General features: G+C 68.4%; 50 protein-coding genes, 1 pseudogene and 1 riboswitch (2 of these 52 only partly in view). Of the genes and pseudogenes, 32 read left to right on the plus strand and 19 right to left on the minus strand.

Going from position 1 to position 56,458, the window contains the following annotated elements:
* Positions 1-1,700: the 3' portion of a S46 family peptidase gene (locus tag ABIE19_RS01275; RefSeq protein ID WP_354087299.1), read on the plus strand. 385 nt of this gene lie to the left of the window's left edge; only the last 1,700 of its 2,085 coding nucleotides appear in the window; its start codon lies beyond the left edge, outside the window; its stop codon occupies positions 1,698-1,700.
* Complete coding sequence (locus ABIE19_RS01280) at positions 1,697-2,227, plus strand: GNAT family N-acetyltransferase (RefSeq protein WP_354087300.1); 531 nt, start codon at positions 1,697-1,699, stop codon at positions 2,225-2,227. Before ABIE19_RS01275 ends, ABIE19_RS01280 begins: the two co-directional genes overlap by 4 nt.
* A 31-nt stretch (positions 2,228-2,258) precedes the next feature.
* Here the strand turns inward: ABIE19_RS01280 and uvrB are convergent, their stop codons facing one another.
* Positions 2,259-4,499: an excinuclease ABC subunit UvrB gene (gene uvrB / locus ABIE19_RS01285; RefSeq protein WP_354087301.1), complete on the minus strand. Its 2,241-nt coding sequence runs from the start codon at positions 4,497-4,499 to the stop codon at positions 2,259-2,261.
* Between the two features lie 370 nt (positions 4,500-4,869).
* Between uvrB and ABIE19_RS01290 the strand changes: the two genes are divergently transcribed.
* A complete protein-coding gene (locus ABIE19_RS01290) occupies positions 4,870-7,881 on the plus strand; it encodes a TonB-dependent receptor plug domain-containing protein (RefSeq protein ID WP_354087302.1) in 3,012 nt (1,003 codons plus the stop codon).
* 325 nt (positions 7,882-8,206) lie between these two features.
* Here the strand turns inward: ABIE19_RS01290 and ABIE19_RS01295 are convergent, their stop codons facing one another.
* From ABIE19_RS01295 to ABIE19_RS01330, 8 genes are all read right to left on the minus strand, one after another.
* The gene (locus tag ABIE19_RS01295; protein WP_354087303.1) at positions 8,207-11,335 is read right to left on the minus strand and encodes an efflux RND transporter permease subunit; all 3,129 of its coding nucleotides are present in this window, start codon (positions 11,333-11,335) and stop codon (positions 8,207-8,209) included.
* 9 nt (positions 11,336-11,344) lie between these two features.
* A complete protein-coding gene (locus ABIE19_RS01300) occupies positions 11,345-12,493 on the minus strand; it encodes an efflux RND transporter periplasmic adaptor subunit (protein WP_354087304.1) in 1,149 nt (382 codons plus the stop codon).
* 192 nt (positions 12,494-12,685) lie between these two features.
* Complete coding sequence (locus ABIE19_RS01305) at positions 12,686-13,105, minus strand: DUF6491 family protein (protein WP_354087305.1); 420 nt, start codon at positions 13,103-13,105, stop codon at positions 12,686-12,688.
* Positions 13,106-13,129: 24 nt separating this feature from the next.
* Positions 13,130-14,968 carry a tRNA (5-methylaminomethyl-2-thiouridine)(34)-methyltransferase MnmC2 gene (gene mnmC2, locus ABIE19_RS01310; RefSeq protein WP_354087306.1) on the minus strand — a complete coding sequence of 613 codons (1,839 nt, stop codon included), beginning with the start codon at positions 14,966-14,968 and terminating at the stop codon, positions 13,130-13,132.
* A gap of 116 nt (positions 14,969-15,084) precedes the next feature.
* On the minus strand, positions 15,085-15,366 hold the full coding sequence (locus tag ABIE19_RS01315) for a hypothetical protein (protein ID WP_354087307.1): 282 nt from the start codon (positions 15,364-15,366) through the stop codon (positions 15,085-15,087).
* A 188-nt stretch (positions 15,367-15,554) separates the two neighbouring features.
* Positions 15,555-15,851, minus strand: a complete 297-nt coding sequence (locus tag ABIE19_RS01320; RefSeq protein WP_354087308.1) for a hypothetical protein — start codon at positions 15,849-15,851, stop codon at positions 15,555-15,557.
* 197 nt (positions 15,852-16,048) lie between these two features.
* Positions 16,049-16,918, minus strand: a complete 870-nt coding sequence (motA, locus tag ABIE19_RS01325; protein ID WP_354087309.1) for a flagellar motor stator protein MotA — start codon at positions 16,916-16,918, stop codon at positions 16,049-16,051.
* A gap of 121 nt (positions 16,919-17,039) precedes the next feature.
* Positions 17,040-17,807, minus strand: a complete 768-nt coding sequence (locus ABIE19_RS01330) for a DUF2306 domain-containing protein (protein WP_354087310.1) — start codon at positions 17,805-17,807, stop codon at positions 17,040-17,042.
* Between the two features lie 179 nt (positions 17,808-17,986).
* Between ABIE19_RS01330 and ABIE19_RS01335 the strand changes: the two genes are divergently transcribed.
* Positions 17,987-18,994: a helix-turn-helix domain-containing protein gene (locus ABIE19_RS01335; RefSeq protein ID WP_354087311.1), complete on the plus strand. Its 1,008-nt coding sequence runs from the start codon at positions 17,987-17,989 to the stop codon at positions 18,992-18,994.
* A gap of 16 nt (positions 18,995-19,010) precedes the next feature.
* On the opposite strand, the pseudogene ABIE19_RS01340 reads toward ABIE19_RS01335, so the two are convergent.
* Positions 19,011-20,822, minus strand: a pseudogene (locus tag ABIE19_RS01340) (long-chain-acyl-CoA synthetase); the annotation flags it as partial.
* 243 nt (positions 20,823-21,065) lie between these two features.
* Positions 21,066-22,385, minus strand: coding sequence for a PQQ-dependent sugar dehydrogenase (locus ABIE19_RS01345; RefSeq protein ID WP_354087312.1), 1,320 nt, complete (start codon positions 22,383-22,385; stop codon positions 21,066-21,068).
* A gap of 372 nt (positions 22,386-22,757) precedes the next feature.
* Here ABIE19_RS01345 and ABIE19_RS01350 point away from each other — a divergent pair, with 372 nt between their 5' ends.
* The 3 genes from ABIE19_RS01350 to ABIE19_RS01360 all read left to right on the plus strand — a co-directional run bounded on the left by ABIE19_RS01350 (position 22,758) and on the right by ABIE19_RS01360 (position 25,653).
* The gene (locus ABIE19_RS01350) at positions 22,758-23,693 is read left to right on the plus strand and encodes an ABC transporter ATP-binding protein (RefSeq protein WP_354087313.1); all 936 of its coding nucleotides are present in this window, start codon (positions 22,758-22,760) and stop codon (positions 23,691-23,693) included.
* The gene (locus ABIE19_RS01355) at positions 23,693-24,460 is read left to right on the plus strand and encodes an ABC transporter permease (RefSeq protein ID WP_354087314.1); all 768 of its coding nucleotides are present in this window, start codon (positions 23,693-23,695) and stop codon (positions 24,458-24,460) included. The genes ABIE19_RS01350 and ABIE19_RS01355 overlap by 1 nt, the downstream gene beginning before the upstream one ends.
* A gap of 98 nt (positions 24,461-24,558) precedes the next feature.
* Positions 24,559-25,653, plus strand: a complete 1,095-nt coding sequence (locus ABIE19_RS01360) for a hypothetical protein (protein WP_354087315.1) — start codon at positions 24,559-24,561, stop codon at positions 25,651-25,653.
* A 29-nt stretch (positions 25,654-25,682) separates the two neighbouring features.
* Here ABIE19_RS01360 and ABIE19_RS01365 read toward each other — a convergent pair whose 3' ends face one another.
* Entirely contained in the window at positions 25,683-26,060 is a 378-nt protein-coding gene (locus ABIE19_RS01365; RefSeq protein WP_354087316.1) for a hypothetical protein, read from the minus strand.
* A gap of 47 nt (positions 26,061-26,107) precedes the next feature.
* Positions 26,108-26,854, minus strand: a complete 747-nt coding sequence (locus ABIE19_RS01370) for a ribonuclease T2 family protein (RefSeq protein WP_354087317.1) — start codon at positions 26,852-26,854, stop codon at positions 26,108-26,110.
* Between the two features lie 93 nt (positions 26,855-26,947).
* On the opposite strand from ABIE19_RS01370, the gene ABIE19_RS01375 reads away from it, so the two are divergent.
* The gene (locus tag ABIE19_RS01375) at positions 26,948-27,232 is read left to right on the plus strand and encodes a hypothetical protein (protein WP_354087318.1); all 285 of its coding nucleotides are present in this window, start codon (positions 26,948-26,950) and stop codon (positions 27,230-27,232) included.
* 3 nt (positions 27,233-27,235) lie between these two features.
* Here ABIE19_RS01375 and ABIE19_RS01380 read toward each other — a convergent pair whose 3' ends face one another.
* Positions 27,236-28,597: a Gfo/Idh/MocA family protein gene (locus ABIE19_RS01380; protein ID WP_354087319.1), complete on the minus strand. Its 1,362-nt coding sequence runs from the start codon at positions 28,595-28,597 to the stop codon at positions 27,236-27,238.
* Positions 28,598-28,727: 130 nt separating this feature from the next.
* Between ABIE19_RS01380 and ABIE19_RS01385 the strand changes: the two genes are divergently transcribed.
* From ABIE19_RS01385 to ABIE19_RS01395, 3 genes are read left to right on the plus strand one after another with little or no spacing between them, the layout of a single operon-like run.
* Complete coding sequence (locus tag ABIE19_RS01385; protein ID WP_354087320.1) at positions 28,728-29,414, plus strand: DsbA family oxidoreductase; 687 nt, start codon at positions 28,728-28,730, stop codon at positions 29,412-29,414.
* A gap of 60 nt (positions 29,415-29,474) precedes the next feature.
* Positions 29,475-30,410, plus strand: a complete 936-nt coding sequence (locus tag ABIE19_RS01390) for a nucleoside hydrolase (RefSeq protein WP_354087321.1) — start codon at positions 29,475-29,477, stop codon at positions 30,408-30,410.
* Positions 30,407-31,252, plus strand: a complete 846-nt coding sequence (locus ABIE19_RS01395) for a ribokinase (RefSeq protein WP_354087322.1) — start codon at positions 30,407-30,409, stop codon at positions 31,250-31,252. The genes ABIE19_RS01390 and ABIE19_RS01395 overlap by 4 nt, the downstream gene beginning before the upstream one ends.
* Positions 31,253-31,289: 37 nt before the next feature.
* On the opposite strand, the gene ABIE19_RS01400 is transcribed toward ABIE19_RS01395, so the two are convergent.
* On the minus strand, positions 31,290-31,499 hold the full coding sequence (locus tag ABIE19_RS01400) for a hypothetical protein (RefSeq protein ID WP_354087323.1): 210 nt from the start codon (positions 31,497-31,499) through the stop codon (positions 31,290-31,292).
* Positions 31,500-31,625: 126 nt separating this feature from the next.
* Here ABIE19_RS01400 and ABIE19_RS01405 point away from each other — a divergent pair, with 126 nt between their 5' ends.
* The 4 genes from ABIE19_RS01405 (at position 31,626) to ABIE19_RS01420 (ending at position 34,169) form a co-directional block, all read left to right on the plus strand.
* Complete coding sequence (locus ABIE19_RS01405) at positions 31,626-32,399, plus strand: YebC/PmpR family DNA-binding transcriptional regulator (RefSeq protein ID WP_354087324.1); 774 nt, start codon at positions 31,626-31,628, stop codon at positions 32,397-32,399.
* An 87-nt stretch (positions 32,400-32,486) separates the two neighbouring features.
* Positions 32,487-33,005 carry a hemerythrin domain-containing protein gene (locus tag ABIE19_RS01410; protein ID WP_354087325.1) on the plus strand — a complete coding sequence of 173 codons (519 nt, stop codon included), beginning with the start codon at positions 32,487-32,489 and terminating at the stop codon, positions 33,003-33,005.
* Entirely contained in the window at positions 32,986-33,384 is a 399-nt protein-coding gene (locus tag ABIE19_RS01415) for a hypothetical protein (protein ID WP_354087326.1), read from the plus strand. The genes ABIE19_RS01410 and ABIE19_RS01415 overlap by 20 nt, the downstream gene beginning before the upstream one ends.
* Positions 33,385-33,476: 92 nt before the next feature.
* Positions 33,477-34,169, plus strand: coding sequence for an MgtC/SapB family protein (locus tag ABIE19_RS01420; protein WP_354087327.1), 693 nt, complete (start codon positions 33,477-33,479; stop codon positions 34,167-34,169).
* Positions 34,170-34,305: 136 nt separating this feature from the next.
* Here the strand turns inward: ABIE19_RS01420 and ABIE19_RS01425 are convergent, their stop codons facing one another.
* Both ABIE19_RS01425 and ABIE19_RS01430 read right to left on the minus strand, forming a co-directional pair.
* On the minus strand, positions 34,306-35,538 hold the full coding sequence (locus ABIE19_RS01425; protein ID WP_354087328.1) for an MFS transporter: 1,233 nt from the start codon (positions 35,536-35,538) through the stop codon (positions 34,306-34,308).
* Positions 35,531-35,944 carry a MarR family winged helix-turn-helix transcriptional regulator gene (locus tag ABIE19_RS01430; RefSeq protein ID WP_354087329.1) on the minus strand — a complete coding sequence of 138 codons (414 nt, stop codon included), beginning with the start codon at positions 35,942-35,944 and terminating at the stop codon, positions 35,531-35,533. The genes ABIE19_RS01425 and ABIE19_RS01430 overlap by 8 nt, the downstream gene beginning before the upstream one ends.
* Before the next feature lie 94 nt (positions 35,945-36,038).
* Here ABIE19_RS01430 and ruvC point away from each other — a divergent pair, with 94 nt between their 5' ends.
* The 5 genes from ruvC to ybgC all read left to right on the plus strand — a co-directional run bounded on the left by ruvC (position 36,039) and on the right by ybgC (position 39,632).
* Positions 36,039-36,545 carry a crossover junction endodeoxyribonuclease RuvC gene (ruvC, locus tag ABIE19_RS01435; RefSeq protein ID WP_354087330.1) on the plus strand — a complete coding sequence of 169 codons (507 nt, stop codon included), beginning with the start codon at positions 36,039-36,041 and terminating at the stop codon, positions 36,543-36,545.
* Positions 36,546-36,777: 232 nt separating this feature from the next.
* The gene (gene ruvA / locus ABIE19_RS01440) at positions 36,778-37,401 is read left to right on the plus strand and encodes a Holliday junction branch migration protein RuvA (RefSeq protein WP_354087331.1); all 624 of its coding nucleotides are present in this window, start codon (positions 36,778-36,780) and stop codon (positions 37,399-37,401) included.
* A gap of 160 nt (positions 37,402-37,561) precedes the next feature.
* Entirely contained in the window at positions 37,562-38,593 is a 1,032-nt protein-coding gene (gene ruvB / locus ABIE19_RS01445) for a Holliday junction branch migration DNA helicase RuvB (RefSeq protein ID WP_354087332.1), read from the plus strand.
* A gap of 128 nt (positions 38,594-38,721) precedes the next feature.
* Entirely contained in the window at positions 38,722-39,117 is a 396-nt protein-coding gene (locus tag ABIE19_RS01450; protein ID WP_354087333.1) for a hypothetical protein, read from the plus strand.
* A 38-nt stretch (positions 39,118-39,155) separates the two neighbouring features.
* The gene (ybgC, locus tag ABIE19_RS01455; RefSeq protein WP_354087334.1) at positions 39,156-39,632 is read left to right on the plus strand and encodes a tol-pal system-associated acyl-CoA thioesterase; all 477 of its coding nucleotides are present in this window, start codon (positions 39,156-39,158) and stop codon (positions 39,630-39,632) included.
* Positions 39,633-40,326: 694 nt separating this feature from the next.
* Here ybgC and ABIE19_RS01460 read toward each other — a convergent pair.
* Positions 40,327-42,087, minus strand: a complete 1,761-nt coding sequence (locus ABIE19_RS01460; RefSeq protein ID WP_354087335.1) for a hypothetical protein — start codon at positions 42,085-42,087, stop codon at positions 40,327-40,329.
* 5 nt (positions 42,088-42,092) lie between these two features.
* A complete protein-coding gene (gene thiC, locus ABIE19_RS01465) occupies positions 42,093-44,039 on the minus strand; it encodes a phosphomethylpyrimidine synthase ThiC (RefSeq protein ID WP_354087336.1) in 1,947 nt (648 codons plus the stop codon).
* A gap of 69 nt (positions 44,040-44,108) precedes the next feature.
* Positions 44,109-44,218: riboswitch (TPP riboswitch) on the minus strand.
* Between the two features lie 56 nt (positions 44,219-44,274).
* Between thiC and ABIE19_RS01470 the strand changes: the two genes are divergently transcribed.
* From ABIE19_RS01470 to ftsH, 12 genes are all read left to right on the plus strand, one after another.
* Complete coding sequence (locus ABIE19_RS01470; RefSeq protein ID WP_354087337.1) at positions 44,275-44,730, plus strand: GNAT family N-acetyltransferase; 456 nt, start codon at positions 44,275-44,277, stop codon at positions 44,728-44,730.
* Between the two features lie 192 nt (positions 44,731-44,922).
* Complete coding sequence (gene cuyA / locus ABIE19_RS01475; RefSeq protein WP_354087338.1) at positions 44,923-45,921, plus strand: D-cysteate sulfo-lyase; 999 nt, start codon at positions 44,923-44,925, stop codon at positions 45,919-45,921.
* Positions 45,921-46,586, plus strand: a complete 666-nt coding sequence (gene cuyB, locus ABIE19_RS01480; RefSeq protein WP_354087339.1) for a cysteate racemase — start codon at positions 45,921-45,923, stop codon at positions 46,584-46,586. The genes cuyA and cuyB overlap by 1 nt, the downstream gene beginning before the upstream one ends.
* Positions 46,587-46,737: 151 nt before the next feature.
* Positions 46,738-47,490, plus strand: coding sequence for a protein TolQ (gene tolQ / locus ABIE19_RS01485; RefSeq protein ID WP_354087340.1), 753 nt, complete (start codon positions 46,738-46,740; stop codon positions 47,488-47,490).
* A gap of 3 nt (positions 47,491-47,493) precedes the next feature.
* Positions 47,494-47,955 (plus strand): protein TolR, encoded by a 462-nt coding sequence (gene tolR, locus ABIE19_RS01490; protein ID WP_376855212.1) that lies wholly within the window; start codon positions 47,494-47,496, stop codon positions 47,953-47,955.
* A gap of 4 nt (positions 47,956-47,959) precedes the next feature.
* Complete coding sequence (locus ABIE19_RS01495) at positions 47,960-48,868, plus strand: hypothetical protein (RefSeq protein ID WP_354087341.1); 909 nt, start codon at positions 47,960-47,962, stop codon at positions 48,866-48,868.
* Positions 48,869-49,070: 202 nt separating this feature from the next.
* Positions 49,071-50,459, plus strand: coding sequence for a Tol-Pal system beta propeller repeat protein TolB (gene tolB / locus ABIE19_RS01500; RefSeq protein WP_354087342.1), 1,389 nt, complete (start codon positions 49,071-49,073; stop codon positions 50,457-50,459).
* A 156-nt stretch (positions 50,460-50,615) separates the two neighbouring features.
* Positions 50,616-51,170, plus strand: a complete 555-nt coding sequence (pal, locus tag ABIE19_RS01505; protein ID WP_354087343.1) for a peptidoglycan-associated lipoprotein Pal — start codon at positions 50,616-50,618, stop codon at positions 51,168-51,170.
* 121 nt (positions 51,171-51,291) lie between these two features.
* Entirely contained in the window at positions 51,292-52,443 is a 1,152-nt protein-coding gene (locus tag ABIE19_RS01510; RefSeq protein ID WP_354087344.1) for a DUF3667 domain-containing protein, read from the plus strand.
* Positions 52,444-52,489: 46 nt separating this feature from the next.
* Positions 52,490-53,332 (plus strand): tetratricopeptide repeat protein, encoded by an 843-nt coding sequence (locus ABIE19_RS01515; RefSeq protein ID WP_354087345.1) that lies wholly within the window; start codon positions 52,490-52,492, stop codon positions 53,330-53,332.
* Between the two features lie 20 nt (positions 53,333-53,352).
* Positions 53,353-54,627, plus strand: a complete 1,275-nt coding sequence (gene tilS, locus ABIE19_RS01520) for a tRNA lysidine(34) synthetase TilS (protein WP_354087346.1) — start codon at positions 53,353-53,355, stop codon at positions 54,625-54,627.
* A 45-nt stretch (positions 54,628-54,672) separates the two neighbouring features.
* Positions 54,673-56,458 carry the 5' portion of an ATP-dependent zinc metalloprotease FtsH gene (ftsH, locus tag ABIE19_RS01525; protein ID WP_354087347.1) on the plus strand. The gene runs 179 nt beyond the window's last position, so 1,786 of the gene's 1,965 nt are visible here — the first part of the coding sequence; it begins with the start codon at positions 54,673-54,675; the stop codon falls past the right edge of the window.

The following is a 56,458-nucleotide window of genomic DNA, read 5'->3' on the forward strand; positions in this document are numbered from 1 at the left end:
TGCAGAAGGCGGGGCAGGGCCTGGACGGTCAGGCCTTCACCCAGGCGCGCGAGGCCGAGGCCGGCCGTATCGAGAGCGAGGTCTGCGGGAGCGATCCCAAGATCCGCTGCCAGGTGGTCAGCCTGTATCGCGGCGGTCAGTTCAAGCTCTACAAGTTCCGCAAATACTCCGACGTGCGCCTGGCCTGGGCGCCGGAGGACCGCGCCGCGACCTTCGGCGGCGACCTGGACAACTTCTCCTTCCCGCGCTTCGCCATCGATGCCGCCTTCATCCGTCTCTATGAAGACGGCAAGCCCGCTGCGACGCCGATCCACTTCACCTGGAACGCGGCCAATCCGACCGAGGGCGAGCCCGTCTTCATCACCGGCAACCCCGGTTCGACCCAGCGCCTGCTGACCCAGGCCCAACTGATGACCATCCGCGACGTGGTCCTGCCGATGGACCAGTTGATCGCCTCCGAGCTGCGCGGCCGGCTGATCCGCTACGCCGAGGAGGGCGAGGACCAGGCCTTCATCGCCATGGACCCCATTGTCGGCGTCGAGAACACCTACAAGCGCGGTCGCGGCCGCATGGCGGCCCTGGTCGATCCGGCCTTCATGGATCAACTGGCTGGGCAGGAGACGGCCTTCCATCGTCAGGTCACGGAGAATGAGGCCCTCAGCGCCGAGGTCGGCGATCCCTGGGGCGATCTGGCGACGGTCCAGCCCCTGGCGCGCGAGCTCTATCCCGCCATGGCCCTGCTGGAAGGCGGAACGGGCATGGGCACGACCTCGGTGGCCGGCGGCTCGTCCCTGTTCCAGTGGGCGCGGGCCATCGTGCGCGGCGCCCAGGAGCGGGCCAAGCCGTCGGATCAGCGACTGTCCGAGTTGGCCGACAGTCGCCTGCCGGGCGTCCAGGCCAGCCTGTTCGCCGAGCGTCCGACCTATCCGGAACTGGAGCAGATTCGCCTCGAGTGGTGGCTGTCCAAGACCCGCGAATGGCTGACGGTCGACAGCCCGCATGTCCGCACCCTTCTGGGCAAGGAGAGCCCCGAAGGCCTGTCCGCCCGTCTGATCGCCGGCACCAAGCTGGCCGATCCCGCCGTGCGCCGCGCCCTGTGGGAAGGCGGCCTGCCCGCTGTCCAGGCCTCGACCGATCCCTTGATCCAGTACGTCCTCGCCATCGACGCCGACGCCCGCGCGGTGCGCACGGAATGGGACAACAAGGTCAAGGCCCAGACAGACCGCGCGTCCGAGCGTCTGGCGGCCGCCCGCTTCGCCGTCTATGGCGACGCCGTCTATCCGGACGCGACCGGCACCCTGCGCCTGACCTACGGCCGGGTCGAAGGCACGGACGTGCCGGGCCAGCGCATCGCGGCCTTCACCACCTTCGCCGGTCTGTGGGACCGCGCCACCGGCGCCGAGCCCTTCAACGTCGCGCCCAAGCTGCTGGCGGCCAGGGATCGGATCGCCCCGACGACGGTGATGAACATGGCCGTTTCGTCCGACACCATCGGCGGCTCCTCGGGCTCGCCCGCGGTGAACGCCAGGGGCGAGATCATCGGCGCCAACTTCGATTCCACCATGCTGACCCAGCGCAACGCCTACGGCTACGACCGGAACGTCAATCGCAGCGTCATCGTCACCACGGCCGCCGTGACCGCCGCCTTGCGCGACGTCTACGGCATGGATCACCTGATCGAGGAACTGGGGGTTAAATGAGCGAGCCTGTCTTTCGTCCCGCCGCGCCGAGCGACGTCCCGGCCCTGCATGGCCTGATCGAAAGCGCCTATCGCGGCGACAGCGCCAAGGCAGGCTGGACGCACGAGGCCGACCTGCTGGGCGGCCAGCGCACGGACGAGGCCGAATTGGGCGGGCTGATCGCCGACCCGTCGCGGGCGATCCTGCTGGCCGAGACGGACGGCGCTCTGGTCGGTTGCGTCCAGGTCGAGAGCCGGGGCGAGGGCCTGGCCTATCTGGGCCTGCTGACCGTCGATCCGGAGCGTCAGGCGGGCGGTCTGGGGCGTCGCCTGATCGAGGCGGCCGAGGTCGAGGCCGTTTCCCGCTTCGCCGCCGACCGGATGGAGATGACCGTCATCCGCAAGCGCGCCGAACTGATCGCCTGGTACGAAAGGCGCGGCTACGCCCAGACGGGCGAGACGCGGCCCTTCCCCTTCGACGAGACCACCTTCGGTCTGTCGCCGGATCAGGACCTGACCTTCGTGGTCATGGAAAAGGCGCTGACCTGATCCGTCTCCGAGGCGTGTGAGGGGCGAAGGTTCAGGCCTCGCCCATCATGTCCTTGGCGAATTCCAAGTCCAGCGCCTTCATCTTCTTGATCTCGTCGCGCAGGCGCGCCGCCTCCTCGAATTCCAGGTTGGCGGCGGCTTCCCGCATCTTGGCCTCCAGGTCCTTGAGGGCGGATTGGAAGTTGGAGCCGACGAAGGGCTTGGCCTCCTCGGCGACGCCGGGACGGGTCAGCTTGTCGAGGTCGCGCGACTCATAGGGGCTGTCGAGGATCTCCTTGATGTCGCGGCGGACCGTGGCGGGAGTGATGCCGTGCTCGGCGTTGTAGGCCTCCTGCTTCTCGCGGCGCCGGTTGGTCTCGGTGATGGCGCGCTCCATCGAGCCCGTCATGCGGTCGGCGTAGAGGATAACGCGGCCGTCGACGTTGCGCGCCGCGCGGCCGATGGTCTGGATCAGGGAGGTTTCCGAACGCAGGAAGCCCTCCTTGTCGGCGTCGAGGATGGCGACCAGGCCGCATTCGGGGATGTCCAGGCCTTCGCGCAGCAGGTTGATGCCGATCAGGCAGTCGAACGAACCCAGGCGCAGGTCGCGCAGGATTTCGATCCGCTCCAGGGTGTCGACGTCGGAGTGCATGTAGCGGACCCGCACCCCCTGTTCGTGCATGTACTCGGTCAGGTCCTCGGCCATCTTCTTGGTCAGGGTGGTGACGAGCGAGCGATAGCCCGCGCGGGTCGTGGCCTTCACCTCGTCGATGACGTCGTCGACTTGGTTGCGGGTGGCGCCGGAGACGGGCCGGATCTCGACCGGCGGATCGATCAGGCCGGTAGGGCGAATGACCTGTTCGGTGAAGACGCCGCCCGTGCGCTCCATCTCCCAATGGCCGGGCGTGGCCGAGACGAACAGGGTCTGCGGCCGCATGGCGTCCCATTCGTCGAACTTCAGCGGGCGGTTGTCGATGCAGGAGGGCAGGCGGAAGCCGTACTCGGCCAGGGTCGACTTGCGGCGGTAGTCGCCCCGGTACATGGCGCCGATCTGGCCCACGGTGACGTGGCTTTCGTCGACGAACAGCAGGGCATTGTCGGGGATGTATTCGAAGAAGGTGGGCGGCGGTTCGCCCGGCGCGCGGCCGGTCAGCCAGCGGCTATAGTTCTCGATCCCGGCGCAGGAACCGGTGGCCTCCATCATCTCCAGATCGAAGCGCACCCGCTGTTCCAGCCGCTGGGCCTCCAGCAGCTTGCCGTTCTCGACCATCCAGTCGAGCGTCTCCTTCAACTCGGCCTTGATGCCGTGGACGGCCTGGTTCAGCGTCGGGCGCGGAGTGACATAGTGGCTGGCGGCGTAGACGGTGATCTCCTCGAGGGCGGTGGTCTTCTTGCCCGTCAGGGGATCGAACTCCTCGATGGCCTCGATCTCGTCGCCGAACAGGGAGAGGCGCCAGGCGCGGTCTTCCAGGTGGACGGGGAAGATCTCGATGGTGTCGCCCCGTTTCCGGAACATGCCGCGTTCGAAGGCGGCGTCGTTGCGCTTGTATTGAAGTGCGATCAGGTCGGCGCGCAGCTTGGCCTCGTCGATCTGATCTCCGACCTTCAGGGTGAAGGTCATGGCCGTATAGGTCTCGACCGAGCCGATGCCGTAGATGCAACTGACCGAGGCGACCACGATGACGTCGTCGCGCTCCAGGATCGCGCGGGTGGCCGCATGGCGCATCCGGTCGATCTGCTCGTTAATCGATGAGTCCTTCTCGATGTAGGTGTCGGTGCGCGGGACGTAGGCCTCGGGCTGGTAATAGTCGTAGTAGCTGACGAAATACTCGACCGCATTGTCGGGGAAGAAGGCCTTGAACTCGGAATAGAGCTGGGCGGCCAGGGTCTTGTTGTGCGCCAGGATCAGGGCCGGGCGCTGGGTCTGTTCGATCACCTTGGCCATGGTGAAGGTCTTGCCCGAGCCGGTGACGCCCAGCAGCACCTGGTCCCGCTCGCCCGTTTCGGCCTGGGCGACCAGTTCGGCGATGGCCGAGGGCTGGTCTCCCGCGGGGCTGTACTTCGTCTCCAGCCGGAAAGGGATGCGCTTGCGATCGACCGGCCGGTCGGGTCGGTGAGGGACCCAGCCCTCGGGCGCGCCGGGCGCTTCTTCCGGCGTCAGGCGAGGGCCGACGACGGGCGCGAACATGGGCGGGCGGCCATGGTCGAAGGCGACCGGCGCTTCACGCAGTCCGGGATTTTCCGCACCCGGGACATGGACGGGCTTGGTCGGTTTCGAAGGAGAACGAGCCATGAACGTGAAGGTAGTGCGCGCGCGGGCGCGACGCCATAGGTCGTCTGCGGCGTCGTACCTCGGGCGCATCCTCGCCTTAAGGAGGCTTTGGAACCGCCTCATTTCGTCGGGATAGCGTCACAATACGGGCAAGATGCGGCTTAATCTCGCCATAAATGGACAATTTGTGGTTCTAACTGGGTCGTAAGGCGTCAAAAATGACGCATTTATTTGCCGAACGTAGATTTTCGGCAATATTTTTGTTGCTCGCTTGAAGTCGTTTGCATAGCCCTACATCAACCAAGAAACGTAGAGTCGAACATTGGTATCCGAAACGGCGTTCATCGAGCGTCGTATCTGAAGTTCAATATTCACAGGTACACAGAGGCATATGAGCACTCGTAAAGACTACCTGCTTGGCACGACGATGGTGGCCGGCGCCGCCGCACTGTCGTTGACCATGCTCGTTCCGGGAGCCGCGTTCGCTCAGAGCGCAACGAATACCGACCAGGAAGCCACTCAAGTCGAAGAAATCGTCGTTGTCGGTTCGCGCATTCGTCGCGACAACTTCAACGCTCCGTCGCCGACCCAGGTGGTGACGCGTGAAGAAGCCACCCTGCAAGGCTTCGCTTCGACCACGGAAGCCCTGCAGAGCACGGCCGTCACCGGCGGCACCTCGCAGATCAACAACTCTTACGGCGGCTACGTCACCAACGGCGGCCCCGGCGCCAACACCATCGGCCTGCGCGGCATGGGCCCGAGCCGCACCCTGGTGCTGCTGAACGGCCGTCGCGTCTCGCCGGCCGGTTCGCGCGGCTCGGTCGGCTCGGCCGACCTGAACGTTCTGCCGACCGCCATGATCGACCGCGTCGAAGTCCTGCGCGACGGCGCTTCCTCGGTCTACGGCTCGGACGCCGTGGCCGGCGTGGTCAACATCCAGACCCGCAAGAACTTCGAAGGCCTGATCTTCGAAGCCCAGCATAACGAGCCTCTGGAAGCCGAAGGCGCCGGCGGTTCTGATCGCATCTCCCTGGTGGCGGGCGCTCGCGGCGACCGTTGGCGGGCCGCCGGTTCGGTCGAGCTCTATGAGCGCGACGAACTGACCCTGCGCGATCGTGAGTTCACGCGTTGCCAGACCGACGGCCGTCGTCCGACCGCCGCGGGCGCCAGCCGCGACTACATCGACCCGCTGACCGGCAAGTCGAAGTGCTATCCGATCACCAGCACCGGTTCGAACGGCTCGTCGATCAATACGATCGGCGTGAGCGTCGACGGCGGCCTCGACGGCGACGGAAACCGCATCTTCAACGGCGTGGCGGGTACGCCGGCCGCGGGCGCGCCGAACGTCCTGTTCAACCGCTTCCGTCCGAACTCGGGCGTCACCGGTCCGATGGCCGGTTATGAAGGCGTCGGCGGCACGGGCGTGAACTCCAATGTTCGCGACACCTTCGACGACCGCATGCTGAACCGGTCGCTGATCTCGCCGGTCAAGATCGCCACCTTCTATGGCGAAGGCGGATATCAGCTGAACGCTCTGGGCAACGCCGAGCTCTACGGTGAATTCCTGCTCAACCAGCGCAAGTCGTCGCAGACCAGCTATCGTCAGCTCGCGCTCGACTACGCCAAGGGCAGCCCCCTGATCCCCAGCAACCTGGCCTTCAGCACCTTCTCCGGCGACCAGGGCCTGAACAAGGGCCAGGACATCGGCGTCCGCGCCTTCATCGGCTTCGGCAACGATCACTCGACGCAAGAGCAGCGCTTCAACCGTAACGTGGTCGGCCTTCGCGGCGACTTCTTCATCCCGGAATGGCGCTACGACCTGTCGGCCAGCTACTCGCGGTCGCGTTCGGAGTATGTCAGCCAGCAGTTCCTGACGAACCGCCTGGTCGAAAGCCTGGACGTGATCGAGATCTCGCCCGGCAAGTTCCAGTGCCGTGAACTGAGCACCAACCCCGGCTGCGTCGCCGCGCCGAAGCTCAGCAGCCAGGTGGTCGGCGGCATCCTGCCGAAGGAATGGACCGACTACGTCTTCCGTCCGGTCAAGGGCGTGACCACCTACGAAGAGAAGATCGTCAGCCTCGGCATCGACGGTCCGCTGTTCGATCTGCCAGCCGGCAAGGTCATGGGCTTCTTCGGCGCCGAATGGCGTGACGCGGAAATCGACGACACCCCGGGCCTCGATTCGCAGACGGGCAATACCTACAACTACTCGACCTCGGCCATCACCCGCGGTTCCGACTCGGTGTGGGAAGTCTTCGGTGAAGTCGAAGCGCCGCTTCTGCGCGACGCGCCCTTCGCCAAGGAGCTGACGCTGAACGCTTCGTTCCGTTACACGGACTACGACTCGTACGGCGACGACTCGACCTACAAGATCGGTCTTGTCTATCAGCCGATCGACATGCTGACGTTCCGGGCCACCTACGGCACCTCCTACCGCGCTCCGGCGCTGTTCGAGCAGTTCGTCGGCGCCACCTCGGGCTTCCAGGCCGCCAGCTTCGATCCCTGCAACGAAATCGACACGGCGACCGATACGCCGGCTCTCATCGCCAACTGCGCGGCCGAGAATCTGCCGACCGATTTCCAGCAGAAGTCGAGCGTCGCGGTCATCACCAAAGGCGGCGCGGAAGCCGGTCTGAAGGCTGAGACCTCGACCAATATGACGATCGGCCTGGTGCTGAAGCCGACCCTGCCTGAGGGCTGGGGCGATTTCGCCTTCGCTGTCGACTATTACGAAATCGAGGTGAACAACGGCGTAGCTCAGTACGGCGCCGCGAACATCCTTGAGCGTTGCTACGACTCGAACGCCGCTGACTTCGCTGCTCGCGTGGGCTTCTGCTCGCTGGTGGCGCGTGACGCCGGCGACAAGAGCCTCACGGTCCAGAACGGCTACGTCAACCTGGCGACCGACATCGTCAAGGGCCTGGACTACACCCTGCGTTACCGCAAGGATGTCGGCCCGGGCACGGCTCTGTTCAACTTGGCGCTCACCCAGTACACGGAAATCACGAACAAGCTGTTCGATGAAGACCCGCTGGTCGAGTACAAGGGCCGCCTGAACAATCCGGAGTTCACCGGCACCGCTGACCTGTCCTACGCATGGGACAAGTGGCGGGTGCGCTATGGCGTGGAATGGATCCAGGGCACCTCGGACTACGAGTATCGTCGTCAGAACCCGGCCACCAGCCAGTTCGATCTGGAAGTCGGCGACTACTGGCAGCACAACACCTCGGTTCAGTACACGGGCGAAGGCTGGACGGTGACGGCCGGCGTTCGCAATCTGCTGAACGAAGACCCGCCGACGATCTCGTCGGGCTACAACAACCGGGTCGGCAACGCCCCGTTGTACTCGGGTTACGACTACCTGGGCCGGACGGCCTTCGTGAACCTCACGAAGTCCTTCTAAGCCTGACCTGACATCAGGTTGAGGAGAGGGCGGCGGGCTTCGGTCCGCCGCCCTTTCTGCGTTCTGGGCGCCGGGGCTGAAACAAGCGGCCGTGTTCGGGACGCGAGGGCGGTCGAGCGCGAAGGTTTCGCAAGGGGAAGGGAGCCGCAGCCGCTCATGAACAGCATGAGTTGCTACCTCGTAGCCCCGGACCCAAAAGGACAGGGGCCGTTCCCCTGTCTTCATCCTCGTCCCCGCCTTCCTTCGTCAGCGGGCTCGTTTCAGGCAAAGAAAAACCCCCGAGGCGCAAGCCCCGGGGGTTGATCATATGGAGGACGGCTGGAGATCAGTCGCCGAGGTAGGGTTCGGCTCCGACGGGAGGCCTGGGCTCTCCCGGGCGGCTGCCGTCGGCCAGTTTGCGCTGACCGGCGAACATCCGGCCCAGCATCCGGCGGCCCCATCCGGCGACGTCGTCGACGATGGTGAAGAAGGCCGGGATGTAGAGCAGGGACAGGAAGGTCGAGGAGATCAGTCCGCCCAGAACCGCGATGGCCATGGGCGAGCGGAACTCGACGTCGGCGCCGATGCCGATGGCGATGGGCACCATGCCGGCCCCCATGGCGAAGGTGGTCATCAGGATGGGGCGCGCCCGCTTGTGGGCGGCGTCCATGATGGCCTCACGGCGGGTCATGCCGCCCTCCTTCTCGGCGATGATGATGTAGTCGACCAGGAGGATGGAGTTCTTGGCCGCGATCCCCATCAGCATCAGCACCCCGATCAGGGCCGACATGGAGAAGCTCTTGCCGCCGATCACCAGGCCGATGAAGGCGCCGCCGATGGCCAGGGGCAGGGCCGCCATGATGGTGACGGGATAGGCGAAGCTTTTGAACATCAAGGTCAGCACGGCGTACATCAGCAGGATGCCCGAGATGAAGGCGATGGCGAAGCCGGTGATCATCTCCTGGATGAACTCGGCGTCGCCGGCGGGCACCTGACGCACGCCCTGGGGCAGGTTCTTGACCGAGGGCAGGCGATTGACGGCCTGGCCCGCGGCGCCCGTGGTCATTCCGTCCAGCTCCGCGCGGATCGAGGCGATGCGCGAACGGTCCTGGCGGCTGACGGTGGCCGGGCCGGCGCCGAACTGGATGTCGGCCACGGCGCTAAGCGGCACGGCGGCGCCCGAATTGGTCGGGACGCGCAGGGTTTCCAGAACGTTCAGGTCCTCGCGGGCCTCTTCGGTCAGTTGCAGCCGGATCGGGATCTGGCGGTCGCCCAGGTTGTACTTGGGCAGGTTCTGATCCACGTCGCCGATGGTGGCGACGCGCACGGCCTGGGAAATGGAGCCGGCCGAGACGCCCAGCAGGGCGGCCTCGTCAGGACGCGGCGTGACCAGGATTTCGGGACGGGCGATGGCGGCCGTGTTGACCACATTGGCCAGGCCCTTCACGCCGCGCATCTCTTCCTCGACCTTGCGGGCCGCGGCTTCCAGAACGACGGGATCGTCGCCCAGGATGGAGAAGGTGTAGCTGGTGCCGTCGCCCGGACCGCCGCCCTGCTGGGCGATGCCCGCGCGGATGCGGGCGCCGGGGATCTGTTTCAACTCATCGACCATGACGCGCTGGAAGGCCTGCTGGCTGAGGGCGCGTTCGCCCTTGGGCGTCATGTCGGCGTAGACGTTGGCCTGACCCACGTCCTGGCCGCCGACGGCGGCGTAGACCGAGGTGACTTCCGGTCGCGCCCGCAGCCTGGCCGTGACCTGCTGCACCACGGCGTCGGTCTGACGCAGGGTCGATCCGGGCGGCAGCTCCACCTGGAAGGCCGCGCGGGCCTCGTCGCCCGGCGACATGAATTCGAACGACATCTTGGCCGCGACCGACAGGAAGATGGAGCCGCCCAGGAAGACGCCGCCCAGGACGAAGACCTTCCAGCGGTTGCCCAGGCTCCAGCGCAGGGCGCGCAGGTAGCCCTTCATCCAGAAGGGATCCTTGTCTTCATGGCTGGTGTGCTTCAGCAGATAGGCCGCCATCAGCGGCGTCAGCATCCGCGCCACGACCAGGGAGAAGAAGACGCTGATGCAGGCCGCCAGGGCGAAGGCCTTGAAGAACTGGCCGATGATGCCCGGCATGAAGCCGACGGGGGCGAAGACGGCGATGATGGTGCCGGTCGTGGCCACGACCGCCAGACCGATCTCGTCGGCGGCCTCGAAGGCGGCGTCATAGGGCGGTTTGCCGTCGCGCATGTGGCGGACGATGTTCTCGATCTCCACGATGGCGTCGTCGACCAGAATACCGATGGTCAGGGACAGGGCCAGCAGGGTCACGCTGTTCAGCGACTGATCCATGGGCGCCAGCAGGGCGAAGGTCGGGATCAGCGACATGGGCATGGCCGTGGCCGCGATCAGGGTCGCCCGCCAGTCGCGCAGGAAGATGAAGACCACGATGACCGCCAGAACGGCGCCCAGGCCCAGCGCCTCCAGCGAGGCGAGGTAGCTCTCCTCGATGTATTTCACGCTGGACGTGACCTGTTCGATGGTCAGTTCCGGGTGGGCCTCGTCGATCTTGGCCACCTCGGCCCGGACCTTCTCGGCCACCTTGACCTCGCTGGCCTCGCGCGAGCGCAGGAAGTTGAAGGTCACGGCCTCCTGGCCGTTGTAGCGGGCCAGGCGACGCGGCTCGCTCCATTTGTCGACCACGGCGCCCAGGTCGCCTAGGCGCACCTTCTTGCCGTCGGACAAGGGGATCAGGGTCTCGCGCAGTTGATCCACGGAGCCTGCGGCGCCCAGGGTGCGGACGGCGCGCTCGGCGCCGGCCACGGTGACGCGGCCGCCAGGCAGGTTGTTGTTGACGCTGGTCAGGGCCTGGCTGACCTCGGCCGCCGTGACGCCGTAGGCGGCCAGGCGCTGCGGGTCCAGCTCGACGCGGATTTCGCGGTCCACGCCGCCGGAGCGGTTGACCTCGCCCACCCCGCCGAGCGCCAGCAGGGCGCGGCTCATCTCATTGTCGATGAACCAACTGATCTGTTCCGGCGTCATGGTCGGCGAGCGGACCACATAGGTGATCAGGGCGTCGCCGGTGATGTCGATACGCTGGACCGTCGGTTCCTGCATGTCCTGGGGCAGGGAGCCGCGCACGCCGCTCATGGCGTTGCGCACGTCGTTGGTGGCGCGTTCCGTGTCGGTGCCCAGCTCGAACTCGATGGTGGTCGAGGAGACGCCGTCGGTGACGTTGGAATAGATGTGGCGCACGCCCGACAGACCGGCGATCGAGTCCTCGATCACCCGCGCGACCTGAACCTCCATCTCGGCCGGGGCCGCGCCCGGACGGGCGGCGGTGACGGCGACCAGGGGGAAGTCGATGTCGGGGTTGTTGTTGATCCGCATCCCCATGAAGCCGGTCACGCCCGCGAGCGTCAGCAGCAGGAACAGCAGGATGATGGGGATGGGGTTCTTGATGGCCCAGGATGAGATCTGGTTCATGGCCGGACCTTACTTCTTGGCCGGAGCGGCGGCGGGCGCCGCGACAGGCCTTGGGGCCTGGCCGGCCGGGGCCACCGTGACCTTGTCGCCTTCGTTCAGGAAGCCGGCGCCCTGGACTACGACGCGGACGCCGGGCTGGACGCTGTCGATCGAGGTCTGATCGTCGCGACGCGCCAGGACCGTCACCGGCTGGAAGTGGACCGAGGAGTCGTTGTTCAGGACGAAGACGCCCGAGCGGTTGTTGCGATAGAGAACGGCCCCGGTCGGGACGACCGTGGTCGGCACGGCCCCGGCGTTGATCGAGGCGCGGGCGAACATGCCCGGTTTCAGGCCGCTGCCGGGCGCGAGCGTGATACGCGCCACGCCCAGACGGGTCTGGGAATCTACCTCGGGGGTGACGATGCGGATCGTGCCCGTCGTCGTCTGCCCTTCGTTGGAGGAGACCGTCGCCGTCTGGCCGGCGCGCAGGGCGGGCAACACGGTTTCCGGCACCTGGGCGTCCAGCTCCAGCCGGCCGTCGCGGACCATGCGGAACAGTTCGGTTCCGGCGCCGACGATCTGGCCCTTGGTGACGCTGCGGCTGATGATCAGACCGCCGACAGGGGCGCGGATCTCGCTCTGGGCCACGCGGGTCTGGGTTTCCGACAGGGCGGCGCGCGCCGAGGCCAGGCCCGCCGTCGAGGCGCGCTGATCGGCCAGGGCGGCGTCGAGCGAGGCCTGGCTGAGGAAGCCGCGGGACTTCAGTTCCTGGGCGCGGGCCAGGGCGGCGTCGTCGCGGGCGGCGTTGGCCTCGGCCGTCTGGACCGCCGCCTGCTGTTGGCGAAGCTGGGCCTGGAGCAGGGCGTCGTTCAGCTTGACCAGGACCTGGCCCTGACGGACGTAGGAGCCCTCGTCGACGAAGACGCCGACGGCGGTCAGGCCGCCGGTCTCTGCGCCCACCGGCACCTCTTCCCAGGCCGAAACCGAGCCCGATGCGACGACGGCGCGCGGCAGGGCGACGGATGCGGCGGTCGCCACACTGACCGTCTGGCGCGAGGCGCCGGACTTTTCGCCGGCCTTGGACTTGTCGTCGCCGTGCCCGCCGCAGGCGGCCAGAGCGAGGGTCAGGGAAACGGCCGCGGCCGTCAGGAGGGCCGGGTTACGAAGGGTTTTCGCCACGTGCGAGGATCCTTGAGAAGGGTCGGTGCAGGGAGGGCGCGAACCTTCTGTCCGGCGCCGGGACGCAGATACCGTTGGAGCGACTTCATAGCCTTTGCGCGAAGCCTTCTCAAACCTCGCATGTCCGTATTACCGCGAAGTAATCCGCGACATGAGCAGGCGTGAAAATCGCCTCGACCTCGGGTCTTCGCTCTAGGGGCGATCGCGTTCCGGCAGGGCGGCGATCTCGGCCTCGGTCAACTGCTTGACCACGCGGACGCGGCAGGGGCTTTGCGGCGAAGGGCCGCCCGCAACGGCCAGGTCCGACCAGTCCCCGCTGCAAAGCCGGTTCAGCCGCGTCGCGGGCAGGAAGGCGATGCCCATGGCCGAGGAATCCAGGTCGGTGCAGGCCCCGAGGGCCTCGAGTTGGAAGACCTTGTTGTTGTCGGTGCGCAGGTAGAGGGAGGGGGTCTTGACCCTGAAGTTGCGAACCTGGTCCGTGTAGAAGCACTGCCGTTGCGTCTGGGACGCGGTCTGATCGCCGGACACGCCGTCTGAACGGGTTGTCGGGGCGCAGGCCGAAAGCGCGGCGGCGCCGGCGGCGAGGAGCAGCAGGGGAGAAACGCGGGACATGGGGGAACCTCCGAGGGAAGGAGGTCAGTCTAACGCGCCAGGATGAACCTTGGCTGCATGGTTCCAGGACGAGGATATGAAGCGGCCGACAGCCAGACGGTCGGCGAAGGCGCGCGGCAGGGGCGAGGGGCCCCCGAGAATCGTGGCCGCCAGATGCTCGCCCAACAGGGGAGCGACGCAGAAGCCGCGCGACCCCAGCCCGGTCAGGACGAACAGGCCGGGCTCCAGTTCGCCGCAGGCGGGCAGGCGGTCCCGCGTCGTGGCGCGGACGGCGATGCGTCGCGACGGCGTGGAGGCCTTCACCAGAGCGGCCCGGCCCGGCAGGACGGCGGCCAGGGTCGCGCGGTTGCGTTCGCTCGCGTCCTCGTTGGGGATCGGGGTTGTCACGCCGCGGTCATGGGTGGCGCCGAACAGCAGGCCCGTCCCGGTCGGCACGGCGTAGCCGCCCCAGGCGACCGGCGTCTCGAAGCTGGGCGGCAGGGCGGCCTCGACCCAGTCCGCCTGTCCGGCGACAGGCGACAGGTCCAAGTCGGGTAGAAGGTCGGCGCTTCCCCATCCGGCCGTAATCACCACGACGTCGGCCTTCAGGATCGTCGCGTCCTCGGCGTCCAGCAGGACGGCGCCGTCCTGATCGGTCCGGATTGCGGCGATAGAAGCCGTGACGCGTTCCGTCCCCGCCAGCCAGGGCTCCAGCACCGCAGAGGGACGCAGGGCCAGGGCGTCGCCCATCAGCAGGCCGCCGGTGTCGACCGTTTCGCCTAGGCGTTCGGTGCAGGCGGCGACGTCGGGTCGGGCCATGGCGCCCTCGGGCCACAGGGTCTGAGCGGCGACCTTGTCGAAGCGGACGGCGTCGCGGGGCGCCTGCTCCAGTTGCAGCACGCCCTCGGCGATGACGGCTCCCGGCAGGCGACGATAGAGGTCGCGCGCCCGCTCCAGGGCCTGGGCGTGGAAACCGGCGACTACAACGTCGCCCGCGTCCAGACGAGGCGTGACCAGGGCGGCGGGAAAACCGGACCCGCCGGCGCCGGCGCTGTCGGCTTCGACCACGGTGACGCGGGCGCCCTCGGCGATCAGGGCGCGAGCGACGGATGCGCCGGCGATCCCGGCGCCGATCACGGCCACATGGGGCTTGAGGCGGGAGGGGACGGAGGAGGGCAGGCGCGCCTCCAGCCGCTCGCGCTTGCGCCCGTGACCGGGCTTCTTCTCGACCTCGAAGCCGTGCTCGGCCAGACCGCGTCGAACCGCGCCCGCGACGGTGAAGGTGGCGATCCGCGCTCCGGGGGCGGAGCGGGCGGCGACCAGGGCCAGGATTTCCGGCGACCACATGCCGGGGTTCAGGGCGGGGGAGAAGCCGTCCAGGAACCAGGCGTCGGCCGCGCCCGACCATTGCTCCAGCGCCCAGTGGGCGTCGCCGACGGCCAGGTCGATGCTCGCGCCCCACTGCGGCAGGTCGATGCGATGGAAGCCAGGCGTTCCGGCGGGCCAGGCGTCCAGCAGGGTCGCTGCGGTTTCGGCCAGTTCGGGCCAGGCGGTCAGAGCGCGGGCGGCCTCGTTTCGGGTCAGGGGGAAGCCTTCGACGGAAAAGACGTTCAGGCGGGCCTGGCCCGACGGACGGGCGCGACGCCAAAGGTCGAGCAGGGCCACGATGTTGAGGCCGGTGCCGAAACCCAGCTCAGCCACGGCGAAGGTCGAGCGACCCGTCCAGGCCTGGGGCAGGCCGCAGCCTTCGAGGAAGACGGCGCGCGTCTCGGCCAGGCCGTCGTCCTTGGAGAAGTAGACGTCGCCGAATCGGCCGGAGCGCGGCGAGCCGTCTTCGGCCCAGAGAAGCTGGGGCGAGATATCGTCGATGGGGTGATCGGCCATGCCGGGGGCTTTAGCGAGCCTCGACCGGGCTGGATAGCGGGCACGAAAAAAGGGGCCGTCCGAAGACGACCCCTTTCCGCATCGCGGACCGAAGTCCGCGATCCAAGACGTAAGTCTTAGTGAGCGGCAGCCGGAGCAGCCGGAGCAGCGGCCGGAGCAGCGGCCGGAGCGGCAGCGGCGTCAGCAGCCGGGGCGGCCGGAGCAGCAGCGGCAGCGGCGTCGGTGGCGGCGGCGGCAGCGTCGGTGGCGGCGGCGTCGGCGGTGGCGGCGGCGTCCGTGGCGGTCGCAGCGGCGTCGGTGGCTTCGGCGGCGGCGTCTTCAGCCTTGTCGGCGGCGGGTTGGCAAGCAGCCAGGGCCAGAGCGGCGGCCGAAGCGGCGATCAGAGCGGTGATGCGCATAGTTGTTATCCTTCAGAAGGTAAAAGCGAGATCATGAACCCTCGCTGAGACGGAGATAACGGGATCGTGAGCGAAATCGCAAGCGAAATTCTCACGGGTTCGTGAAGTCGCGTTATGCGCCCATGAAAAAGGGCCGCCCGACCCCCGTCGGACGGCCCTTTCCCGGCATCGAGGCCGGATTGAGGTCTTTAGTGGGCGGCCTTTTCCGGGGCGGCGGCGGGAGCCGGAGCCGGGGTCATGGCGGCGCCCGCGGCGTCGGCGGCCTTTTCGGTCGCCTGGCCGGCTGCAGCGGCGGCGTCGGTCGCGGCGCCCGCGGCGGTGGCGGCGGCGTCAGCGGCGGTGTCGGCGGCCGCAGAAGCGGTGTCGGCGGCGGCGTCCGCAGCAGCGGCGGCCTTTTCCTCAGTCTTCTCGGCGGGTTGCTGGCAGGCGGCCAGCGACAGGGCGGTCATGCCGGCGGCGGCGATCATCAGGCGACGGATGGTCATTGACGGAAGTCCCTTGGATGTTTCAGCGGACGGGATCATCCCGCCGCCGCCTAGGGGTAACGCGAGATTGCGCGGTTCGACAAGCGAGACGGCGCATGGCGTCGATCACAATGCACGCGTCCGTGAGGCGCGGAGAGGCTGCGTGATCGCCGCGTGATTCGGCGCCGGGGTTCCGCTGCGCGCGAAAATGTGAGGGATCAGGCGTCCATCGGGGCGGCGGCCAGGGCTTCTTCCATCTCGGAGAAGGAGGGCTGGGCCGTCGAGGGAATGTCGCCGCGACCGATCTCGACCGAGATCTGGGCGGCGTTGCCGTGCAGGTGCGCGACCAGGACCGACTGGATGATGCGGTAATAGGCCGCCTCTTCGTCGATGATGGCCTTCAGGCGAGCGGCGAAGGGGCCGACCAGGCCATAGGCCAGGAAGACGCCCAGGAAGGTGCCGACCAGGGCGCCGCCGATCATGCCGCCCAGGACTTCCGGCGGCTCGGTGATCGAACCCATGGTCTTCACGATGCCCAGCACGGCGGCGACGATGCCCAGGGCGGGCAGGCCGTCGGCCAGGTTCTGCAGCGCGTGGGCGGCCTCCAGATGCTCGTGGTGGTGCTTTTCGAGCTGCTTCTCCATGGCGTCCTCGATCTGGTGCGGATCCTCGAGGTTCATGGTCATCATGCGCAGGGTGTCGCAGATGAAGTCGGTGGCGAAGTGGTCCTTCAGCACCTTGGGATACTTCTGGAAGATGGTGCTCTCGGCCGGCTTCTCGATGTGGCTTTCCAGGGCGATGACGCCCTTGGACTTCATCGTCTTGGTCAGTTGGAACAGCAGGCTCAGCAGGTCCTTGTAGTCCTGCTTCTTCCACTTGGGTCCGGCGAAGGTCTTGCCGAAGCCTGCCAGCGACGCCTTGATCACCGGCAGGCTGTTGGAGATCAGGAAGGCGGCCACGCCCGCTCCGCCGATGGCCATCAGTTCGTGCGGCAGGGCGTGCATGATGACGCCGAACTTGCCGCCCGCCAGGATGTAGCTGCCGAAGACCATGCCGAACAGCATGACGATGCCGATGATCTGGAACATGGGGCGGTCGGACGTCCTGGAGGAGAAGGCTCAGGACGCCCTTATCCGCGTTAATGCTTAAGGGCGCGTTTCGCGAATCCCGGTTCGGGACGGAAAAGGGCGCCAGTCGCGGCGGTCGCGGCTAGATCATGTAGGGGCCCCACATGAAGGCCACGGCGCCGAAGACGCCCAGGGCGGTGACGGCGGTCGCCAGGATCATCCCGGCGGCGGTCAACCGCTTGACCGCCGGATCGCCGCTCCGCCCCGCGCGCAGATAGGCCTCCAGCACGGCCAGGGGGAGCAGATAGGCGCAGAACTGCAGCACCACGTCGGCCGGGCCGGACAGGCTCTGGTTCATGCCCAGGCCGCCAGTGGCTATGGCCCAGGCCATCAGCGCGACCCGCAGGAACCAGACGCCGTTGACGACCAGGAAGGTCCGCATCGCCCAGCGCCGGTGCGCTTCGAAATCGCGCCGCACGGCCGTGCGCCAGGCTAGGGCGGCGAAGACCAGGATCAGGACGCCGTCCACCGAAACCGCGACGGCCGATATGAGCGACAGGTAGGTTTCCCGCCCCCAGGTCAGCCACAGGCCGCCGAGCGCCATGATGATCGCGGTGATCAGGAAGACCCGTCCGTTCCAGCGATGCAGACCGGGGGCCCGGCGGCGAAGGGCGGGAATCAACTGCATCAGCCCGCCCAGGGTCACGATCGCCGCCAGCAGGACATGGACCGCGAACATCAGGTTCCCGGCGTCGTCGCCCGTCACATAGCCCTTGATCAGGGGCTTGTCGTTCCAGCCGGCGAAGTCGCCGACCAGGGTGCGTCGGCCGAAATGGGCCAGGATCATCCAGATGAAGGCGCCCTGGCCGATCGCCGCGACCAGGAACCAGATCAGGCCGGAGCGGCGCAACAGGGTTCCGCCTGCACGTCCCGTGCTCGACGGGCTTGCGGTTTTCGATGTCGTCACGTCCAATTCACCCTTGGTTCGTCTGAGGTGATCCGGGCTGTGAGAGGTTTGTCGGTCGCGATCTCGCCGATTTGGAAATCGGCCATGGATTTCCGCGTCGCTCGGTGCGGAGGCGGGCGGTCGTGAGCGCCGACGGCCTGACCGTCGCGCCGCGTACGACGGCGCCCCTGTCGGAGATCGCCCTCTACGGCGGCCTGTTCGCGTCGGCCGTGGCGGCCTTCTGCCTGGCTCAGGCCATGGGGCCGGGGGGCGGGGCGGCCTCGCAGGCGGTCGCCGTCCTGGGCGACGCCACCTGCGGATGGTCGTGGCTGCTGGTCCGCGCCCTGTTTCAGCCGCCCCGACCGCCGGGCAGTGCTCCCGTGCGCTGGCCCCTGTTCCTGGTCCTGGGCCTCGTGGCCGCCGGCGCCTTCCTGCGCCTGGCGCCGGAACACGCGGCCTTCCTGCCGCGCATGGTGGGCAATCTGAGCGGCCTGGTCAGTTCGGCCCTGCTGCTGCTGGCGGCGATCGAGCCGCTGAAGGGGCTGGGGGCCGGCGTCCCGGCGTCGGAGCGCCTGTTCCGCATCATTTTCTCGGCCGGTTATGCGGCCATACTGGCGGTCGCCGTCGTCTGGGTCGACGGCGCTCCGGCGGGAAGCTGGGCCGCCCTATGGAGCGGCTGGATCAAGGTGGCCTGCGCCCTGGTCGCCCTGGCGGGGATGGGCCTGGCCATAGGACGACGCGCGCGCCATCCCCTGGCGGCGACCGGGCGCGGTCGGACGCGGCCCCGTGCAGGGGCGGCGAGCGAGGCGAACAGCGATCTGGGCGACCGCATCCTGCGCCTGATGACGGAAGACGCGGCCTATGCCCGGCCCAATCTGAAGGTGGCGGACCTGGCGCATCGCCTGGGAGAGGCGGAGTACAGGGTCAGTCAGAGCATCACGGGCCCTCTGGGTTTCCGCAACTTCAACCACATGGCCAATCATTTCCGCATCGAGGAGGCCAAGCGGCGGCTGGCCGATCCGGCCTTGCGCCGGTTGCCGATCCTGACCATCGCCTTCGACTGCGGTTTCGCCTCCATCGGACCCTTCAACCGGGCCTTCAAGGCGCAGACGGGGCTGACGCCCCTGGCCTTCCGCCGGGCGGCGTCCTGAGGCCTGCTGCGCGGACCTACAGCCGGGTTTCGCCGCTCAGGATGGCCTCGCGCGCCTTGGCGGTTAGCTTCTGATAGCCGGCCTTGCCGCCGCGCACCCAGACCGGGCCGTCGACCTTTTCCGGGTCGAAGCCGTCGGCGACCAGATCGACCTTGCGGTATTTGAAGGTGCCGGTCGTGTCCGCCGACTTCAGCATGCGCACGAAGACCGGGCGGGCGTAGGAGGGCAACTGCTCGTCGGCGTAGGCGGCGAAGGCGGCGGGGTCGAACTTGTCCTCCAGCACCAGGCCGACCATGCCGGCGCGACCTTCCTGGCCCGGAATCTCGACGCCGTAGGCGATGACTTCCTGAACGCCGGGAGCCTCGGACAGGCGCTGCTCGACCTCGGCGGTGGAGACGTTCTCTCCCTTCCAGCGGAAGGTGTCGCCCAGGCGGTCCATGAAATAGAGATAGCCCTCGCGGTCCTGGCGCATCAGGTCGCCGGTGCGGAACCAGCGGTCGCCCTTCTTGAAGACGTCCGTCAGGATCTTCTTTTCCGAGGCCTTCTTGTCGGCATAGCCCGAGAAGTCGTGGCGGATGTCATTGCCGATCTGGCCGATGGCCTCGCCCGTCTCGCCGGTCGGGACGGCGCGGCACAGGCCGTCGGAGCCGCGCACCGGCTCGCCCGTCTCCGGGTCCAGGGCGATCAGGCGGATGTTGAGCTGGGACTTCAGGTAGCCGGGCACGCGGCCGATGGCGCCGGCCTTGCCGTCGAAGTTGAACAGGGAGACGTTGCCCTCGGTCGAGCCGTAGAACTCCACGATGTCCTTGATGCCGAAGCGGGACTGGAACTCGGGCCAGACGTCGGGGCGCAGGCCGTTGCCGAAGGCCAGACGCAGCTTGTGGCCCTTTTCGTCGGGGTTCTCGGGGCTGTTGACCAGATAGCGGCACAGCTCGCCGATGTAGACGAACATGGTGGCGCCGGTCGCCTTCACGTCCGGCCAGAAATTGGTCGCCGAGAAGCGCCGCCGGGTGATCATCCGCGCCCCGTTCAGCAGGGCCGAACCGACCCCGACCAGACCGCCGGTCGAGTGATAGAGGGGCAGGACGTTGAACAGGGCGTCCTTGGGCGTCGAGGCGGTCAGGCCGGCGAAGGCGCGCATATAGGTGCGCACCCGCGAATGCGGCATCCGCGCCGCCTTGGGCAGGCCGGTCGTGCCCGAAGTGTAGATGAAAAGGGCCGTGTCGCGGTTGGTCATGCCCTGGCGGATCGAGCGGTCGGGCCGCACCGAGGAGGCGCTGCGCACGGCGTTGTCCAGGTCGCGACGGGCGTTGGTCTCGTGTTCCTCGCCCAGGCCGTGGGCCCAGATCATCAGGTTGCGATCGACCAGGCCGCGCGCCTCCTCGACCGCCGGCCAGCAGTCCTCGTCCGTCACCACGTTGAAGGCGCCGGAAATGGTCAGACAGTGGGCCAGGGCGGCCCCGGTCAGGTTGTTGTTGATCAGGGCGGTGGCCACGCCGATCTTGGAGAAGCCGAACCAGGCGGCGACGTATTCCACGCGGTTGTGCATCACCAGGGCGATGACGTCGCTGCGCTTCAGGTTCCGGCTCTTGGCCCAGTTGGCGTAGCGGTTCGCCAGGGCCTCGAACTCGCGATAGGTCAGCTTGCGGTGCTCGTCCTCGACCGCGATGTTGGCGCCGAACTTGTCGACCGCCTCCTCGATGTCGTCGCAGGCCAGGACGTCGCTGTCGAGCGTGATGGGTTTGACGCGCTTGAGGACACGGAGCAGGCCGCCGATGAACCTGACGTCACGCCGGATGTTTGCAGCCAGTCCCATGGTTGCGCCCGCCTCTTCCCGCTGGTGTTTTTTCGGTGATGGACGGCCGTGGGCGGCGGGTCAACAGGCGGAAGGCCGCATGCGCCATAATGTTTTGCGAAACGGATGCTTTACGCGGGTTTTCGATGACGTAACGGAAGGCGTGAAGGCGACGTTACGTCAACCTGACGTCCGACGCGCATAAGTCTTGTGCAAGACGGGATTCAGAAACGTCTCGCCGATCCACTTTCGGGAAACTGTGGTTCTGCGGTTGCTCTATTGGCCGGAAGCGCGCGGCGTGACGCGCCAGACGGCGTTTCCGACGTCGTCCGCGATCAGAAGGGCTCCGGACCGCACGCCCAGAACGCCGACGGGTCGCCCCATGGCCTGACCCTGCTCGTTGCGGAATCCGGTCAGGACGTCCTGCGGCGGGCCGGACGGGCGGCCGCCGCTGAAGGGCACGAAGATCACCTTGTAGCCTGCGGGCGGATTGCGGTTCCAGGAACCGTGCTGGCCCACGACGGCCCCGTTGCGCCACCGGGGCATCAGGCTTCCCGTATAGAAGGTCAGGCCCAGAGAGGCGGTGTGCGAGCCGAGCGCGTAGTCTGGCTTGACGGCTTTCGCGACCATGTCCGGCCGCGGCGGCTGGACCCGCGCGTCGACCGTCTGGCCGTAATAGCTCCAGGGCCAGCCGTAGAAGCCGCCGGGCGTGACCGAGGTCATGTAGTCGGGGACCAGGTCGTCGCCGATCTCGTCGCGTTCGTTGACCGAAACCCACAGGCGGCCGTCCTCGGGGTTCCAGGCCATGCCGACGGGGTTGCGCAGGCCCGAGGCGAAGACGCGCCGCGCGCCCGTCGCCGGGTCGATCTCCAGCACGGCGGCGCGATCGACCTCCTCGTCCAGGCCGTTCTCGCCCACGTTGGAGTTGGAGCCGACCCCGACATAGAGCTTCGAGCCGTCAGGGGAGGCGACCAGGCTCTTGGTCCAGTGGTGGTTCCGTCCGGCGGGCAGGTCCGCGACCTTGACCGGCGCGGCCGTGATCCGGGTCTGGCCGGTCTGATAGGGGACGGCGACCACGGCGTCGGCGTTGGCGATGAACAGGCGCTCGCCGACCAGGGCCATGCCGAAGGGCGAGGTCAGGCCGGACAGGAAGACCGTCTTCGTCTCCGCCGTCCCGTCTCCATCGGCGTCGCGCAGCAGGCTGATGCGGTTCGCGCTGGGCGCGCGGGCGCCCGCCTTGCCCATGATGCGGCGCTCGAACCAGCCGCGTATACCGCCTCCGCCGCTGCCCTCCGGCTTGGGCGGGGCGTTGGTTTCGGCGACCAGGACGTCGCCGTTAGGCAGTTCGTACAGCCAGCGCGGATGATCCAGGCCGGTCGCGAAGGCGTTGACGGCCAGGCCCTCGGCCGGGATCGGCGTCCGCCCCTGGGGCCAGCCCACGGCGGGCGCGATCTTGACCATGGGCACGCGCTGGGGACGAGGCTCCGGCAACTGCGGATCGGCGCCGAAACCCGCCGTCTCCGGCAGGGCGCTTTCGGTTTCGCAGCCGCAAAGGGCCAGCAGGGCGAGAACGGGCAGGATGCGGCGTGCGGACATGGGGCGGTCCTCAGTGTTCGGGACATTATACGCCGGATGGTGTGGTTTTTCTCCTCCCCCGCTTGCGGGGGAGGGGGCCGCGACCCAAAGGGCGGCGCGTAGCAGCCAAGCAGTAGAAGGGGCGACCAAGGCCACGACCCTCGCCACAATCCCACGCCGCTGGTTTCAATTTGGAAACCACGGCCCGAACCTCCGCCCCCTCCACCACGCTACGCGCGGTCCCCCTCCCCCGCTGCGCAGGGGAGGAGAGGGATTTCAGACGTTTCAGGCGCTTTACTCCCCGCGCATGTTGCGATCGAAGAGAGATGGCCGCCGCCCCTTGAGACGGCAGGGCGCCCCGCCTATCTGCGCAACCTGCGCCGGGGAGGGTTCATGCCGCCAGTCATCTCCATTCAGGGTCTGACCAAGACCTACAAGACGGGGCATCAGGCCCTGAAACGCGTCGATCTCGAGATCGAGAAGGGCGAGATCTTCGCCCTGCTGGGTCCAAACGGGGCGGGCAAGACGACGATGATCTCCATCGTCTGCGGCATCGTCACCCCGTCGACGGGGACCATCCTCGCCGACGGCCATGACATCCAGAAGGACTATCGCGCGGCCCGGACCCGGATCGGCCTGGTGCCGCAGGAGCTGACGACCGACGCCTTCGAGACCGTCTGGGCCACCGTGACCTTCAGCCGGGGCCTGTTCGGCAAGACGACGAACCCGGCCTATGTCGAGCAGATCCTTCGCGACCTGTCCCTGTGGGACAAGAAGGACGCCAAGATCATGACCCTGTCCGGCGGGATGAAGCGCCGCGTCATGATCGCCAAGGCCCTGAGCCACGAACCCGACATCCTCTTCCTGGACGAGCCCACGGCGGGCGTCGACGTCGAACTGCGTCGCGACATGTGGGCCCTGGTGCGCCGGCTGCGCGAGCGCGGCGTGACCATCATCCTGACCACCCACTACATCGAGGAGGCCGAGGAGATGGCCGACCGCGTCGGCGTCATCCTCAAGGGCGAGGTGATCCTGGTCGAACGGACCGCCGACCTGATGAAGAAGCTGGGCAAGAAGACCCTGACCCTGAACCTGCAGGAACCCCTGGCCGCCCTGCCGCCGGAACTGGCCGAATGGCCGCTGGAGCTGAAGAACGACGGCGGAGAGATCGAATACGTCTTCGATTCCAACGCCGAAAAGACCGGCGTGCCGTCCCTGATGCGCCGCCTGTCCGACCTCGGCGTCGGCTTCAAGGACCTCAGCACTCGTCAGAGCTCGCTGGAAGACATCTTCGTCGGCCTTGTTCACCAGGATCGGGAGGCCGCGTGATGAGCTTCAACGGATACGGCGTCTGGGCCATCTATCGCTTCGAGATGGCGCGCGCCCTGCGCACCCTGTGGCAGTCCCTGGTGACGCCGGTCATCACGACCTCGCTCTATTTCGTGGTCTTCGGCGGGGCCATCGGCAGCCGCATGACCGAGGTGGACGGCGTGCCCTACGGCGCCTTCATCGTGCCGGGGCTGATCATGCTCAGCCTCTTCACCCAGTCGATCTTCAACGCCAGTTTCGGCATCTACTTCCCGAAGTTCACGGGGACCATCTACGAAATCCTGTCGGCGCCCGTCTCGCCGCTGGAGATCGTTCTGGCCTATGTCGGGGCGGCGGCGACCAAGTCGGCCGTCCTGGGTCTGATCATCCTGGCCACGGCGGCCTGTTTCGTGCCCTTGCAGATATTGCATCCCCTCTGGATGCTGGCCTTCCTGATCCTGATCTCGACCACCTTCGCCCTGTTCGGCTTCATCATCGGCATCTGGGCGCAGAGCTTCGAGCAGCTTCAGTTCATTCCCATGCTGATCGTCACGCCCCTGACCTTCCTCGGCGGGGCCTTCTATTCGATCGAGATGCTGCCCGCCGCCTGGCGGACCGTGGCCCTGTTCAACCCGGTAGTCTATCTGATCTCGGGCTTCCGCTGGGCCTTCTACGGCGTCGGGGACGTCAGTCTCGGGATCAGCCTGACGGCGACCCTGGGCTTCTTCTTCGCCTGTCTTCTGGCGGTCGGCTGGATCTTCCGGACGGGCTATCGGTTGAAGAACTGAGCGAGGGTTTCGCCGTCACGAAACCGCCGAACTCGCTCAGCAGTCTGAGGGTCCGCCGACCCTCTTCGTGATGCGCGCCCTCGGGCGCCGGAGACCGAATGTCCGACGCCGACGACCAGTCCACGCCCTTCGCCCGCCGTCCGGCCCAGTGGGGACGCGCGCCCCAGACCGTGTTCCGCGCCGGGCCCCTGCCGCGCAGCGCCGGCTTGCCGCCGCTGCCGGAGCCGCCGAAGGATGCGGCGGCGCCCCAACTGGTCCGCCCCGGCCCGGCCGTGGCGCCGTCGCAGCAGCCCCGCCCCGCGCCGCGTCCGGCGTCCGGCGGCCTGATGAGCGGTTCCCTGGTGCCGCAGCGGCGGCCTACATCGGCGCCGAGTCCTGCCGCGCCGCCGCGCGCGGCCGGGCCGACGCTCATCACCGCCCCCGCGCCCCTTCTGCCGTGGACGGAGGCGGGCGGCCCGGCGACCCCCGCGCCCGCCGTCAAGACGCCCGCTCCGGCGGAAAACGCCGCGACGCCCGCGCCCCGGTCCGAAGCCCGGCCTGAACCCCGGATCGAAGTTCAGCCGACCGTCGCGGCGTCCGACGCTCCCGCGGCGCCGCTCGCCCAACCGGCGCGGCCTGCCCCGGTCGCCGCGTCTCCGGTCGTGTCGGCGGCGGAAGCCCCTGTGGCGCGCGCTTCGGCGTCGGCTCGGCGCCCGAACCGCACGCCCCTCTATGTGGCGGCCGCCGCCGTGGTCGTGATCGGCGCGCCCCTGGTCACCTGGCTGGTTACGCGCTCGAACAGCGAGCCCGACGCCGCGGTCGCTTCCGTTCCGCCGCCCGTGGATGTCGCCCCCGCGCCGGTCGTCGCCCCAATGGAAGACGCCGTGGAAACCCCTGCGCCGGCTCCCGTCGTCGCGCCTGCGCCATCCGCCGCGCCCGCCAGGACTGCCGAAGCGCGGCCCGTCGCGGCCCCGGCTCGCGCGCCCGCGCCGGTTCGCCCGACGCCCGAGCGTCTCGCAGCGGCTTCCTCGCCGACGACGCCCAGGCCATCAGCGTTGACTCCGGTTGAGGCTCCCGCCGTCGCGCCGCCCGTGGTCACGGTTGCGCCCGAGCCGGTCGCGCCCGCAGGCCCGGCCCCGACCGTCGCAAGGCCCGCTCAGACAGACCCCAACGCCCCGATCGTCACTCGGCCCCAACCCCTGGATCAGGACTGAGGCGAGGGAGGAAAGGGGAGGGCGCGGCTTCAGCGCAGGCTGATGTATCCGCGCTCCACCATGCGGCGCAGGGCCTCATAGGCCTCGGCCAACTCCTCGTAGGCGGAGCGGGCGGCGGTCAGGCGAGCGGTCTGGTCGGGCGTGGCGGGAGAGCCGGATTCGCCCAGGCGGACGGCCTCGGCGGCCCAGCGGGCGCGAGCGCCGGCGGTCAGGACGGCCAGTTTCTGGAAGGTTCCGACATCGACCCGCGACAGGGTCTGGCCGATGACTTCGCGATTGGCGACGAAGGCGGCGTAGTCGATCTGCTCCAGCAGGCCGCGCAGGCGGCGCTGCTCCTGTGGGTCCAGGTCCTCGGGCTCGAAATGGTCCTGTCGGCGGCGGAAATTCTGGGTCAGCACGGTCGACATCGGCGGCGCTCCGCAAGGACTGGGGACCAGAGGCTGCGCCGCTTCGGTTAACGCGCGGTTTGCGTCTCGCCCCGGGGCGTCAGCTTCAGCCGCTCGCGGTCGGGCGCGCCCAGGCCGCGCGGGCAGCGCATGGGGCGATAATCCTTGGAGTAGCAGAGCCGCGCCTCGCGGAACCAGCCGTCGGTCGTCGCGATGAAGACCCCGTCGCGCGGCAGGCCCGGATTGGCGGCCACGAAGGCGTCGCGGACGGCGCCGGCGGTCAGGCGGTTCGCCGGAATGGCTTCCAGGTCCGGCTTGTTCAGGCTGTCCCACATCTTCGCGGCCTGTTCGAAATAGGCCTCGGGGCTGTCCCAGCCGCAGGTCCCGTGAGCGGCCCATTCATGCTGCTGCAGGGAGGGGGAGGGGGTCATGCAGAAGTGCTTGCGGACGGTCTCGACCGGGATCGCCGGGCCGGGCGCGGCGCAGTAGCGCGGGTGGCGGTTGTCAGAGCCGTTGGGCCACAGGCCGTGCAGGGTCAGGCCGAAACGGTTCTGGGCGCACTGATAGCGTTCGTCCGGATAGTCCTTGCCCGAGCGGCAGGCCTGGGGCGACCAGCTTACGGCCAGCATGTTGAAGGCGATCGGCACATCGGCGGCGACTTCGTCGGCGGGCGGGGCATAGGGACGGGCGGGACGCAGGTCGGACGGAACCGTGCAGGTCGCGCCGGCGACCTCGACCAGGCCGGCGGGCGGCGGCGTCCGGTCGCAGGCGGCAAGCAGCAGGGTCAGGAAGGCGGAGGCGATCAGGCGGCGCATTCTCGTCTCGTAAACCCTGCGTGATCGACGGCCAAGGCGGAACCGCTCGGGGGCGGCGCTCATTGATAAGCGTAAGCATAATGAGGATGAGCCATGCCTGATCAAGCCGCCTTCGAAGCCGCCCTGGAAGAGGCGATCGCCCTGTTCGAGCAGGGAGAAGGGCTGGACCACGCGCGCTTCGACGCCCTGCTGACGGAGATCGAGACGCGTCGCGCGGCCCTGGTCGCCGTTCCGGCCGACGACCCCCGCGTCGAACATATCCGCCGTCTGCAGGAACGCGCCGACGACCTGGAAGCCCGTGTCGCGGCCGGTCGGGGCTCGGTCATGGACGAGGTCAACCAGACCCTGTCGCCCCTGATGGGCAGGAAGGGAAGCTGAGGCTCAATAGGTTCCGTCGAAGCCGAAGCTCGGCTTGCGGTCGCGCCACCGGCCGCGCGTGAAGTCGGGGAAGTCCAGGGTGCGGTTGCCCTCGGCGATCGACTGTTCCGACAGGGGGGTGATCGCGCTCCAGCTGACGGCGTCGTAGATGTCGAGCGGCATCGGCGCCCCCTCTTCCAGCTTATGGGCCTTCAGCGCTTCGATGAAGGCGTGGATGACGAAGAAGTCCATGCCGCCGTGGCCGGCGCCGGCGGCCGTCTCGGCGTGGGTCTTCCACAAGGGGTGGTCGTACTGCTCGAACCAGGCTTCCTGGGCCTCCCACTGGTGGGCGGGGCTGCGGCCCTCGATGTGCAGGGACTTGTTCAGGTCCATCCAGAGCCCCTTGGTCCCCTGCACCCGGAAGCCCAGGGAATAGGGGCGCGGCAGGCTGGTGTCATGCTGCAGTAGGATGGTCTCGCCGTTGGCGCAGGTGATGGAGGTGGTGACGACGTCGCCCAGCTTGAACTTGACCGCCGCATTGGGGTGATCGGCCCCGCCGCCGGCCACGACATAGTCGTGCAGGCCCCGCGCCTTCGAGGCGTGGCTGGTAAGATTGATCATGCGGTTGCCGCGGTTCAGATCGATCCAGTTGGCGATCGGCCCGATGCCGTGCGACGGATAGAGTTCTCCATTGCGGTTGACCGAGTGCCAGGTGCGCCAGCGCGCCTCGGACCAGGCCTTGGGTCCGAACTCGACCCCGCCGCCATAGGGCTTCTGTGGGTCGCCGCTGTTGAACTTCACCGCCCGCAGGTCGTGCTGATAGCCGCCCTGCAGGTGGACCAGTTCGCCGAACAGTCCGGCCCGCACCATGTTCAACGCCGCCAGGACGTCGCGGCGATAGCAGACGTTCTCCAGCACCATATAGGGGGTTCCGGTCCGCTCGTGCGCCTCCAGCACGTCCCAGTGATCCTGAAGCGTGACGCCGGCCACGACCTCGCAGCCGACGGGAATCCTGGCCTCCATGGCGGCGATGGCCATGGGGGCGTGCCACTCCCAGGGCGTGGCGATGACGACCGCGTCCAGGCCGGGGTGCGCCAGCAGGTCGCGATAGGCCCGGTCCGGCGCCCCTTCATAGGCGCGCGGGGCGGGCTTGCCGGCGGCGGCGATCATGCCCTGGGCGCGGGCCAGCATCAGGGGTTCGATGTCGCAGACGGCCGCGATGTCCACGTCGGCCCGCTTCAGCAGGATGGACATCAGGCTCTGCGCCCGCAGGCCCGTGCCGATGATCCCCAGTTGCAGCCGATCGCCGCGCGTTCGCGCCAGGGCGGGCGTCGCCAGGCCGGCGGCGGCGGCGGAAGAGGCGGCGATGAAGGCGCGGCGGTCCATGGGCGAGGGTCCTCGGTCGGATGTCGAGGCCCAGGCTTAGGAGAATGACGAAAGACCGTCGAGGGGGTCTGGCGAGGCCGAACCGCAACACCATATGGTGCTGATAACCAGAGCCCAGGAAACGCCCCCGATGACCGACATGACCGACGCCGCGCCCGCCCCGCTGAAGACGCTGAAGATCGACTTCGTCTCCGACGTGGTCTGTCCCTGGTGCGCCGTGGGCCTGGGCGGCCTGACCTCCGCCCTGGAGACGCTGAAGCCGGAGGGGATCGCCGCCGACATCGCCTTCCAGCCGTTCGAACTGAACCCCCAGATCGCGCCGGAAGGCGAGAACATCGTCGAGCACATCGGCCGCAAGTACGGCTCCACCCCCGAACAGTCGGCCCAGAACCGCGAGATGATTCGTCAGCGCGCGGCCGAGGTCGGCTTCGACATGCGGATGGGGCCGGACAGCCGTATCTGGAACACCTTCGACGCCCACCGCCTGCTGCACTGGGCCCACGAGACGGCGCCCGAGAAGCAGGAAGGCCTAAAACGCGCCCTGTTCACCGCCCACTTCACCGAGAACCGCAACATCACCGACGCCCGCGTCCTGACCGAGGCGGCCGAGGCCGCCGGGCTGGATCGCGCCGAGGCGGGCGAGGTCCTGGCGTCCGGCCGCTATGTCGCCGAGGTGCGCGGCGCCGAGGACCTGTGGCGCGCGCGCGGGATCACCTCTGTCCCGGCCGTGGTGGTCGAGGGCAAGTACCTGATCAGCGGCGGCCAGCCTCCGGCCGTCTTCGCCGAGGCGCTGCGCAAGATCGCCGCCGAGGGATAAGGGCCCGAGCCGGGCGCGGGAGGGATTGCGCCCGTCCCTCGCGCGCGGCACATCGGTCGGGTGAAACAGAGCCTGATCATAGACTGCGACCCTGGGGTGGACGACGCCACGGGCTTGCTGACCGCCTTCGCCTCTCCCGAGTTCGACCTGCTGGCCGTGACCACGGTCGGCGGCAACGTCAGCGCCGGGAAGACGGCGCGCAACGCCCGCATCCTGCGCCAGATCGCCGGACGCGAGGACGTGCCGGTCTTCGTCGGGGCTGAACGACCCCTGAAGCGTGAACCGGCGGGGGCGGGCGAGTTCCACGGGGCCGAGGGATTGGGCGACCTGGAGCCGTTCGAGCCGGCCGCGCCGCTGGGCGAGGGGGCGGCGGCCGAGGCCATAGTGAGGCTGGCGATGGAGCGACCCGCCGGAACGGTCGCCCTGGCCGTCATGGGACCGATGACCAACCTGGCCCTGGCCATGCGGGCCGAGCCGAGACTGGCGGCCCACCTGGGACCGGTCGTGGTCATGGGCGGGGCGCGCAGCGAGGGCGGCAACATCACCGCCAGCGCCGAGTTCAACATCTGGGCCGACCCGGACGCGGCGGCGGAGGTGTTCGCCTCCGGCTGCCGGATGATCGTCATGGGCCTGGACGCCACTCATCAGGTGCGGGCGACGGAAGACCGGATCGCGGCGATCGAAGCCCTGGAGACGGAGTCCGCCCGGACGGCGGCGGCCATGCTGCGCTTCTCGCAACGGATCGAGCGGGTCATCGTCGGCTGGGACGCGGGGCCGCTGCACGACCCCTGCACCGTGGCCTGGCTGCTGAAGCCGGAACTGTTCGACCTGGCGCCCTGCCGGATCGCGGTGGAGACCGACAGCGATCTGACGCGGGGGCACACGGCGGTGGAATTCCGCGTGGACGCCGCGACGGCGAAGCATTTCTGGGCGACGAAGGCCGACGCGGCCGGGGTCTTCGCCCTGATCACGGAAAGACTGGGAGCGGGACGATGAGGATTACCGTCGTCGGATCGATCAATCTGGACATGGTCGCCACGGCTCCGGCCCTGCCGAGGCCGGGCGAGACGGTGACGGGGGCAAGCCTGGCCCGTCACCCCGGCGGCAAGGGGGCCAATCAGGCCCTGGCGGCGCGGCGCCTGGGCGCGGAGGTCGCTCTGATCGGTCGGGTCGGGGACGACGAGATGTCGGGCGCGGCCGTGGCCTTGATGCTGGCGCACGGCGTCGACCTGTCGGGGGTGGAGACGGACATCGCCGCCCCTACGGGGGTAGCCCTGATCACCGTCGATCCAAGCGGAGAGAACCAGATCACGGTCGCTGCGGGGGCCAACCACTTCGTCACGCCGGAGCAACTGCCGTCGCGGATCGAGACGCCGCTGATCGCCCAGCTGGAACTGCCGATCGAGACGGTGGAGGCGGCCGTGGGCCGGGCGACGGACTTCGTCTGTGTCAACCTGGCGCCCGCCGCCCCGGTGTCGGAGGCCCTGCTGCGTCGCGCCGACCTGATCGTGGTCAATGAGACGGAGGCCGCCTTCTACGGCGAGGCCCTGCACGTCGGCGGCGGCCTGGTGGTCGTGACCAAGGGGGCGCGCGGCGCCGTCATGTACCGGCGCGGGGTGGAGACGGCCTGGGCGACGCCGCCGCGTGTCGAGGCGGTGGACGCCGTGGGTGCGGGCGACGCCTTCGTCGGGGCGATCACCGTGGCGCTTCTGGACGGCATGGATCCGGATGCAGCCCTGCGTTTCGCCTGCGCGGCCGGCGCCCTGGCCGCGACCCGGCCGGGCGCCCAGCCGTCCCTGGGCGCGCGTGAAGAGGTCGAAGCCTTGCTGGCGAAATGATCGGCTCTCCCTCGCACGCGGGGAGAGCCGAAGAGGATCAGCGCTCGTCGTAGAGGCGCATCAGGGCCAGGGCGCCGACGGTGGTCAGGACGCCCAGGGCGAAGGCCCCGATCAGCGAGCCCGTGGCGGCGGCGGTGGAGACGGTGACGGGGCGCTTGGCGTACCATTCGACGATCTCGCCCGCGTGGGCGTGGTCGATGCCTTCGTCATAGGCGTCGTCCAGATAGGTGTCGTCGGCGGCGGCCATCGGCGTCTCCTCTCGCGTCTGTGCGCTAAATCCCCGGCGCATCCGGGCGGTTCCCACTCGTGACAGAGGATGCGGCATCCAGTAAAGGGCGCGCCTCAGCATATTTGACTTCTGGCGAACGACACCATGGCCGGCCACTCGAAATTCAAGAACATCATGCACCGCAAGGGGCGCGCCGACGCGGTGCGGTCCAAGCTTTTCTCCAAGCTGTCGCGGGACATCACCGTGGCGGCCAAGTCGGGCCTGCCCGACCCGGCGGCCAATCCGCGCCTGCGCCTGGCGATCAACAACGCCAAGGCCGAGAGCCTGCCCAAGGACGTGATCCAGCGGGCGATCAACAAGGCTTCGGGCGGCGACGTCGATACGATGGAGGAGATCCGCTACGAGGGCCGCGGCCCCGGCGGCGTCGGCATCATCGTCGAGGCCCTGACGGACAACCGCAACCGCGCCGCCTCCAACATCGGCACGGCCTTCAAGAAGAACGGCGGGGCCTTGGGCGAGATGAACTCGGTCGCCTTCATGTGGGACAAGGTGGGCAAGATCACCTACGCCGCCGAAGCTGGGACCGAGGACGCGGTCATGGAGGCCGCCATCGAGGCCGGCGCCCAGGACGTCGAGAGCGACCTGGTCAAGCCGGACATCTACGAGGACGCGCCGGGCCACACCATCTGGACCGCCTTCGAGGACCTGAACGAGGTGGCCGAAGCCATGTCCAAGGTCCTGGGCGATCCCAAGTCGACCGCCATCGTCTGGAAGCCCCAGTCGGAGGTCACGGTCACGGGCGACGCTGTCGGCACTCTGTTCAAGCTGCTGGACGCCCTGGACGCGGAAGACGACGTGCAGAACGTCTATTCCAACGAAGACATCTCCGACGAAGACGCGGCCAAGTACGCGGGCTGATCGCCTGCGAGGCTGAGAGTCGTTAGCGTGGAACCCGGCGAGGCGGAGGCGGATTAGTCCGTTTCAAGCCTTGCCGGAGACCGCGCCATGGACATCACCCAGTTGATCCTCGACGACCACGCCGAGCAGCGCCGTCTCTTCTCCATCATCGAGGAGATCGGGCCGGGCGACCCGGAGGCGCTGGAGGCGGTCTGGGGGCGACTGTCGGCCTTTCTGGACGCCCACGCCGAGGCCGAGGAGCGTCACTTCTATCCCGAACTGCTGAAGCTGGGCGAAGGCGCCAACGACGCCGACGACGGCACGGTCCAGGGCGAGACCGAGGACGCCATCGGGGACCACAACAAGCTGCGCGACGCGGTGAAGGCCGTGGCGGGATTCAAGATCGGCACCGGCGCCTGGTTCGAGGCCGTGGGCGCGGCCAATGTGATCAATTCCAAACATATGGGCGAGGAGGAGCGGCAGGGCCTGACGGACTTCCGCATGAACGCCGATCTCGCGACCCGTCACGCCCTGGGCGTGCGCTTCGCCGCCTTCCAGGCGCGGCACATCACCGGCGTCCGGCCGGTGAACAAGGACCCCGAAACCTATGTCGAGCAACATGGCTGAGCCGGGCGACGAGCTGGAGACCGCGCGCTCGGACCTGCCGGGCGGAGGCGAGCCGCCGCTGGAGGGCGGACGCTGGGCCGTGATCAGGCTGGCCTTCTGGGGCGGAGGCGTCCTGCTGACGCTGCTCGCCGCCCTGTTCGCCGCCTCGCTTCTGAGCCGGGGCGCGAAACGCGTGCTGGACCGACCCGAGGCTCCGCCGCCGCCGGTCGTCGTGACGATTCCCGAGCCGCCGCCGGTTGCGACGCCGGCCCCGGTGCTGACCGTTCCGGCGGAGGAACAGCCCCCGGCGGCCGTGCCGGCGGCGCCGGTCGAGGTCGAGCCGGTCGCGCCGGCGCCTGCGCCGGACCCGGATCGGCCGCGCGTCCGACGCATGCACTGAGACGCGGCCGGCCTTTCAGGCGCCGCGACCGTCTTGCGGCCTTTCGCGGCGCGGTTCAGGGTGACGGGTCCTGTGCAGCTTGAGGTTTGGACATGACGGTGGATTGGGCCTTGCTGGCGCCGGTGGCGGCGGCGATGACGGCGGGCGGGCTGATCGGAATCGAGCGGACCTATCGCGGGCATCCGGCGGGGTTCCGCACCCATATCCTGGTCTGCATGACCTCCTGCGTCCTGATGCTGGCGGCCATGCATCAGTCGACCTGGGCCTTCGTCGCCCTGCCGGACCAGCGACTGGTGATCGATCCGACGCGGATGTCGCACGGCATACTGACGGGCATAGGCTTCCTGTGCGCCGGGGTGATCTTCCGGGAGGGGTTTTCCGTCCACGGGCTGACGACGGCGGCCTCGCTTTGGACGACCTCGGCTGTGGGCATGCTGTTCGGCGTGGGGATGTGGGGCCTGGCCCTGGCGGCGGGGATCGGCACCCTGGGGGTCCTGGCCGGCTTGCGGTTGCTGGACGCCCGTCTGCCGCACGTGGGGGTGGCGGACGTGACCCTGCGCTGGTCGCGAGACGCAGCCCCGGATGAGGCGGTCCTGACGCGCCTGCTGGAAGAGAGCGGGCTGAAGCCGGTGCGCATCGGCCATGTCGTCAGTCACGACGGCCATGTTCACGAGCATCACGTCAAGGCGCGGGGCGCCATGCCCCTGAGGGTCGACGACCTGTCGCGGCGCCTGTCCGGCCAGCCAGGCCTGGCGGGTTTCTCGGTCATGCCCCGGGACGAGTGAGGGGAGACCTCTCGCCCGACCTAGATGCAGAAGGCGATAGCGGCGTCCAGCCAGACGGACAGGCCGTGGCGGCTCCACAGCCAGCCGCCCAGGGCGACGAGCGCCAGCGTCCCGGCGGCGATCAGCAGGCGGCGGCTCATTCGGCGGGGACCGCGGCGGGACGCAGGACCGGCTCCTCGCGGATCGGCAGATTGGCCAGAGCGGCCATGACGGCCAGGCCGACGGAGGTCAGCCAGATCACCTGATAGGAGCCCGTGGCGTCGAAGGCGACGCCCGCCAGCCAGGCGCCCAGGAAGGCGCCGACCTGGTGGCTGAGGAAGACGATCCCGCCCAGGGCCGACAGGTGGCGTACGCCGAAGATCTGGGCCACCAGGCCGTTGGTCAAAGGCACGGTCCCCAGCCACAGGAAGCCGAAGACCGAGGCGAAGACCAGGGCGCTGGCCGGCGACAGGGGAACCAGCAGGAAGACGACGACCGCGACCCCGCGCAGCAGGTAGAGCAGGGCCAGCAGTCCCTTCTTGGAGCCCTGCGACCCCCAGGCGCCCCAGAGCCAGGACCCCAGGATGTTGAACAGGCCGATCAGGGCCAGGGAGGTCGCGCCGACGCCGGCCGACAGACCCATGTCGCGCAGATAGGCGGGCAAATGCGTGCCGACGAAGGCGACATGGAAGCCGCAGACGAAGAAGCCCAGGTTCAGCAGGGCGTAGCTGGGGTTGCCCAGGGCCTCCTTCAGCGCGGCCTTCAGCGGCAGGCCGTCCTGGGCGTCCGGAGCCGGGGGCTTGCCCGCCACGCCCAGGGCCAGGGGAATGATCAGGGCGATCATCCCGGCCAGGACGAACAGGGCGATGCGCCAGTCCAGGGCGTCCAGCAGGCCCTGGGCGGCGGGCACGACCAGGAACTGGCCCAGGGAGCCGCCCGCCGTGACCACGCCGAAGGCCAGGGTGCGCTTTTCGGGCGGGACGATGCGGCCCACGGCGCCCAGGACGACGACGAAGGTCACGCCCGACATGGCAAGGCCCGTCATCACGCCGAAGCCCAGCATCAGCCCCACGGCGTCCGCCGCCGTGGCGGCCAGGGCCAGGCCCGCCAGATAGACCAGGGCGCCGCCCACGGCGACCTTGCCCGCCCCGTGCTTGTCGGCCCAGGCGCCGACGAAGGGCTGCATGAGGCCGAACAGCAGGTTCTGGGCGGCGATGATCAGGCCGAAGGTCTGGCGGTCGATCTCCAACTCCAGCCCGACGGGGCGCAGGAACAGGCCGAAGGCCTGACGCACGCCCATGGACAGGGTGACGATGACGGCCCCGGCCAGGATCATCGTCCAGGCGCGGCGCGACAGGCCGGAAGAAGCGGCGGGCGAAGCGTCAGACATCGGTTTCAAGCTCGCTCAACAAGGCGATCAGGGCCGCTTCGCGCGGACCCAGGGTTTCGGAGACGCGGACCTGGGCCGTGCGCCACAGGGGCAGGGCGTCGGCCAGCCGTTCCTGGCCGCCAGGGGTCAGGGACAGTCTCTGACCGCGTTCGCCAGGCGCGGTCTCGGCCGCGATCCAGCCCTTGCGGACCAGGGGCTGCAGGGTGCGCCACAGGGCGCTCTTCTCATGCGCCGTGGCCTCGGCCAGTTCGGCTAGGCCGGGACGATCCATCCGCGACAGGGTGCGCATCACCGAGAACTGGGTCACGGTCAGGTCGACCGGCGCCAGGGCCTCGTCATAGAGGCGCGACAGGGCGCGCGAGGCGCGGCGCAGGCGACCGCATATGCAGGGGGAGGCGTCATCCATTGCATATGCAAAGCACGGTGTCGTTGCATATGCAATCTTAAAGCGGGCGCGCACGGTCATTGTTCGCTAACTCTCTTTGGGGCAATAGGAACGGATGGCGAACGAAACGACTCGCATCCTGGGGCTGGACCCCGGCCTGCGCCGCACCGGATGGGGCGTGATCGAAAGCGAGGGCAGCCGCCTGCGCTGGATCGCCCACGGGGTGGTCGCGCCCGACGAGAAGGCGCCCTTTTCCGAGCGCCTGCTGCATCTGCTGGAGCAGGTGGGAGAGGTCTGCGCCGCCTACGCCTGCGACGAGGCGGCGATCGAGGAGGTCTTCGTCAACGTCAATCCGAGCTCGACCTTGAAGTTGGGCCATGCGCGGGCAGCGGTCATGCTGGCCCCGGCGCGGGCCGGGCTCAGGGTCGCCGAATACGCCCCGACCCTGATCAAGAAGGCGGTGGTGGGCGCGGGCCAGGCCGACAAGAGCCAGATCGCCTTCATGGTGAAGCGGCTTCTGCCGACCTCGGGAGAGGTCAAGGCCGACGCCGCCGACGCCCTGGCCGTGGCGATCACCCATGCGCACCATCGACGCGCCCATGGCCTGAGGGGGGCGGCATGACAGCTCAGTTGACGGTGTGCGCCCTGACTCCTCCCCCGTTCACGGGGGAGGGGGACCGCGGAGCGGTGGAGGGGGCGGCTCCAGGCGCCGCCCTCAAACGTCTCCATACGAATCCCAATCCTGAAACCGTCGCCCGATCCTTCGCCCCCTCCACCATGCTGCGCATGGTCCCCCTCCCCCGCTGCGCAGGGGAGGAGAGGCGGGGCGCTGCTGAACAGGGAAGGATGAGCGCATGATCGGGCGACTGCGCGGCGTTCTGGTCGAGGTCGGAGAGGCGGAATGCCTGATCGACTGCGGCGGGGTGGGCTATGTCGCGACCTGCGGCGCGCGCACCCTGGGGCGGCTGCCGGCGCCAGGCGACGAGGCGATCCTGCACATCCACAGCCAGTGGAGCGAGGACCAGGGGCCGCGCCTCTATGGCTTCCTGACTCGGGACGAGCGGCGGGCTTTCACCCTGTTGCTGGCCATACAGGGCGTGGGACCGAAGGCGGCCCTCGCCGTGCTGGACGTCCTGCCTCCCGCCGAGCTGGCCGGCGCTGTGGCGCGCGAGGACAAGGCGGCGGTGGCGCGGGCCAATATGGTCGGCCCCAAGCTGGCCTTGCGGATCGTCACCGAGCTGAAGGGCAAGCCCCTGGGCGAGGCTCATTTCGCGCCCACGGCGCCCGGCGTCCACGTCGAGGCCGCCTCTGCGCCGCCGCCGCCCAGCGTGGCGGGCGAGGCGGTGGCCGCCCTGCTGGGCCTGGGCATAGCCGAGGTCAACGCCCGCCGCGCCGTCGACCAGGCCCTGATCCGTCTGGGCGAGGAGGCTGAGCTGTCGGCCGTGATCCGCGCCGGATTGCAGGAGCTGGGTCGGTGAAGGGGAAGTGGCGAGTGACGAGTGACGCGTGGCGAGCGTGTCAGTGTGAGCGGCTGCTTTTCGACGTTGCAGTGCTGATCCGCGCGGCCGGAAGTCGGCTTCCTCACCACTCGCCACTCGCCACTCGCCACTCGCTCGCCGCTCTCCATGGGGCGATGCGATGACCGACGACCGCATCATCTCCGCCGATCCGGCCCCCGGCGAGCAGTACGACCGCGCCCTGCGGCCCCAGACCCTGTCCGAGTTCGTCGGCCAGTCGGCGGCCAAGGGCAATCTGAAGGTCTTCATCGACGCCGCGCGGGCGCGGGCCGAGGCCCTGGACCACGTCCTGCTGTTCGGCCCGCCAGGCCTGGGCAAGACCACCCTGGCCCAGATCGTCTCGCGCGAGCTGGGCGTGGGCTTCCGCGCCACCTCCGGCCCCATCCTGGCCAAGGCGGGGGACCTGGCCGCGATCCTGACGAACCTGGAGCCGCGGGACGTCCTCTTCATCGACGAAATCCACCGCATGGCGCCCCAGGTGGAGGAGATCCTCTATCCGGCCATGGAGGACCATGTCCTGGACCTGATCATCGGCGAGGGGCCGTCGGCGCGTTCGGTGCGCATCGACCTGGCGCCCTTCACCCTGGTCGGGGCGACGACGCGGGCGGGCCTGCTGGCCACGCCCCTGCGCGACCGTTTCGGCATCCCCCTGCGGCTGGAGTTCTATACGCCGGAGGAACTGACGGCGGTGATCCGGGGCGCGGCCCGGAAGATGGGCGCGCCGATCAGCGAGGACGGCGCCCTGGAGATCGCGCGCCGGTCGCGGGGCACGCCGCGCATCGCCGGCCGCCTGCTGCGGCGGGTGCGGGACTTCGCCACGGCCGAGGGGGCGGCGACCATCGACCGCCTGGCGGCGGCGCGCGCCCTGGCCCGGCTGGAGGTGGACGAGGCGGGGCTGGACAGCCTGGACCGCCGCTTCCTGAAGGCCCTGATCGAGAACTACGGCGGGGGGCCGGTCGGCATGGACACCCTGGCGGCGGCCATCGCCGAGGCCCGCGACGCGGTCGAGGACGTGATCGAGCCCTATCTGCTGCAGCAGGGCTTCATCCAGCGCACCCCGCGCGGCCGCATGGCCTGCGCCCGGGCCTATGAACACCTGGGCCTGGAGACGCCGCGCCCGGCGCCGGGAACGCCCGACCTGTTCGGAAAGTGACCGTTCTGCCCCGCCTCCAGGGCGAGGGGCCGACAATCATTCGCGCCACAGCTTGAGGCGTCGAAGGAAGCCGGTCATCCTCCGGGGCGGAGGAGGCCGTCTTGGACCCATTGCGCAGGACCGACAGGATGATCGCCGTGCTGGGCGCGGCGGTGCTGCTGCTGGGCGGCGCCAGCCTGTTCGCGGCGACCCAGGGCGCCCGCTTCGGCCCCCGGCAGGCGACGGCGGGCGAGCGCGCCCTGGCCCAGGTCAAGGCCCAGATGGGGCCGCGCGGCGAGCTGAGATATGTCGAGGCCGGGCGCGGCCGGGCCGTCTGCGGCTATGCCGGGGTCCGGGGCGAGAAGGGGGCGACGGCCTTCGTCTCCCGCCCCAACCGCATCCTGATGAGCCATGACCCCCTGAGCGGCGAGTTCGTGGAACTGAAGGCCCGCTACTGCCCAGGCTTCGACGCGGCGGCGCCGGAAGCGGCGGCCCCGACCGCGCCCACCCCGTCAGCGGCCCAGGTCGCGGCCCCTGCGCCCTGAAGAAGACGCGGGCGGGCGGGGCTGCTAAAGCCGGGGGCATGACCCAGCCCGACGCCTCCCTCGACCTGCCCAGTTCCGGCCGCTTCGTCGGGCGGGACCATGTCCTGCCGGTGCGGGTCTATTACGAGGACACGGACTTCACCGGCCTCGTCTACCACGCCAATTACGTCCGCTATTTCGAGCGGGGCCGGTCGGACTTCCTGCGGGCCGCCGGGGTGGGCCACGCCGAGCTGCTGGAGGACGAGGAGCCCACGGCCTTCGTCGTCTCGGAGCTGTCCATCCGCTACCGCAAGCCCGCCCGGATCGATGACGCCCTGATCGTCCGCACCCGCTACGAGACCATCAAGGGGCCGCGTCTGATCGTGCGCCAGACGGTGGAGCGCGACGGCGAGATCCTGTGCGAGGCCGAGGTCGTCGCCGTCTGCATCCACCTCGACGGCCGCCCCCGCCGCCCCACCCGCCGCCTCGTCGAACTGGTCACGCCCTGGCTCTCGGGAGAGGAAAACGGGGTCTGAAAGGTCCGAAAGGTCTGAAATTGGGGCGACGGGACGGGCGCGGGCGGGGACGATAGGAAAGACGGTCTGAATAGTCTGAACCATCTGAAATCAGACCTCGACCTGCGTGGCTGAGGCTCCGCCTTGAGGCGGGGGTGCGGTGGAAAGCGCTTGAGACCGCAATCGAGACGCGGACCCGGCATAGAAGCCGAAAGAATAGTCTGAAAGGTCTGAATCGGCCCGCGAAGCGGCGCAGCCCGCCTCGCGACGACGCCTCTTCGAAGAGGGGTGTCGAAAACAGAGTCTGAAACGTCTGAATCGTCTGAAAACGCTGAGGCTTCGACTGAGAAAGGGCGGGCGCAGACGGCCTCGGCCGCGTCTCCGGCCAGATAGTCGCGCCGCGCCGCCGCCCAGACGGCGTCGGAACAGATGCGATAGCCGTCGGCCCCGGTCCTCTCGCCCTCATCGCTGACAGGGGCCGCGTCGGCATCGGCGGGCCCCGCCGTCGAGGGGCGAATGTGGTCGGGGATGTAGCTGGCAGCGCCGTACTTATCCTGCTCCCACCGGCCTGAGGCGATGATCCGGGGCTCGCCCTCGTGCCAGTAAGTCTGGTCGTCCATCTCGCCGCCTCCTGCCTGAGCGCAGCAGGATGGCGGACGGGTGCGTCAGGATCGGACGGGGGGCTCCGCGCCTAGATGTCCGATGAGGTTTACCCCTATTCGGCGCTACTGCCATCTAGCGATACGGCTTCGGCGATTGAGTAAAATGAAGCTACCCACTGATGGATCATGAAAGCCCCTTTGAGAAGCCAGTCTTGTTCTAGAGGTATCTCTATGAGCTTCATGGCATCTTCCATTTTACTCGATGGAAGGTGCGCGTCACTCAAGCGTAATTCGTAGATTCCAAAGAGTTTGCCGGTTAATTTTCGAGCTTCCTCTGGGCTAACGACTGTCGCGAGCACTCGTTCGAGCGACTTCAGAGAGCCCGTTCCCTGACCGTTTTGCGGAGCCGCGATTCCGTGGAGTGCCTTTTGATCGATCAAGTCGGCGGAGATCCGGGCGAGATCTTTTGCCAAGGATAAGAATCCGGCTTGGTCGAGTGAACGAAAGCGATGTGACCGTGAGATAATTTCAGCCGTGTCTTGATGCGTTCTGAAAAGAGAGACGCCCCAGCGGGTCTTAAATTCTTTGTCGGCAATCTCAAGAGATGCAGCGATAAAGCCTTCGGGAGCTAGAGTTTCGACGGGGCGAGCCCGTACTTGTGCTGCATCAAGCTCCTCTCCTAGGCCGCCTTCGGGCACTACATTGTAGGCGGCCCAGATTTTTCGTTGCCATTCCGGTTGGCGGGCTATGTCGTGAGCATAGACCACCACGAGATTGGCATTGTTGGTTCCAAAATGGATGGGAATGCCGCCTGGCAAGGATACGCTAGCTGTGAAGCGCGTGTGCCAGTGTATTGAGGCACCTCGTCGACTTAAAATGTCGGAAATAACGTTCGGTTTGAAAAATAGCCAAAGGCCGATTTCCTCGAAATTGAGTTCGTCAGCATTGGTCTGGGAACCTTGTGCGTCCACTAAGAAGTGTGTCGCAGAAGGGGTATCGTCTCGCCGGACGCGAGGGCTGAGATCAGCAGGCTCTAGCCACTCGGTCAGGCGCCGCTCGCTCGTGATACTGAACAGCTTTTGGCCTTCACGTTTGAAATGCGTTTGAGACGATGACGTATTTTCTTCGGTTTCGGGGCCAAGGATCGGAACTTCATCCTCTTCCCACTGATCCGTTCTAGATGCATTAAACACTGCTACGCCTCCACCATAAGGGAAGCCGCCCGCAACTATTGCTCGCACATAAAATGAATGACGCCCGAACTCATCTTTTGCTTCGTCGTCTTCGTCTTCCGCAAAAGGCAGGCCCGATAAATCTGGAACAACCCACCTTCGTTCGCGGTAGCTGCCAATCATGAGCGCCATAGAACGAGCGGCGAGGTAATCTTTCAAATATTCTGGTCGAACCAGAATAGATTCCACATCGCCATCGCCGCTTCGTTCAATTTTCGCAACTTCCATAAACCCCTCGGAGGGTCTGATCCAAACATCCCCCTCCCTGCTGAGTTTGAGCGCGAATACAAAATCTTGATTTAAACTCCAAACGGATGGACTATCTCCGTCTAGGGATTGATTCAAAACTAGATAGACTCCCTGTTCTCCTCCTTCTTCAGAACGCCGCACATCGTAGGGTGTGTAGCCATTCCAAGTGCTGGGGGCGTGGGAGTAAGGGAGGTCGACAAACCCCAGTCCATCTAGCTCAGCCCTTTTGTCGAGATAAATCGCGGCAGTTCGTACTGCTTCGATGTCCTTGATGTAGCCAATTTCGCCATAGTTGCCGGTTCCCCTCTCCCTGTTCAGGTAGAGCGGAATCCAGGTGAGTGGCGCATAGCGCCTCCGTCTGACGTCGGCCTGCTTGATCCAATCTTTGTCCATGAACCTTAAGTAGCGGACACTGGGTCTTTGTCAGCAGTCAAATAGATTTGGCCACCCGCTCTGAACTTCGCGCTCATTTCGGCCATGCCGGCTTCGGCGTCCTGGGCCGCGAGGCTCCCGCCCGCATCATTCTGCCCCCGGGCCGCATCGCGGATGTCCTGGCTGATCTTCATGCTGCAGAACTTCGGCCCGCACATGGAGCAGAAGTGGGCGGTCTTGTGGGCCTCCTTCGGGAGGGTCTCGTCGTGGTATTTGCGGGCGGTTTCGGGGTCGAGGCCGAGGTTGAACTGGTCCTCCCAGCGGAACTCGAAGCGGGCGCGGCTTAGCGCGTCGTCGTGCATGCGGGCGGCGGGGTGGCCCTTGGCCAGGTCGGCGGCGTGGGCGGCGATCTTGTAGGTGATGACGCCGTCCTTGACGTCCTGACGGTCGGGCAGGCCCAGGTGCTCCTTGGGCGTGACGTAGCAGAGCATGGCCGTGCCGAACCAGCCGATCATGGCCGCGCCGATGGCCGATGTGATGTGGTCATAGCCGGGGGCGATGTCGGTGGTCAGCGGGCCAAGCGTATAGAAGGGCGCCTCGTGGCAGTGCTTGAGCTGCTCATCCATGTTGGCCTTGATCTTGTGCATCGGCACGTGGCCGGGGCCTTCGATCATGACCTGGCAGCCCTTGGCCCAGGCGATCTTGGTCAGTTCGCCGAGAGTGCGAAGCTCGGCGAACTGGGCCTCGTCGTTGGCGTCGGCGATGGAGCCGGGGCGCAGGCCGTCGCCTAGCGAGAAGCTGACATCATAGGCGCGCATGATGTCGCAGATGTCCTCGAAGTGCTCGTAGAGGAAGCTCTCCTTGTGGTGGGCCAGGCACCACTTGGCCATGATGGAGCCGCCGCGCGAGACGATGCCCGTTACGCGCTTGGCCGTCATCGGCACGAAGGGCAGGCGCACGCCCGCGTGGATGGTGAAGTAGTCCACGCCCTGTTCCGCCTGTTCGATCAGGGTGTCGCGGAAGACTTCCCAGGTCAGGTCCTCGGCGATGCCGTTCACCTTCTCCAGCGCCTGATAGATGGGCACGGTGCCGATGGGGACGGAGGAGTTGCGGATGATCCAGTCGCGGATGTTGTGGATGTTGCGGCCGGTCGACAGGTCCATGACGTTGTCGGCGCCCCAGCGGGTGGCCCAGACCAGCTTGTCGACCTCGTCGTCGACGGAGGAGAGGACGGCCGAGTTGCCGATGTTGGCGTTGATCTTCACCAGGAAGTTGCGGCCGATGATCATCGGCTCGACCTCGGGGTGGTTGATGTTGTGCGGGATGATGGCGCGGCCGCGGGCGATCTCCTGACGGACGAACTCGGGCGTGACGAAGTCGGGGATCGAGGCGCCGAAGTCTTCGCCGTCGCGGATGCAGGGGGCGTTTTGCTCGCGGCGCAGGTTCTCGCGGATGGCGACGTATTCCATCTCGGGCGTGATGATCCCGGCCTGGGCGTACTCGTATTGCGTGACCGGGCGGCCCTCGACGCCCTTGAAGACCTGATGGTTGGAGACATCGAAGCGGGGGGCCAGGTGCTTGCCGCTGGCGTGGCCGTTGTCCTCGGGCTTGACCTCGCGCGGGTTCAGGACGGGGGCGATGTCGCCGCGATCCAGCTGCCACGACGACTTCACGCGGGGCAGGCCCTTCTTGATGTCGATGGTCACGGTCGGGTCGGTGTAGGGGCCGGAGCTGTCGTACATCGTCACCGGCGGTTCATTGGCGCTGGGGTGGACGGCGACCTCGCGGAAGGGGACGCGGATGTCGGGGAAGAGTTCGCCCGCCACATAGACCTTGACGCCGCCGGCGCGGGGGCCGGTGGGGATGCGGCCGTGCTCGGCGGCGACGGCCTTGCGGGCGTCGGCCAGCGGCAATTCGACGTTGGGCTCGTGGGGCTGTTCGGTCGCGGCTTGCGGCGTGACTTGGATATTCATTGTGGCGGCCTCTTCGACAAAGAGGGACCGCCGGCGCGGTATGAGCGCCCCGGAAGCCGGTTTCCCGGCGTGGAGGCGGTGAACTCGTCCCTTCGCCGGCATGACCCGGATCAGGTTCGACGGGTCAGAGGAGAAACCTCTATCTCAGCCGCTCGATTGCGACCCCCCGGAGAACGCCGCGACCCTAGTCCCTTTCGGGGGTAGGTCAAGCGAGGCGGGCGTGGCAGGAAGGGGAATGATCCTTTCTCGCACCTATCGGCCCGAAGACATGGCCGGATGTCTGGCCCTGTTCGACAGCAATGTTCCGCTCTTCTTCGACGAGAGCGAGCGGGAGGGGTTTGTCGGCTTTCTGAACGATCAGGCCCTGCGCTGGCCCTATCAGGTGATCGAGAGGGAGGGGCGCATCGTCGGCTGCGGCGGCCATGCGGTCGATGCGGACGGGGTCAGCGTCGTTCTGTGCTGGGGCATGGTGGACAACGGACTGCATGGTCAGGGACTGGGGCGGGTGCTGACCGAGGCGCGGATCGCGGCGGCGCGGGCGACGCCGGGGGTCGCGCGGGTCAGGCTGTGCACCAGCCAGCACACCCAGGGCTTCTATGCGCGGTTCGGCTTCGAGGCGGAGAAGATCACGCCCGACGGTTTCGCGCCCGGCATCGACCGCTGGGACATGGTGCTGACGCTGGAAAGCTAAGAAAGAAGGGGGAGGGCGGCCCGGCTTCTCAGTCGGGGGGGCGTTAAGGCCGGGCCGCCGCTGGACGACATCGGGTTTGGGGGGCGTCCGAAGTGTCCGACTGCGAAACTTCCGACAAGAAACTTGGTTCCGCGAGAGCGTGCATGTTAGCCACGATTATCGTCGTCAGGCTTCAGTCCGGAGTTCAGGACCATGCATCTCGCCCGTTTCCCCCGTGTTCGACTGGCGCATCTGCCGACCCCGCTGGAGCCCGCGCCACGGCTTTCGGAAGCCCTGGGGATCGATCTCTGGATCAAGCGGGACGACTGCACCGGCCTGGCCGGGGGCGGCAACAAGACGCGCAAGCTGGAGTTCCTGCTGGGCGACGCCATGGAGGTCGGGGCCGACACCCTGGTGACCCAGGGAGCGGTGCAGTCGAACCACGTGCGGCAGACGGCGGCGGCGGCGGCCTCGCACGGGCTGAAATGCGAGATCATCCTGGAGGAGAGGACCGGCTCGACCGCGCCGGACTATGTGGGGAACGGCAACGTCCTGCTGGACCGGCTGTTCGGGGCGGGCGTCCGCCGCGTGCCGGGCGGAACCGACATGACCGCCGAGCTGGAGAAGACGGCGGAGGCGGTGCGGGCGCGGGGCGGCAAGCCCTATGTGATCCCGGGCGGGGGATCGAACGCCGTCGGCGCCCTGGGCTATGTCGACTGCGCGCGGGAGATCCTGGTCCAGGCCGACGAGCTGGATCTGGCGATCAGCCGCATCGTCACGGCGACGGGCAGCGCGGGGACCCATGCGGGCCTGGTCGCGGGCCTGGCCGTCATGGGGGCGGACATCCCCGTGCTGGGGATCGGGGTGCGGGCGCCGCAGGAGAAGCAGGAGGCCGCCGTCCTGAAGCTGGCGAAGGAGACCGCCTCCCTGCTGGGTCACGCCGACCGGGTCAGGGACGAGATGGTGGTCGCGGACTGCGGCTATGTCGGCGCCGGATACGGCCTGATCGATCAGGGGGTGGCGGACGCTCTGACCCTGGCGGCGCGGACCGACGGCCTGGTGCTGGACCCGGTCTATACGGGCAAGGCGATGAAGGGGCTGATCGCCCTGGCGCGGGCCGGGCGTTTCGCGGGTGAGACGGTGGTCTTCCTGCACACCGGCGGGGCCCAGGGGCTGTTCGGCTATCAGGGCGAACTGGAGAGCATGTTCTGATGGGCGGGAAGGTGCTGGGCGTCCTGGGCGGGATGGGGCCGGCGGCGACCCTGGCCTTTCTGGAGCGGCTGCAGGCCCTGACACCGGCGACGACGGACCAGGACCACATCCATGTGATCGCCGACATCAACGCCAAGATTCCCAATCGTCACGAGCAGCCGGAGGCGGCGGGCAGGACCCTGGGCGAGATGGCGGCGCGGTTGCGACAGGCGGGGGCCCAGGTCCTGGCCATGCCGTGCAATACGGCCCACGCCCACGCCGGGGCCGTCCGGACGGCGGGCCTGCCCTTCATCGACATGCCGGTCGAGACGGCCAGGGCGGCGACGGCGACGGGCGCGCGGCGCATCGGCGTCCTGGCCACGCCAGGCGGCGAGGCCCTGTACGTCCAGGCCCTGGCGGCCGAGGGGGGCGAGGCGGTGCGGCTGTCGGAGGCGGACCGGGCGCGCTTCATGGCCGTGGTCTTCGGCGTCAAGGGCGGCGACACGGGGCCGGAGCAGAAGGCCGCCATGCGCGATCTGGCCGGCGCCCTGGTCGCGGCCGGGGCGGAGGGGGTGATCGCGGGGTGCACCGAGGTGCCCCTGCTGCTGACGGCCGAGGCGGTCGCGGTTCCGCTGACGGACTCGACCGAGGTCCTGGCGCGGGCCTGCGTCGCCGCCTGCGCCTGACGGCCAAGCTTGGCAATAACGAGGTTGTCAGACGCGCCCCCCGTGACGCGGGACGCGACGCCGGTTAGACCGCCGCCCTGAACGCCATGAAACCGCCATCTCCGCCCGCTGCAACTGGCGGACGAACCGGACCCTTCTTTCAGGACCCCGCATGACCGCCCCCGTCGACGCCTCCCTGTTGAATCCCATTGAACTGTTCATGACCGCCGACTGGGTGGTGAAGACGGTCATGGTCGGACTGGCGGCGGCCTCGCTGTGGTCGTGGACCATCATCATCGACAAGGCCGTGCGTTTCACCCGCATGAACGCCCGCGCGACCGAGTTCGAGAAACAGGTCGAGAGCGGGCGGTCGCTGGAGGACGTGGCGGCCCAGGCGGGGCCGCAGCCGGTTGATCCCCTGCCGCGCATGCTGGTGCTGACCCTGCAGGACTGGCGCGAGGCGCGGGCGCGCGGCGCCATGACGGACACGCAAGGGAGCATGCTGATCGCCCGCATCGACCGGGCCCTGGATTCGGTGATCGCCCGCGAGGGACAGAAGATCGAGAACGGCCTGGGCGTGCTGTCGGTGGTGGCCACGGCCTCGCCCTTCATCGGCCTGTTCGGCACGGTCTGGGGCATCATGAACGCCTTCGACAGCATCCGCGTGGCGGGCAACACCAATCTGACGACCGTGGCGCCGGCCATCGCCGAGGCCCTGTTCGCCACGGCCATCGGTCTGGCCGCGGCCATCCCGGCCTATATCGCCTTCAACGCCTTCTCTGTGTCGGCGGGCAAGTTCACGGGTCGCCTGGAAGCTTTCGCCGACGACCTGCAGTCGGCCATCGCCCGGCGTCTGGGCGCGCCGGCCGCCCCGCCGCCTCCGCCGCCGCCTTCGGCCGACCTGAACCTGCGCCGGGGCGCCTGATCCATGGCGATGGGAGGAGCCGCGGGCGAAACGCGCGGGCGCGGCCGACGCCGCAGCCGCAAGCGGCCGCTGAGCGAGATCAACGTCACGCCCCTGGTGGACGTCATGCTGGTGCTGCTGATCATCTTCATGATCTCGGCGCCCCTGCTGACGGTCGGGGTGCCGGTGGAGCTGCCCAAGACCGAGGCCAGCGCCGTCGACACCAACGACAAGCCGATCGCCGTCACCATCGACAAGGACGGCTCCATCTTCATCGGCGAGTCCGAGGTGCGGTGGGAGCAGCTGGCGATCCGCGTCGCCGAGGAAGGCGGGGAGAAGGCGCGCGAGAAGGCCGTCTTCATCCGCGCCGACGGCCGCGCCCCCTATCAGGCCGTGGCGCGCGTCATGGCCCGCCTGTCGGCCTCGGGCTTCACCAAGCTGAACCTGATCACCGACACGGCCGCCGACGAGACGACGGGGGGCTGAGGTCTTGCGTCGACCCAGTCCCGCCATTCTCGGCTCCATCGCCCTGCACGCGGGGGTGGTGGCGCTCGCCTTCGTCTCCTGGTCGTCGAAGGAGGAACCCAGGCCGCTGGTGAACTCGGTGCCGGTGTCCATCGTCTCGGACATCGAGATCGCCGCCGCCCCGGCGGACAATCCACAGCCCGAACCCTCGCCCGAGGACGGCGCCAGCGCCCCCATCGAGGTTCCGCCGACCCCGACCCCGCCGGAACCGACGCCGCCCGCGCCGGTCCCGCCCCGGCCCGCGCCCCCTCGGCCTGCGCCGCCGACCCCGACGCCGCCCCGTCCGACGCCCGAGCCGCGCCCGACGCCCCGGCCGCCTGAGAAGGCGCCCGCGCCGCGTCCAACCCCGACGCCGCCCAGGCCTGCGCCCCAGCCGCCGCGTCCGAATCCGACGCCTCCCCGGACGACGACCCCGCCCGAGAAGGCCCGTCCGACGCCGCCGCGCCCCAACCCCGCCCCGCCCAGGCCCCAGCCGGGCCTGGATCTGGACGACCTGATGCAGGGCCCCCCGCGCCAGACCCCCAACCGGGGCCGCCCGGCGGCGGGGCAGCAGGGTTCAGGCCAGGCCAGCCAGGCCACCGGGCCGCAGATCACCGCCATTTTCAATCAGGTCTATCCGAACTGGATTCTCCCCTGCGACATTCCGGGCGCGAACGAGCTGAGAATTCAGGTCGATCTGACCTTGTCGGCGGACGGCAGGATCACGCGCGGACCGACCTTGGTGAATCCGCAATCCAGTTCTGTCTATCGGGCCGCAGCGGATGGAGCCTTGCGCGCGCTGCGCCAGACGGCGCCGTTCGACGTGCCGGCGGGTTTCCCCGGCGGGCAGTATCGTCCGACCTTCAACACCGAACGGGCCTGCGCCAACCGGTAGTAGAGAACGGTTCCCTCATCCGGCCCTTCGGGCCGCCTTCTTCCATCGGGAGAAGGAACAATGCGGTCGGACGCGACGGCGACCTCGCCTCCGAAGTCTGAAAGTCGCCCCATTCCGGGGCAAGCTTTTCCTGCGCAAGCTGGTTATTGTCATAAGGTCCGGCGATAAGGGCCGAACATCTCTGAACTTCCGGGAGCTCTCCATGCGTCTGCACCTTCTCCTCGCCTCGGCCGCAGCGGTCGTGATGGCGGCTCCGGCGATGGTTCAGCCCGCGTCCGCCCAGACGCAGCCGGCCGCGGCGCCGCAACAGTCCGGGCCGGTGGAGGTCGAGATCGACCAGGGCGTCCTGCGGCCCCTGCAGATCGCGGTCGTGCCCTTCACGGGGCAGAACGGGCCGCAGATCTCGAACGTGGTCAGCGGCAACCTGAAGCGGTCGGGCTTCTTTGATCCCCTGGACCCGCGCAGCTTCGTCGAGACGGGTCTGACCCTGGCCAATGCGCCGAACTTCCCGCAATGGACCTCGATCGGGGCGCAGGCGGTGCTGTACGGCGGGGTGACGCTGCGGGCGGACGGCCGGGTGGACGTGGGCTTCCGCCTGTACGACCCCTATCGCCAGTGCCAGCTGGTCTCCTATCAGTTCACCGCCACGGCCGAGCAGTGGCGCCGGATCGCCCACAAGATTTCGGACGTGGTCTATCAGCGCCTGACGGGCGAGGCGGGCTTCTTCGATTCCCGCGTCCTGTTCGTGTCGGAAAGCGGCACCCAGCTGAACAAGCTGTCGCGCCTGACCATCGTCGACCAGGACGGCTATAACCCCGTCTTCCTGACCCAGGGCGACGAGGTGATCATGTCGCCGCGCTTCTCGGCCTCGAACCCCGATGAAGTGACCTATGTGGCCCTGGGCAAGGACTACAGCCGCATCTACCTCTACAACCTGTCGACCGGCCGCCGCGAAAGCCTGGGCGAGTTCGACGGCCAGGTGCTGGCGCCGCGCTTCTCGAACGACGGGACCAAGATGGCCTTCTCGATCATCCGGGGCGGCAACACCGACGTCTATGTGATGAACCTGCGCAGCCGCCAGCTGTCGCGCCTGACGACGGATCCGGGCATCGACACCTCGCCTTCGTTCAGCCCCGACGGCAACCAGATCGTCTTCACCTCGGACCGGTCGGGTTCGGCGCGCCTTTACACCATGCGGGCCGACGGCTCGGGCCAGCGTCCGATTAGCCGGGGCGGCGGCCTCTACACCGCCCCGGCCTGGAGCCCGCGCGGCGACATGATCGCCTTCACCAAGCAGTCGGGCGGACGTTTCCACATCGGCGTCATGAAGTCGGACGGCACGGGCGAGCGCATCCTGTCCTCCTCCTATTTCGAGGAGGGTCCGTCGTGGGCGCCGAACGGCCGCTACATCGCCTTCGCGCGCCAGAGCCCGGGCGGCGACACCCGCCTGTGGACCGTGGACCTATCGGGCCGCGTCGTGTCGCAGGCGGGCTATGACGGTCGGGGTTCGGATCCGGCCTGGTCGGGCCTGCTGGACGCCCCGCCGGTCAACCTCGGCGTGGGTCAGGGACCGGATTCCTGCCCGGCCTGAACCGGTTACGGCTTCGTGAGATCACGAGCGGAGCCATTCCCATAAACTGTACGTTATCGCGGGTGGCGCGACGCCGCGCCGCAGTCTAGTCGAGCCGAACGAACCGTGAAGCTTGAGGCGCCGTCCTCAGATCGCCTGACCATAGGAGACGTCCTTATGAACACCTCGACCCTGATCCGTCTGACCGCGGTCGGCGCCCTGGTCGCCACCATGGCCGCCTGCGCCCCCAAGCCCAAGGTGGAGCCCGCCGTTCCGACCCAGCCGGCCCAACCGACCGGTCCGCAGTATCCGACGGCCCCGACCGGCCCCGTGACCGGCGGCAATGTCGGCGCCCCGGCCCCCGGCTCGGAACAGGACTTCGTCGTCAACGTCGGCGACCGCGTCTACTTCGACCTAGATTCCTATTCGGTGCGCCCGGAAGCCCAGCCGCGCCTGGACGCCCAGGCCGCCTGGCTGCAGCGCTATCCGCAGGTCACGATCCGCATCGAAGGCAACGCCGACGAACGCGGCACGCGTGAGTACAACCTGGCCCTGGGCGCCCGCCGCGCCGAATCGGTCCGCACCTATCTGATCCAGCGCGGCGTGCCGGCCGGCCGTATCGACACCATCAGCTTCGGCAAGGAGCGTCCGATCGCCGAGGGCTCGAACGAGTCCGCCTGGGCCCAGAACCGCAACGCCCACACCGCCATCGTGTCGGGCGCCCCCCGTTGATCATGGGCTAAGCCGCGCATCGGCGACTGAATGAAGGGAGGCGTCGGCTTTGCGGCCGGCGCCTCTTTTCTTTGAGAGCGTAGCGGATCAAAGTCCGCGCCGAATCCGGGGGGAGTTTTGCGTGATTGATCTGGAAGCAGCCGGCGGCGCCGTGACGGGCGGCGTCATTGCAGGCGCTATCGAGAAGCCGACGGGGCAGGCGGGGGATCATCACACGACCTGCGCCGACTGCGGGACCGAGGTTACGGGCAAGTTCTGCGCCGAGTGCGGTCAACCCGCCCACGTCCATCGCAGCCTGCTGCACCTGGGCGAGGAAATCCTGCACGGGGTCATGCATTTCGACGGTCGTCTGTGGCGGACCCTGCCGCTGCTGATCCTGAATCCGGGGCGGCTGACGCGCGAGTGGGTGCAGGGCAAGCGGACACGCTACGTCTCGCCCCTGGCCATGTTCCTGTTCACCCTGTTCGTCATGTTCTTCGCCCTGAGCTTCATGCCGCACAGAGAGGTGAAGCTTCAGACCCTGCCGCAGCAGATCGCCGCCCAGCGCGAGGCCGTGGCCGAGGCCGAACAGGCTGTCGTCGCGGCGCGTCAGCAGGTCGAGGCCAGTGAGGCGGCCATGGAGCCAGCCGACGGCTCGCCGCCGGCGTTTGACAGCGGCGCCCGGGCTGGAGCGGCGGCGGGGGCCCTGGCCGGCGCGGAAGGTCAGGTGATCGCCGAGAAGGCCAAGCTGGAACGCTTGGAAAAGGACGCGATCGAGGGACGCAAGGACGGTCTGTCGCCCGGCAGTTGGCAGGCCCAGGTGGCGGACGTCGCCGCGACCGTCGGCAAGGACGGCCAGAGCAACGGCCTGACCAAGACGGTGGCCAAGAAGCTGAAGAATCCGGACCTGGCGCTCTATAAGCTGCAGCAGACCGTCTACAAGTTCGCCTTCCTGCTGGTGCCCCTGTCCATTCCCTTCGTGGCGCTGATGTTCCTGTGGAAGCGAGGCTTCACCCTGTACGATCACGGGGTCTTCGTCCTCTATTCCCTGACCTTCATGTCCATGCTGCTGATGGCGGTGGTGATCCTGGCCACGACCTTGAAGGGGGCGGGGCCTGCTGTCGGCCTGGCGGCCGGCCTCATCGTGCCGGTGCACATGTTCGCCCAGTTGAAGGGCGCCTATAGCCTGAAGATCTTCTCGACCCTGTGGCGGACCGTGGCCCTGGTGATCTTCTGCGAGATCGCGGCGACCCTGTTCATCGTCTCGATCATCTATCTGGGCCTGGGACACTGACGACGCGGCCTTGCGGGCGCCGCAAATCGATGGGACGACTTGAGACATGCTGAAGCTGCCTTTTTCCAAATCCGCCGCCATGACGGCCATCGGCCTGACCCTGATCGGAGGGGCGGTGGTCGCCCAGACGGTTCCGATGGAGCCTGTCCAGTGGGACAAGCGCCGCTTGGATCAACTGGACCGCAACGTCCGCCGCCTGGAACGCGCCCTGACCCAGAGGAACGCGGCCGGCCAGCCGGTCATCGTCGAGCCTGACCCCGAGGTCGTGGCCCTGCAGGGTCAGGTGTCGATCCTGGAGCAGCGGCTGAATGATCTGGAGCAGACCTTCCAGCGCGTGAACGCCGACGGCGAACGCCTGACCTTCCAGTTGGACGAGGCGACGCGCGACAACGCCGCCCTGAGCCGCCGCCTGCGCGACGCCGAGGGCCGCATCGAGAAGATCGAAAAGGCCGCCGAGGAAGAGGCGGAACTGAACGGTCCGATCGTCGCCAACTCGCCCACCGGGGACGCGGGCCAGGACCTGACGGCCGCCCTGCGCCTGCTGGGAACCGACGCCGTGCGCGGGCAGAGGGCGCTGGAGACGGTCATCGTCACCTGGCCCAATACGCCGCAATCGCGTGAGGCCAACAGCCGCCTGGGCGACCTGCACGTCGCCGCGCGCGACAACGCCGCCGCCGTGCCCGCCTACGCCGCCGCCCTGAACGGCTGGCCGCGCACGCCCTGGGCGCCGGAGACGACGCTGAAGCTGGCCGAGGCCCTGCGCGCCACCGACCGGGCTGCGCAGGCCTGCGGCGCCCTGAACGAGTTCACGCGCCGCTATGCGGAAACGGCCACGGCGGCGCAGAAGACCCGCGCGACCCAGTTGCGCACGCGGGCCGCCTGCAGCTGAGCAGGAGCGCCGATGACGGGTTGAAGGACCGGGTCTTCGCCCGGCTGGACGCCCGGCTGGATCGGGAACGGGACGCGCCGGTCGCCCTGGCCCTGTCGGGCGGGGGGGACTCCATGGCCCTGCTGCATCTGGCGGCCGAATGGGCCGGGATGCGGGGGCGGCGGCTGTTGGCCCTGACGGTGGATCACAGGCTCAATCCGGCGAGCGCGGACTGGACCCGGTTCGCGGGCGAGACCGCGCGCGCGGTCGGGGCCGACTGGCGCGGGCTGGAATGGCGGACGGCCGAGGCCGGGCCCGGGGTGACGGCGCGCGCGCGGGCGGCGCGTCACGGCCTGATCGCCGAGGCGGCGCGGGCGGCGGGGGCGCGGGTCGTCTTGATGGCCCACACCGCTGACGATGTGCGCGAAGCTGACTGGATGCGGGCGCGCGGCTCGACCCTGGGGCGGGTGCGGGAATGGTCGCCTTCTCCGATCTGGCCCGAGGGGCAGGGGCTGATGCTGTTGAGGCCTCTGCTGGGTGAACGGCGCGAAGACCTGCGGGACTATCTGCGGGGGCGGGGCCAGGGCTGGATCGAGGATCCGGCCAATGCGGATGAACGGTTCGGGCGCAGCCGGGCGCGGGCGGCGCTGACAGGTGGTGCAACGGCCGAGACGGATCGTGCGGCCCTCCCGCCCGAGGAGGGAAGGGGGCTCGCAAATACGAGCTTGGCCTGGGCCGGGGTTCTCGCAATCCCCCGCGACCTCTCCGCTGCTACGCTGGCGGCGGCCCTGTTGTGTGCGGGAGGCGGGTGCGTTCCGCCGCGCGGGGAGAGGCTGGCGGGGCTGAAGGCGCGGCTGGCCGGCGATGAGGATTTCACGGCGGTCCTGGCCGGGACGCGGGTCGAGGCGGCCGGGGCGACGGCGCTGCTGATGCGCGAGCCGGGCGAGATGCGGCGCGGCCCCCCGGCGCCCTTGTGGCTGGCGCCGGGCGAAACCGGGGCCTGGGACGGGCGGTTCGAGATTACGGCGGACGCGGGCGGAGGAAGGGTCGAGGCGGCGCAGGGCCGGCTGGCGCGGTTGACGCCTCAGGACCGGGCGGCGGCGGCGCGGCTTCCGGCGGCGGCGCGGGCGACCCTGCCGGTCCTGATCCGGGACGACGACAGCGCGCCGATTCTTGCATGGCGAGGGGCCAAGGTTCGCGCCCTGGGCGTCGGGCGCCTGGCGCTTGCGACGGGCGAAACGACGCAGGAGCGGGCCCTGTTTCAACCTGTGCATGGCGAAACGCCGCCGACTGACCTATTTTCAGGACTAGACTGACGATCGACGCGGCCGGACGGAGCGCGTCGAGAAACCGAGGATCGAATGAATCTGCGTAATTTCGCCGTCTGGGGCGTGATTCTGCTGGGCCTGGTGGCGATCTACGCCGCCGTTGGCCAGAACGGCGGCCCCGCCATGCCGGGCGCCAAGGCGGCGGCGTCGGGACGTCCCGCGCCCATCACCTATTCGCAGCTGATCACGGCTATCAACGGCCAGGAGATCAAGACGGCCATGGTGCGCGGCGACACCATCAGCGGCGTCTACAAGAACGACAGCAAGTTCACGAGCGTCACCCCCCTGCCCAACACCGAACTGGTGGACAAGATGCAGGCGGCAGGCGTGGCCGTGGACGTCAAGAGCACGCGCCAGCCCTGGTGGTCGGGCCTGATCGGCCTGCTGCTGCCGGTGGCCCTGATCATCGCCTTCTGGTTCTTCATCATGAACCGGATGCAGGGCGGGGCGAAGGGCGCCATGGGCTTCGGCAAGTCCAAGGCCAAGCTGCTGACCGAGCACAAGGGCCGCAAGACCTTCGACGACGTCGCCGGCGTGGACGAAGCCAAGGACGAACTGCAGGAGGTCGTCGACTTCCTGAAGGACCCGGGCAAGTTCCAGCGCCTGGGCGGCAAGATTCCCAAGGGCGCCCTGCTGGTCGGCCCTCCGGGCACCGGCAAGACCCTGCTGGCGCGCGCGGTGGCGGGCGAGGCGGGCGTGCCCTTCTTCTCGATCTCGGGTTCGGACTTCGTCGAGATGTTCGTCGGCGTCGGCGCCAGCCGCGTCCGCGATATGTTCGAGCAGGCCAAGAAGAACGCTCCCTGCATCATCTTCATCGATGAAATCGACGCCGTCGGTCGCCACCGCGGCGCGGGCCTGGGCGGCGGCAACGACGAGCGCGAGCAGACGCTGAACCAGCTGCTGGTCGAGATGGACGGCTTCGAGGCGTCGGAGAACATCATCCTGATCGCGGCGACCAACCGTCCGGACGTGCTGGACCCGGCTTTGCTGCGTCCCGGTCGTTTCGACCGTCAGGTCGTGGTGCCCAACCCCGACGTCTCGGGCCGCGAGCGCATCCTGCGCGTCCACATGAAGGACGTGCCCCTGGCCGCCGACGTCAACGTCAAGACCCTGGCGCGCGGCACGCCGGGCTTCTCGGGCGCGGACCTGGCCAACCTGGTCAACGAGGCGGCCCTGATGGCGGCCCGCAAGGACCGTCGCATGGTCACGCACCGCGACTTCGAGGACGCCAAGGACAAGGTCATGATGGGCTCCGAGCGGAAGTCCATGGCCATGAACGAGGAAGAAAAGCGCCTGACCGCCTATCACGAGGCCGGTCACGCCATCGTCGCCATCAACGTCAAGATGGCCGACCCGGTGCACAAGGCGACCATCGTCCCGCGCGGCCGCGCCCTGGGCATGGTGATGCAACTGCCGGAAGGCGACCGCTATTCGATGAAGTTCCAGCAGATGGTCGACCGCATCGCCATCATGGCCGGCGGCCGCGTGGCCGAGGAGCTGATCTTCGGCCCCGAAAGCATCACCTCGGGCGCCAGTTCGGACATCGAACAGGCGACCAAACTGGCCCGGGCCATGGTCACGCGCTGGGGCTTCTCAGAGCGTCTGGGCACGGTGGCCTATGGCGAGAACCAGGAGGAGGTCTTCCTGGGCCACTCGGTGTCGCGCAGCCAGAACGTCTCGGAAGAGACGGCCCGGATCATCGACGAGGAAGTCCGCCGCATCGTCACCGAAGGCTGGGACGAGGCGCGCCGCATCCTGACCGAGAAGGCGGCCGATCACGAGAAGCTGTCCCAGGCCCTGCTGGAGTACGAAACCCTGT

The organism is Brevundimonas faecalis (assembly GCF_040549405.1).
Lineage (GTDB): Bacteria > Pseudomonadota > Alphaproteobacteria > Caulobacterales > Caulobacteraceae > Brevundimonas > Brevundimonas faecalis.

Bases quoted from the DNA above. Each gene is read 5' to 3' on its own strand.
- ABIE19_RS01395 (WP_354087322.1), top strand. From the start codon at position 30,407: ATGAGGATTACCGTCGTCGGATCGATCAATCTGGACATGGTCGCCACG.
- cuyB (WP_354087339.1), top strand. From the start codon at position 45,921: ATGGGCGGGAAGGTGCTGGGCGTCCTGGGCGGGATGGGGCCGGCGGCG.
- tolQ (WP_354087340.1), top strand. From the start codon at position 46,738: ATGACCGCCCCCGTCGACGCCTCCCTGTTGAATCCCATTGAACTGTTC.
- ABIE19_RS01375 (WP_354087318.1), top strand. From the start codon at position 26,948: ATGCCTGATCAAGCCGCCTTCGAAGCCGCCCTGGAAGAGGCGATCGCC.
- ABIE19_RS01360 (WP_354087315.1), top strand. From the start codon at position 24,559: ATGTCCGACGCCGACGACCAGTCCACGCCCTTCGCCCGCCGTCCGGCC.
- ABIE19_RS01355 (WP_354087314.1), top strand. From the start codon at position 23,693: ATGAGCTTCAACGGATACGGCGTCTGGGCCATCTATCGCTTCGAGATG.
- ABIE19_RS01380 (WP_354087319.1), bottom strand. From the start codon at position 28,597: ATGGACCGCCGCGCCTTCATCGCCGCCTCTTCCGCCGCCGCCGCCGGC.
- ABIE19_RS01450 (WP_354087333.1), top strand. From the start codon at position 38,722: ATGATCGCCGTGCTGGGCGCGGCGGTGCTGCTGCTGGGCGGCGCCAGC.
- ABIE19_RS01405 (WP_354087324.1), top strand. From the start codon at position 31,626: ATGGCCGGCCACTCGAAATTCAAGAACATCATGCACCGCAAGGGGCGC.
- ybgC (WP_354087334.1), top strand. From the start codon at position 39,156: ATGACCCAGCCCGACGCCTCCCTCGACCTGCCCAGTTCCGGCCGCTTC.
- ABIE19_RS01295 (WP_354087303.1), bottom strand. From the start codon at position 11,335: ATGAACCAGATCTCATCCTGGGCCATCAAGAACCCCATCCCCATCATC.
- ABIE19_RS01415 (WP_354087326.1), top strand. From the start codon at position 32,986: ATGTCGAGCAACATGGCTGAGCCGGGCGACGAGCTGGAGACCGCGCGC.
- ruvB (WP_354087332.1), top strand. From the start codon at position 37,562: ATGACCGACGACCGCATCATCTCCGCCGATCCGGCCCCCGGCGAGCAG.
- motA (WP_354087309.1), bottom strand. From the start codon at position 16,918: ATGTTCCAGATCATCGGCATCGTCATGCTGTTCGGCATGGTCTTCGGC.
- tolB (WP_354087342.1), top strand. From the start codon at position 49,071: ATGCGTCTGCACCTTCTCCTCGCCTCGGCCGCAGCGGTCGTGATGGCG.
- ABIE19_RS01470 (WP_354087337.1), top strand. From the start codon at position 44,275: ATGATCCTTTCTCGCACCTATCGGCCCGAAGACATGGCCGGATGTCTG.
- uvrB (WP_354087301.1), bottom strand. From the start codon at position 4,499: ATGGCTCGTTCTCCTTCGAAACCGACCAAGCCCGTCCATGTCCCGGGT.
- ABIE19_RS01315 (WP_354087307.1), bottom strand. From the start codon at position 15,366: ATGCGCATCACCGCTCTGATCGCCGCTTCGGCCGCCGCTCTGGCCCTG.
- ABIE19_RS01460 (WP_354087335.1), bottom strand. From the start codon at position 42,087: ATGGACAAAGATTGGATCAAGCAGGCCGACGTCAGACGGAGGCGCTAT.
- ABIE19_RS01430 (WP_354087329.1), bottom strand. From the start codon at position 35,944: ATGGATGACGCCTCCCCCTGCATATGCGGTCGCCTGCGCCGCGCCTCG.
- ABIE19_RS01425 (WP_354087328.1), bottom strand. From the start codon at position 35,538: ATGTCTGACGCTTCGCCCGCCGCTTCTTCCGGCCTGTCGCGCCGCGCC.
- ABIE19_RS01400 (WP_354087323.1), bottom strand. From the start codon at position 31,499: ATGGCCGCCGCCGACGACACCTATCTGGACGACGCCTATGACGAAGGC.
- ABIE19_RS01290 (WP_354087302.1), top strand. From the start codon at position 4,870: ATGAGCACTCGTAAAGACTACCTGCTTGGCACGACGATGGTGGCCGGC.
- ruvA (WP_354087331.1), top strand. From the start codon at position 36,778: ATGATCGGGCGACTGCGCGGCGTTCTGGTCGAGGTCGGAGAGGCGGAA.
- ruvC (WP_354087330.1), top strand. From the start codon at position 36,039: ATGGCGAACGAAACGACTCGCATCCTGGGGCTGGACCCCGGCCTGCGC.
- ABIE19_RS01350 (WP_354087313.1), top strand. From the start codon at position 22,758: ATGCCGCCAGTCATCTCCATTCAGGGTCTGACCAAGACCTACAAGACG.
- cuyA (WP_354087338.1), top strand. From the start codon at position 44,923: ATGCATCTCGCCCGTTTCCCCCGTGTTCGACTGGCGCATCTGCCGACC.
- ABIE19_RS01305 (WP_354087305.1), bottom strand. From the start codon at position 13,105: ATGTCCCGCGTTTCTCCCCTGCTGCTCCTCGCCGCCGGCGCCGCCGCG.
- ABIE19_RS01515 (WP_354087345.1), top strand. From the start codon at position 52,490: ATGCTGAAGCTGCCTTTTTCCAAATCCGCCGCCATGACGGCCATCGGC.
- ABIE19_RS01345 (WP_354087312.1), bottom strand. From the start codon at position 22,385: ATGTCCGCACGCCGCATCCTGCCCGTTCTCGCCCTGCTGGCCCTTTGC.
- ABIE19_RS01280 (WP_354087300.1), top strand. From the start codon at position 1,697: ATGAGCGAGCCTGTCTTTCGTCCCGCCGCGCCGAGCGACGTCCCGGCC.
- ABIE19_RS01385 (WP_354087320.1), top strand. From the start codon at position 28,728: ATGACCGACATGACCGACGCCGCGCCCGCCCCGCTGAAGACGCTGAAG.
- ABIE19_RS01320 (WP_354087308.1), bottom strand. From the start codon at position 15,851: ATGACCATCCGTCGCCTGATGATCGCCGCCGCCGGCATGACCGCCCTG.
- ABIE19_RS01370 (WP_354087317.1), bottom strand. From the start codon at position 26,854: ATGCGCCGCCTGATCGCCTCCGCCTTCCTGACCCTGCTGCTTGCCGCC.
- thiC (WP_354087336.1), bottom strand. From the start codon at position 44,039: ATGAATATCCAAGTCACGCCGCAAGCCGCGACCGAACAGCCCCACGAG.
- pal (WP_354087343.1), top strand. From the start codon at position 50,616: ATGAACACCTCGACCCTGATCCGTCTGACCGCGGTCGGCGCCCTGGTC.
- ABIE19_RS01420 (WP_354087327.1), top strand. From the start codon at position 33,477: ATGACGGTGGATTGGGCCTTGCTGGCGCCGGTGGCGGCGGCGATGACG.
- tolR (WP_376855212.1), top strand. From the start codon at position 47,494: ATGGCGATGGGAGGAGCCGCGGGCGAAACGCGCGGGCGCGGCCGACGC.
- mnmC2 (WP_354087306.1), bottom strand. From the start codon at position 14,968: ATGGCCGATCACCCCATCGACGATATCTCGCCCCAGCTTCTCTGGGCC.
- ABIE19_RS01365 (WP_354087316.1), bottom strand. From the start codon at position 26,060: ATGTCGACCGTGCTGACCCAGAATTTCCGCCGCCGACAGGACCATTTC.
- ABIE19_RS01410 (WP_354087325.1), top strand. From the start codon at position 32,487: ATGGACATCACCCAGTTGATCCTCGACGACCACGCCGAGCAGCGCCGT.